At 72.8% G+C, this 55,427-nt stretch carries 54 protein-coding genes and 1 pseudogene (2 of these 55 only partly in view); 25 read left to right on the top strand and 30 right to left on the bottom strand.

Annotated features, from left to right (window positions below):
- The 3 genes in view from WA640_RS23100 to WA640_RS23090 are tightly spaced (at most 23 nt apart) and all read left to right on the top strand, a layout consistent with a single transcriptional unit that may run on beyond the window.
- Positions 1 to 712: the 3' end of a glycoside hydrolase family 3 protein gene (locus tag WA640_RS23100; protein ID WP_335990885.1), read on the top strand. 1,064 nt of this gene lie to the left of the window's left edge; the window shows 712 of its 1,776 coding nt (coding positions 1,065-1,776); its start codon lies beyond the left edge, outside the window; it ends in the stop codon at positions 710 to 712.
- Between the two features lie 9 nt (positions 713 to 721).
- Positions 722 to 1,987, top strand: coding sequence for an exo-beta-N-acetylmuramidase NamZ family protein (locus tag WA640_RS23095; protein WP_335990884.1), 1,266 nt, complete (start codon positions 722 to 724; stop codon positions 1,985 to 1,987).
- A 23-nt stretch (positions 1,988 to 2,010) separates the two neighbouring features.
- Positions 2,011 to 3,759 (top strand): serine hydrolase, encoded by a 1,749-nt coding sequence (locus WA640_RS23090; RefSeq protein ID WP_335990883.1) that lies wholly within the window; start codon positions 2,011 to 2,013, stop codon positions 3,757 to 3,759.
- Between the two features lie 30 nt (positions 3,760 to 3,789).
- Here WA640_RS23090 and WA640_RS23085 read toward each other — a convergent pair whose 3' ends face one another.
- Positions 3,790 to 4,794, bottom strand: a complete 1,005-nt coding sequence (locus WA640_RS23085; RefSeq protein WP_335990880.1) for an SDR family oxidoreductase — start codon at positions 4,792 to 4,794, stop codon at positions 3,790 to 3,792.
- A 76-nt stretch (positions 4,795 to 4,870) separates the two neighbouring features.
- Here WA640_RS23085 and WA640_RS23080 point away from each other — a divergent pair, with 76 nt between their 5' ends.
- The 3 genes from WA640_RS23080 (at position 4,871) to WA640_RS23070 (ending at position 6,900) form a co-directional block, all read left to right on the top strand.
- A complete protein-coding gene (locus WA640_RS23080; RefSeq protein ID WP_181245964.1) occupies positions 4,871 to 5,524 on the top strand; it encodes a VOC family protein in 654 nt (217 codons plus the stop codon).
- 40 nt (positions 5,525 to 5,564) lie between these two features.
- Positions 5,565 to 6,221: a hypothetical protein gene (locus WA640_RS23075; protein ID WP_335990878.1), complete on the top strand. Its 657-nt coding sequence runs from the start codon at positions 5,565 to 5,567 to the stop codon at positions 6,219 to 6,221.
- A gap of 67 nt (positions 6,222 to 6,288) precedes the next feature.
- Positions 6,289 to 6,900, top strand: a complete 612-nt coding sequence (locus WA640_RS23070; RefSeq protein WP_335990877.1) for an NAD(P)H oxidoreductase — start codon at positions 6,289 to 6,291, stop codon at positions 6,898 to 6,900.
- An 18-nt stretch (positions 6,901 to 6,918) separates the two neighbouring features.
- On the opposite strand, the gene WA640_RS23065 is transcribed toward WA640_RS23070, so the two are convergent.
- The 6 genes from WA640_RS23065 to WA640_RS23040 are packed head-to-tail and all read right to left on the bottom strand — an operon-like array spanning position 6,919 to position 9,273.
- Entirely contained in the window at positions 6,919 to 7,482 is a 564-nt protein-coding gene (locus WA640_RS23065) for a hypothetical protein (protein WP_335990876.1), read from the bottom strand.
- A complete protein-coding gene (locus WA640_RS23060; protein WP_335990875.1) occupies positions 7,479 to 8,000 on the bottom strand; it encodes a DUF6286 domain-containing protein in 522 nt (173 codons plus the stop codon). The genes WA640_RS23065 and WA640_RS23060 overlap by 4 nt, the downstream gene beginning before the upstream one ends.
- Positions 7,997 to 8,359 carry a hypothetical protein gene (locus WA640_RS23055; RefSeq protein WP_106366652.1) on the bottom strand — a complete coding sequence of 121 codons (363 nt, stop codon included), beginning with the start codon at positions 8,357 to 8,359 and terminating at the stop codon, positions 7,997 to 7,999. Before WA640_RS23055 ends, WA640_RS23060 begins: the two co-directional genes overlap by 4 nt.
- Positions 8,352 to 8,528, bottom strand: coding sequence for a hypothetical protein (locus WA640_RS23050; protein WP_335990874.1), 177 nt, complete (start codon positions 8,526 to 8,528; stop codon positions 8,352 to 8,354). Before WA640_RS23050 ends, WA640_RS23055 begins: the two co-directional genes overlap by 8 nt.
- A gap of 2 nt (positions 8,529 to 8,530) precedes the next feature.
- Positions 8,531 to 8,839 (bottom strand): hypothetical protein, encoded by a 309-nt coding sequence (locus WA640_RS23045; RefSeq protein ID WP_106366709.1) that lies wholly within the window; start codon positions 8,837 to 8,839, stop codon positions 8,531 to 8,533.
- Positions 8,840 to 8,844: 5 nt separating this feature from the next.
- Entirely contained in the window at positions 8,845 to 9,273 is a 429-nt protein-coding gene (locus WA640_RS23040) for an Asp23/Gls24 family envelope stress response protein (RefSeq protein WP_335990873.1), read from the bottom strand.
- Positions 9,274 to 9,444: 171 nt separating this feature from the next.
- Between WA640_RS23040 and WA640_RS23035 the strand changes: the two genes are divergently transcribed.
- A complete protein-coding gene (locus WA640_RS23035; RefSeq protein ID WP_335990872.1) occupies positions 9,445 to 10,902 on the top strand; it encodes a glycoside hydrolase in 1,458 nt (485 codons plus the stop codon).
- Between the two features lie 68 nt (positions 10,903 to 10,970).
- On the top strand, positions 10,971 to 11,420 hold the full coding sequence (locus WA640_RS23030; protein ID WP_106366649.1) for a DUF1269 domain-containing protein: 450 nt from the start codon (positions 10,971 to 10,973) through the stop codon (positions 11,418 to 11,420).
- A gap of 69 nt (positions 11,421 to 11,489) precedes the next feature.
- Here the strand turns inward: WA640_RS23030 and WA640_RS23025 are convergent, their stop codons facing one another.
- The 6 genes from WA640_RS23025 to WA640_RS23000 all read right to left on the bottom strand — a co-directional run bounded on the left by WA640_RS23025 (position 11,490) and on the right by WA640_RS23000 (position 17,077).
- Entirely contained in the window at positions 11,490 to 12,563 is a 1,074-nt protein-coding gene (locus WA640_RS23025; RefSeq protein ID WP_335990871.1) for a cellulose binding domain-containing protein, read from the bottom strand.
- Positions 12,564 to 12,707: 144 nt separating this feature from the next.
- Positions 12,708 to 13,280: a GNAT family N-acetyltransferase gene (locus WA640_RS23020; protein WP_146148239.1), complete on the bottom strand. Its 573-nt coding sequence runs from the start codon at positions 13,278 to 13,280 to the stop codon at positions 12,708 to 12,710.
- Entirely contained in the window at positions 13,270 to 14,766 is a 1,497-nt protein-coding gene (locus tag WA640_RS23015; RefSeq protein ID WP_335990869.1) for an APC family permease, read from the bottom strand. Before WA640_RS23015 ends, WA640_RS23020 begins: the two co-directional genes overlap by 11 nt.
- Positions 14,767 to 14,801: 35 nt before the next feature.
- Positions 14,802 to 15,473 (bottom strand): GPP34 family phosphoprotein, encoded by a 672-nt coding sequence (locus WA640_RS23010; RefSeq protein ID WP_181245962.1) that lies wholly within the window; start codon positions 15,471 to 15,473, stop codon positions 14,802 to 14,804.
- A gap of 288 nt (positions 15,474 to 15,761) precedes the next feature.
- Complete coding sequence (locus WA640_RS23005; RefSeq protein WP_335990866.1) at positions 15,762 to 16,118, bottom strand: hypothetical protein; 357 nt, start codon at positions 16,116 to 16,118, stop codon at positions 15,762 to 15,764.
- A gap of 125 nt (positions 16,119 to 16,243) precedes the next feature.
- A complete protein-coding gene (locus tag WA640_RS23000) occupies positions 16,244 to 17,077 on the bottom strand; it encodes a helix-turn-helix transcriptional regulator (protein ID WP_335990865.1) in 834 nt (277 codons plus the stop codon).
- A 100-nt stretch (positions 17,078 to 17,177) separates the two neighbouring features.
- On the opposite strand from WA640_RS23000, the gene WA640_RS22995 reads away from it, so the two are divergent.
- The gene (locus WA640_RS22995; RefSeq protein ID WP_335990863.1) at positions 17,178 to 17,942 is read left to right on the top strand and encodes an SDR family oxidoreductase; all 765 of its coding nucleotides are present in this window, start codon (positions 17,178 to 17,180) and stop codon (positions 17,940 to 17,942) included.
- Between the two features lie 43 nt (positions 17,943 to 17,985).
- Here the strand turns inward: WA640_RS22995 and WA640_RS22990 are convergent, their stop codons facing one another.
- The 7 genes from WA640_RS22990 to WA640_RS22960 all read right to left on the bottom strand — a co-directional run bounded on the left by WA640_RS22990 (position 17,986) and on the right by WA640_RS22960 (position 27,970).
- Complete coding sequence (locus WA640_RS22990) at positions 17,986 to 21,294, bottom strand: DUF4132 domain-containing protein (RefSeq protein WP_335990862.1); 3,309 nt, start codon at positions 21,292 to 21,294, stop codon at positions 17,986 to 17,988.
- Positions 21,295 to 21,356: 62 nt separating this feature from the next.
- Positions 21,357 to 22,793, bottom strand: a complete 1,437-nt coding sequence (locus tag WA640_RS22985; RefSeq protein ID WP_335990861.1) for an ABC transporter ATP-binding protein — start codon at positions 22,791 to 22,793, stop codon at positions 21,357 to 21,359.
- Entirely contained in the window at positions 22,790 to 23,689 is a 900-nt protein-coding gene (locus tag WA640_RS22980; RefSeq protein WP_335990860.1) for an ABC transporter permease, read from the bottom strand. The genes WA640_RS22985 and WA640_RS22980 overlap by 4 nt, the downstream gene beginning before the upstream one ends.
- Positions 23,686 to 24,627 (bottom strand): ABC transporter permease, encoded by a 942-nt coding sequence (locus WA640_RS22975; RefSeq protein WP_335990859.1) that lies wholly within the window; start codon positions 24,625 to 24,627, stop codon positions 23,686 to 23,688. Before WA640_RS22975 ends, WA640_RS22980 begins: the two co-directional genes overlap by 4 nt.
- On the bottom strand, positions 24,627 to 26,168 hold the full coding sequence (locus WA640_RS22970; RefSeq protein WP_335990857.1) for an ABC transporter substrate-binding protein: 1,542 nt from the start codon (positions 26,166 to 26,168) through the stop codon (positions 24,627 to 24,629). Before WA640_RS22970 ends, WA640_RS22975 begins: the two co-directional genes overlap by 1 nt.
- 36 nt (positions 26,169 to 26,204) lie before the next feature.
- Positions 26,205 to 27,407, bottom strand: coding sequence for an MFS transporter (locus WA640_RS22965; protein ID WP_335990856.1), 1,203 nt, complete (start codon positions 27,405 to 27,407; stop codon positions 26,205 to 26,207).
- Positions 27,408 to 27,604: 197 nt separating this feature from the next.
- Positions 27,605 to 27,970, bottom strand: coding sequence for a VOC family protein (locus tag WA640_RS22960; RefSeq protein WP_335990854.1), 366 nt, complete (start codon positions 27,968 to 27,970; stop codon positions 27,605 to 27,607).
- Between the two features lie 81 nt (positions 27,971 to 28,051).
- Between WA640_RS22960 and WA640_RS22955 the strand changes: the two genes are divergently transcribed.
- The 5 genes from WA640_RS22955 to WA640_RS22935 all read left to right on the top strand — a co-directional run bounded on the left by WA640_RS22955 (position 28,052) and on the right by WA640_RS22935 (position 33,953).
- The gene (locus WA640_RS22955; protein WP_335990851.1) at positions 28,052 to 28,990 is read left to right on the top strand and encodes a helix-turn-helix transcriptional regulator; all 939 of its coding nucleotides are present in this window, start codon (positions 28,052 to 28,054) and stop codon (positions 28,988 to 28,990) included.
- 170 nt (positions 28,991 to 29,160) lie between these two features.
- Complete coding sequence (locus WA640_RS22950) at positions 29,161 to 29,907, top strand: SAM-dependent methyltransferase (RefSeq protein ID WP_335990849.1); 747 nt, start codon at positions 29,161 to 29,163, stop codon at positions 29,905 to 29,907.
- 172 nt (positions 29,908 to 30,079) lie between these two features.
- Positions 30,080 to 31,993: a serine hydrolase domain-containing protein gene (locus WA640_RS22945; RefSeq protein WP_335990846.1), complete on the top strand. Its 1,914-nt coding sequence runs from the start codon at positions 30,080 to 30,082 to the stop codon at positions 31,991 to 31,993.
- An 11-nt stretch (positions 31,994 to 32,004) separates the two neighbouring features.
- Positions 32,005 to 33,297, top strand: coding sequence for a sensor histidine kinase (locus WA640_RS22940; RefSeq protein WP_335990844.1), 1,293 nt, complete (start codon positions 32,005 to 32,007; stop codon positions 33,295 to 33,297).
- Positions 33,297 to 33,953, top strand: a complete 657-nt coding sequence (locus WA640_RS22935) for a response regulator transcription factor (RefSeq protein ID WP_335990843.1) — start codon at positions 33,297 to 33,299, stop codon at positions 33,951 to 33,953. Before WA640_RS22940 ends, WA640_RS22935 begins: the two co-directional genes overlap by 1 nt.
- Here WA640_RS22935 and WA640_RS22930 read toward each other — a convergent pair.
- The 8 genes from WA640_RS22930 to WA640_RS22895 form a co-directional block, all read right to left on the bottom strand.
- Positions 33,923 to 35,011: an N-acetylglucosamine kinase gene (locus WA640_RS22930; protein WP_335990842.1), complete on the bottom strand. Its 1,089-nt coding sequence runs from the start codon at positions 35,009 to 35,011 to the stop codon at positions 33,923 to 33,925. The two genes, WA640_RS22935 and WA640_RS22930, sit on opposite strands and share 31 nt — an antisense overlap.
- Positions 35,012 to 35,015: 4 nt before the next feature.
- Positions 35,016 to 36,206, bottom strand: a complete 1,191-nt coding sequence (locus WA640_RS22925; RefSeq protein WP_335990841.1) for a family 16 glycosylhydrolase — start codon at positions 36,204 to 36,206, stop codon at positions 35,016 to 35,018.
- A gap of 51 nt (positions 36,207 to 36,257) precedes the next feature.
- Positions 36,258 to 37,085 (bottom strand): carbohydrate ABC transporter permease, encoded by an 828-nt coding sequence (locus WA640_RS22920; protein ID WP_335990839.1) that lies wholly within the window; start codon positions 37,083 to 37,085, stop codon positions 36,258 to 36,260.
- Entirely contained in the window at positions 37,082 to 37,990 is a 909-nt protein-coding gene (locus tag WA640_RS22915) for a carbohydrate ABC transporter permease (RefSeq protein ID WP_335990838.1), read from the bottom strand. The genes WA640_RS22920 and WA640_RS22915 overlap by 4 nt, the downstream gene beginning before the upstream one ends.
- Before the next feature lie 12 nt (positions 37,991 to 38,002).
- Complete coding sequence (gene ngcE / locus WA640_RS22910) at positions 38,003 to 39,355, bottom strand: N-acetylglucosamine/diacetylchitobiose ABC transporter substrate-binding protein (protein WP_335990837.1); 1,353 nt, start codon at positions 39,353 to 39,355, stop codon at positions 38,003 to 38,005.
- 101 nt (positions 39,356 to 39,456) lie between these two features.
- A complete protein-coding gene (locus tag WA640_RS22905) occupies positions 39,457 to 40,230 on the bottom strand; it encodes an SIS domain-containing protein (RefSeq protein WP_335990835.1) in 774 nt (257 codons plus the stop codon).
- The gene (locus WA640_RS22900) at positions 40,227 to 41,147 is read right to left on the bottom strand and encodes a MurR/RpiR family transcriptional regulator (RefSeq protein ID WP_335990834.1); all 921 of its coding nucleotides are present in this window, start codon (positions 41,145 to 41,147) and stop codon (positions 40,227 to 40,229) included. Before WA640_RS22900 ends, WA640_RS22905 begins: the two co-directional genes overlap by 4 nt.
- A 142-nt stretch (positions 41,148 to 41,289) precedes the next feature.
- Positions 41,290 to 41,619, bottom strand: coding sequence for a hypothetical protein (locus WA640_RS22895; protein ID WP_106366625.1), 330 nt, complete (start codon positions 41,617 to 41,619; stop codon positions 41,290 to 41,292).
- A gap of 213 nt (positions 41,620 to 41,832) precedes the next feature.
- On the opposite strand from WA640_RS22895, the gene WA640_RS22890 reads away from it, so the two are divergent.
- Together WA640_RS22890 and WA640_RS22885 are read left to right on the top strand one after the other, a co-directional pair.
- Positions 41,833 to 42,789 carry an NAD(P)-dependent alcohol dehydrogenase gene (locus tag WA640_RS22890; RefSeq protein ID WP_335990832.1) on the top strand — a complete coding sequence of 319 codons (957 nt, stop codon included), beginning with the start codon at positions 41,833 to 41,835 and terminating at the stop codon, positions 42,787 to 42,789.
- Positions 42,790 to 42,887: 98 nt separating this feature from the next.
- Positions 42,888 to 43,760: a diacylglycerol/lipid kinase family protein gene (locus WA640_RS22885; protein ID WP_442904804.1), complete on the top strand. Its 873-nt coding sequence runs from the start codon at positions 42,888 to 42,890 to the stop codon at positions 43,758 to 43,760.
- On the opposite strand, the gene WA640_RS22880 is transcribed toward WA640_RS22885, so the two are convergent.
- On the bottom strand, positions 43,757 to 44,773 hold the full coding sequence (locus WA640_RS22880) for a LacI family DNA-binding transcriptional regulator (protein ID WP_181245961.1): 1,017 nt from the start codon (positions 44,771 to 44,773) through the stop codon (positions 43,757 to 43,759). The genes WA640_RS22885 and WA640_RS22880 overlap by 4 nt on opposite strands.
- A 303-nt stretch (positions 44,774 to 45,076) precedes the next feature.
- Here WA640_RS22880 and WA640_RS22875 point away from each other — a divergent pair, with 303 nt between their 5' ends.
- The 6 genes and pseudogenes from WA640_RS22875 to WA640_RS22855 all read left to right on the top strand — a co-directional run bounded on the left by WA640_RS22875 (position 45,077) and on the right by WA640_RS22855 (position 51,266).
- Positions 45,077 to 46,072 carry a LacI family DNA-binding transcriptional regulator gene (locus tag WA640_RS22875; protein WP_335990828.1) on the top strand — a complete coding sequence of 332 codons (996 nt, stop codon included), beginning with the start codon at positions 45,077 to 45,079 and terminating at the stop codon, positions 46,070 to 46,072.
- A gap of 175 nt (positions 46,073 to 46,247) precedes the next feature.
- Entirely contained in the window at positions 46,248 to 47,339 is a 1,092-nt protein-coding gene (locus WA640_RS22870) for a PfkB family carbohydrate kinase (protein WP_335990827.1), read from the top strand.
- Positions 47,336 to 47,773: an RpiB/LacA/LacB family sugar-phosphate isomerase gene (locus WA640_RS22865; RefSeq protein WP_335990826.1), complete on the top strand. Its 438-nt coding sequence runs from the start codon at positions 47,336 to 47,338 to the stop codon at positions 47,771 to 47,773. The genes WA640_RS22870 and WA640_RS22865 overlap by 4 nt, the downstream gene beginning before the upstream one ends.
- Positions 47,774 to 47,820: 47 nt before the next feature.
- Positions 47,821 to 49,077: pseudogene (locus WA640_RS28920) on the top strand (MFS transporter); the annotation flags it as partial.
- Positions 49,078 to 49,245: 168 nt separating this feature from the next.
- The gene (locus tag WA640_RS28915; protein WP_442904803.1) at positions 49,246 to 50,052 is read left to right on the top strand and encodes a SigB/SigF/SigG family RNA polymerase sigma factor; all 807 of its coding nucleotides are present in this window, start codon (positions 49,246 to 49,248) and stop codon (positions 50,050 to 50,052) included.
- 98 nt (positions 50,053 to 50,150) lie between these two features.
- Positions 50,151 to 51,266: a hypothetical protein gene (locus tag WA640_RS22855; RefSeq protein WP_335990824.1), complete on the top strand. Its 1,116-nt coding sequence runs from the start codon at positions 50,151 to 50,153 to the stop codon at positions 51,264 to 51,266.
- Between the two features lie 45 nt (positions 51,267 to 51,311).
- Here the strand turns inward: WA640_RS22855 and WA640_RS22850 are convergent, their stop codons facing one another.
- Positions 51,312 to 52,109 (bottom strand): TetR/AcrR family transcriptional regulator, encoded by a 798-nt coding sequence (locus WA640_RS22850; protein ID WP_442904802.1) that lies wholly within the window; start codon positions 52,107 to 52,109, stop codon positions 51,312 to 51,314.
- A gap of 76 nt (positions 52,110 to 52,185) precedes the next feature.
- Between WA640_RS22850 and WA640_RS22845 the strand changes: the two genes are divergently transcribed.
- The 3 genes from WA640_RS22845 to WA640_RS22835 all read left to right on the top strand — a co-directional run.
- Positions 52,186 to 53,415, top strand: coding sequence for a DUF418 domain-containing protein (locus WA640_RS22845; protein ID WP_335990822.1), 1,230 nt, complete (start codon positions 52,186 to 52,188; stop codon positions 53,413 to 53,415).
- 146 nt (positions 53,416 to 53,561) lie between these two features.
- On the top strand, positions 53,562 to 54,737 hold the full coding sequence (locus WA640_RS22840) for an erythromycin esterase family protein (RefSeq protein WP_335990820.1): 1,176 nt from the start codon (positions 53,562 to 53,564) through the stop codon (positions 54,735 to 54,737).
- 193 nt (positions 54,738 to 54,930) lie between these two features.
- Positions 54,931 to 55,427, top strand: the 5' portion of a protein-coding gene (locus WA640_RS22835) for a CPBP family intramembrane glutamic endopeptidase (RefSeq protein WP_335990818.1). The gene runs 340 nt beyond the window's last position; 497 of the gene's 837 nt are visible here — the first part of the coding sequence; its start codon is at positions 54,931 to 54,933; the stop codon falls past the right edge of the window.

The following is a 55,427-nucleotide window of genomic DNA, read 5'->3' as shown; positions in this document are numbered from 1 at the left end:
CGACATCGCGTACAACGCCGTACTCGCCGCCGTCGACGGCGGCGAACTCACCGAGAAGCGCATCGACGAGTCGGTGACCCGCATCCTCGGCCTGAAGTACCGCCTCGGGCTCTTCGGCGACCCCTACGCCGACCCCGAGCGCGTGGACGACGTGGTGGGCATTCCCGCGAGCCTCGAAGCGGCGCAGGCGCTCTCGGACCGGACCACGACCCTCGTCACGAACGACGGGACCTTGCCGGTGCCGACCGACGGCGGCTCGGTGCTCGTCACCGGGTGGGGCGTCACCACCGTGGCGCGGCTCGCGACCGAGTTCGGCAACCGCGGGTGGAGCCAGACGAGCCTCGTCACGGGCGCCGCGCCCACGCAGGCGCAGATCGACGCGGCCGTCGCCGCCGCCGCGGGCAAGGGCCTCATCGTCGTGTCCACCAACAACACCAAGCTCAACCCGAGCCAAGTCGCGCTGGTCGAGGCGCTCGCGGGCACCGGCGTCCCCGTCGTCGCCCTCGCCGTCCAGAACCCCTACGACATCGCCTGGCTCGGCGACCACCCGAACGCCTACCTCGCCACCTACTCGTACTCGCTCGACGGCCTCGAATCGGCCGTCCACGCGATCCTCGGCTCGGTGAACCCCGCCGGGCGGCTCCCCGTCGACATCCCCACCGCCGACGGCGCCGGCGTCCTGTTCCCCTTCGGCCACGGCCTGAGCTACTAGGAGCACCGCATGAAACGCAGGACAGTCATCGGCGGCGCGGTTGTGAGCGGCGCAGCGGCCGGGGTCGCCGCGGCCCTCGCGACCGCCGCCCCCGCCGCCGCCCGCGGCGGACGCGCCGTCCGGACCGGCGTCGAAGTCCTGGCCCGCAGCGACTTCCGCGAGCTCGCGGGCCAGCGCGTCGGCGTCATCTCGAACCCCACCGGGGTCCTCCCGGATCTGAGCCACGAAGTGGACCTCATGCACGGGAGCGGGAAGGTCGACATCGCGGCGGTCTTCGGGCCCGAGCACGGCTTCCGCGGCGTCTCGCAGGCCGGGGAGGGCGAGGACTTCTTCCTCGACGCGAAGACCGGGCTGCCGGTGTACAACGCGTACAACGACATGGACCGGATGGCGGAGGTGTTCGCCGAGACCGGGATCGAGACGGTGGTCTTCGACATCCAGGACGTGGGGGCGCGGTTCTACACGTACATCTGGACCATGTACCTCGCGATGGAGGCCGCGGGGCAGCTGGGCCTGCGGTTCGTGGTCCTCGACCGGCCGAACCCGGGGTCGGCGCTGGCCGCGAGCGGGCCGGTGCTCCACCCCGAGCACGCGACGTTCGTGGGGCTCAAGCCGATCGCGCAGCGGCACGGGATGACCGTGGGCGAGCTGGCGCGGCTGTTCAACGGCGAGTTCCTCGGCGGCGCGGTCGACCTGACCGTGGTGAAGATGGAGCGGTGGCGCCGGGGCATGTACTTCGAGGAGACGGGGCTGCCGTGGGTGCCGCCGTCGCCGAACATGCCGACGGTGGCGACGGCGGTGGCGTACCCGGGGACGTGCCTGTTCGAGGCGACGGCGCTGTCGGAGGGGCGGGGCACGACGAAGCCGTTCGAGTTCCTCGGGGCGCCGGAGATCGACCACGAGTGGTCGGAGGCGCTGGAGGGGCTGCCGGGCGCTCGTTTCCGCGAAGCGTATTTCACCCCTACTTTCTCGAAATGGTCGGGAAAGGTCTGCGGAGGCGTGGAGCTGCAAGTCACCCGAAGGGATGAATTCGATCCGATCAGGACGGCGCTGGCGATGATCATCGCGCAGCGGCGGGTCTTCCCGCAGTACGGCTGGCGGTCACAGGACGTGACGTCGTTCTGGCTGGACAAGCTCACCGGGAACCAGGCGGTGCGACTCGCGGTGGAGGCCGGGGCGGACGTCGACGAGGTCACGGCGCTGTGGGCCGATGAATTGGATGCGTTTTCCGAGCAAAGAGAGTCGTACTTGCTCTATCGCAGCACCGCTCAGTGATGGCACGATAACCAGGAGACACGATGCAGCGTCGAACCATGCTCGGGGGCGCGGCGGGGGCGCTGTGGTCGGCGTTCGCGCTCGGCTCCCGCGCCAACGCCGAGGAGCGCCCCTCCATGCCCGATCCGACCGGCCCGCCGAGCGCTGGGCCGTACGATGTGACCTTCCCCGAACATCCGCTGGAACTGCGGTACGGGCCTTGTTCCGAAGCGCGGTTGACCGCCGCGCACGTCGACCTCATCACCCCGCAACTGAAGTCCTATATGGAGGATTCTGCCCCCTCGTTCCCCGGGTTCACGGTCCTCGCCGCGCGCCGCGGCGTGGTCGTCCTGCACGAGGCCGGGGGCCACCGGCTCCGCTACTCCGGGTGGGACGAGGAGACCGAGACCGCGATCGAGCTGCCGGAGGCCGAGCGGCTCCCGGCCGAGACGGGCACGGTCTACGACCTGGCCTCGATCTCGAAGCTGTTCACCGCCACCGTCACCGGCCGCCTCATCGACGACCACGTGGTGGACCTGAAGCTGCCGGTCGTCGACTACCTCCCCGAGTTCGACTCGGCCGACCCCGCGAAGTCCCCCATCACGCTGGAGATGCTGCTGTCGCACACCTCCGGGATGATCTCCTTCATCAACCTGTACGACAAGCCCGACGACGCCGCGCGCATGGCCGCGATCTACGCGCAGCCGCTGCGCCGCGCCCCCGGGTCGGGCTACGAGTACTCAGACCTCAACCTCATCGTCCTGGGCAAGGTCCTGGAGCGGGCCACGGGCCAGGGCCTCGCCGAGCTGGTCGCCGAGTTCGTGTGCGAGCCCTTGGGGCTCAAGGACACCGGGTACAACCCGGCGGACCGGATGCGCACGGCCGCGACGGAGTACCAGCCGTGGACGGGGCGCGGCACCGTCCACGGTGAGGTCCACGACGAGAACGCGTGGGCCTTCGGCGGCGTCGCCGGGCACGCGGGCGTGTTCGCCACCGCGTGGGACCTGGCGGTGTTCGGGCAGATGATCCTCAACGGCGGCCGCTACGGCGACGCCGAGATCCTCTCCGAGTCCACCGCGCGCATGGTCTTCACCGACATGAACGCCGGGATGGGCGAGGCCGCGGCGCGCGGGCTCGGCTGGCAGCTCGGCCAGCGCTGGTACATGGACGCGATGAGCTCGCCGATCACGGTGGGGCACACGGGGTACACGGGCACGTCGATCGTGCTCGACCCGCTCGCGGGCACGCTGCTGGTGCTCATGACGAACCGGGTCCACCCGACGCGCAGCCGCGGCACGGCCAGCGCCTACCGGCGGGCGGCCTCGCGGCCGCTGGGCCGGGCGGTGCCGGTGCGGCCCGCGCGGGGGCGCGACGCGTGGTACGCGGGCCAGGCCGACGCGACGACGGCGACGCTCACGGCGGTGCTGCCGCGGCCGAGCGACCGCGCAACCGCGCGGTTCTCGCTCTGGTACGACACGGAGGCGACGGATCTGGCGGTCCTGGAGGCGAGCCCGGACGGGTCGGCGTGGACGCCGGTGCCGCTGGAGCTGCGGACCGAGGACCACTGCTGGCGGACCGAGGGCGCGTTCTCGGGCTACTCGGGGCGCCAGTGGATCAGCGCTACGGCGGTCGTCCCGGACGGCACGGCCCGGTTGCGCTGGCGGTACACGTCCGACCCGGTGTACCAGGGCCGGGGCGTGTACGTCGACGGGGTCGAGGTGCGCGAGGGCCGCGCCGTCCTGTGGGAGGGCGACGGCTTCGAGGCGGTCGGCTGGACCAGGTCGCGGGACTGAGCGGGGGGCGCGGGAGTCCCCGCGTACCCCCTACGGCATGGGGTGGGGCGCGTAGCGGTCGGCGAGCCAGTCCATGACCTTGTCGCGCTCCGCGTCGACCACCTGCTGCTCGGGGTGGGCGTCGTACCAGGCGACCACCTCGCGCGCGCCGAGCTTGTAGGGCGTGGTGCGCTGCCCGAACGCGGGGACGAGGCGCTTGACCTTGGTGTTGTCGAAGACCATCGAGTGGGCCTTGTCGCCGAGGAGGCCGGGGCCCCAGCCGGGGTCGGCGGCGGCGATCGCGTCTGAAGGGACGTGGACGAGGTCCGGCTCGTCCACTCCGGCCGCGGCGGCGACGTGCTGGAAGATCTGGTTCCAGGTGGGGGCCTCGTCGCCGGTGATGTGGAAGGCCTCGCCGATCGCGGCGTCGAGGCCGAGGAGCCCGGTGAAGCCGACGGCGAAGTCGCGGGCGTGCGTGATGGTCCACAGGGACGTGCCGTCGCCGTGGACGATGACGGGCTTCCCGGCGCGCATGCGCTCGACGACGGTCCAGCCGCCGTCGAAGGGCAGCAGCGTCTCGTCGTAGGTGTGGGAGGGCCGGATGATCGTGGCGGGGAAGCCCTCTTCGCGGTAGGCGGCGGTGAGGATCTCCTCGCAGGCGATCTTGTCGCGCGAGTACTGCCAGAACGGGTTGCGCAGCGGCGTGGACTCGGTGACCGGCAGATGCGAGGGCGGGGTCTGGTAGGCGCTCGCCGAGGAGATGAACAGGTACTGGCCCGTGCGGCCCGCGAACAGCTCGATGTCGCGGCGCACTTGCTCGGGCGTGAACACGACCCAGTTGACGACCGCGTCGAAGGTCCGGTCGCCGAGGACGGCCTTCACGGCGGCGGGGTCGCCCGCGTCGGCGGTGAGGACCTCGGTCCCGTCGGGGACGGCGCGCTCGCTGGTGCGGCCGCGGTTGAGGACGGTGACGTCGAGCCCCTGGGCGACGGCCTCGCGCACGCAGGAGGTGGAGATCCGGCCGGTCCCGCCGATGAACAGCACGCTGACGCTCACGTGAAACCCCTTTCTGTATACGACGCTCCCACCCTACTCGGGCGCGCGTGTCGGACCCGCGGGTTACGGTGGCCCGATGGACGGGATGTTGAGCCCGAAGGGCTTCCAGGAGGCCGACGCGAGCGGCCGCTGGCGGGTCGTCGGGGACGGCGCGTGCGCGTTCTTCAGGACCGGGTCGATGCGGGAGGCCGCCGAGTTCGCGGCGGCCGTCGCGGACCTGCCGGGCGTCGGACCGCACCGGCCGGACCTCGACCTGCGGTCGGAGGGGGTGACGGTCCGGCTCGTCGCGGTGGAGCCGGACTTCTGGGGCCTCACGGCCCGGGAGGTCGCACTCGCCCAGGACATCTCGGCCGTGGCCGACGGGCTGGGACTGGAGTCGGACCCCTCACGGCTCCAGTCGGTCCAGGTCTCGATCGACGCGATGTCGCACCCGGAGGTGATCCGGTTCTGGAAGGCCGTCCTCGGCTACGAGGAGCGCGGCGACGAGGACCTGGTGGACCCGATGGGGCGCAACGCGTCGTTCTGGTTCCAGGAGATGGACGCGCCGCGCCCGCAGCGCAACCGGATCCACGTCGACGTGTTCGTGCCCGACGAGAAGGTGGAGGCGCGGCTCGCGGCGGCGCTGGCCGCCGGGGGCGTGCTGGTGCGCGACCGGTCGCCGCACTGGTGGGTCGTGGCCGACCCGGAGGGCAACGAGGCGTGCGTGTCGACGCTCGGCACCCGCGACTGACTGACGCGGGTTGTCGCAGGGGCCTGGCACCATCGGAGCGGTGAGCAACACTGACGCCTCCGTCCCCTGGGGCCGCCCCGCGGTCGACTCGATCCCGCTGCCGCCCTTCGGCACCGCCGAGGAGCGCACCCGCTTCACGCGGGCGCTCCAACTGCACGTCGCCCTCGTCGACGACGGCGCGCCGTCGCTCGCCGCGAAGGTCCTCGCCGAGGCCCTCGGGAGCGGGCGGCGCGGGTCCGGCGGAGGCGGGCCGGACCTGACGCCGCTGGAGCTGACGGTCGCGCTCGCCACGTACTTCCCCGCGCCCTGGACGCCCGCGGCGCTCGCGGCGGTCCTCGCGGACCGCCACGGCGCGCCCCGGGACCTCGGCGACGGCTCCTGGAACTGGGGGTACGACCCCGATTTCACGGCCGTGCCGCGCGAGGGCGGCGGCTGGGAGGTCGAGCGGCACGAGCGCGGTTCGCGCCGGCCGTTCGCGACCCTGGAGCGCGACGGGGACCTGGTCCTCATGTGGATGGAGCACGTCAGGACCTCCTTCGCCTACCCGTACGGGTGGCGCGCCGAGGCGGCCGTCGCGGAGGCGCTCGCCGAGCCCGCGCGGGCCGTCAGGCGGGCGCACGCGGCCGACGCCGCGAGGCCGTACCTGGTGAACTGGCGGGCCGAGCGCGAGCGGTTCCTGGACGAGGGCCGGGCGTAGACGCTCGCACATGCATCGGTCGGTTTCGGCCATGGTCCGTCTGCATTCGGGCGGGTGTACTTGGCGCATGAGCGAAACCGAACCCACCGCACTCGTCGTCGTCGGCCACCACCGGGCCGGCTCCCTCACCGCCGCCGTCGCCGAGCGGGCCGCGAAGCGGCTCGCCGACCGCGGCTACCGCGTCGACCTCCTCGACCTGGAGCGCGAGGGCTTCGACCCGCGCAACAGCGTCGCGGACGAGCCGGACTACAGCGACCGCGACAAGCGCTACAGCGACGAGGTCCACGCCCACATCGCCCGCGTCCACGCCGCCGACGTCATCGTGCCGGTGTTCCCCGTGTGGTGGTTCGGCCTGCCCGCGATCCTCAAGGGCTGGTTCGACCGGGTGTGGAACTACGGGCTGACGTACGGGCGCAGCAAGTCCCCCATGGCGGGCAAGCGGATGCTGTGGATCGCGCTCGCGGGCCTGCCGGAGGACGACCCGCAGTCGGAGCTGACGCGGGGCCTCCTCGACGGGCAGCTCAAGGTCGGGATCTCGGCGTACTGCGGCATCCCGGACGCGCAGTGGACCGCGCTGTACCACAGCGAGGGCCAGGGCCTTGAGGACGAGGCGCGGGACCGGCACTACGAGGCGCTGTTCGCGAAGGCCGAGGCGGCCGTGGACGCGCTGCTCGACTGAACCCAGTGGACGCGTGGGTCAGTGGACGCGGGGCGTGCGGCGGCGGCCGGGGCGCTTCGGGCCGTCGACGAGGATGCGCACCGCGATCTCGCCGTCGGGGAACGCGGTGCGCACCGATTCGGCGATGCCCGCGGCGGCGTTGACGAGGGATTCGCCGTCGGCGCGCGGGTCGACGTGCGTGCGCAGTTCGATGAGCTGGCCGCCGCGGACCGCGGTGCGGCGGCTGGCGGTCCGGTCGACGGGCGCGGCCCGGTCGAGGTCGGCGCGCAGCCGCGGCGCCACTGAGCGCACGTCGAGGTCGATCCGGTCGGAGCCGGTGGAGGACAGGGCGAGGCGGCCTTCGGCGGGGCGCGGGAGCCGCGCGAGAAGCCACCACAGGGCGAGGACCGCGAGGACGACGGCCGCGCCGAGGGCGGCCCACGCGAACCAGTCCGCGTCGACCACGTCGCGGACCTGCTCGGTGTCGAGGCGGGTCCAGATCCCGGCGAGGTCGAAGCGCCAGTCGAGGACCGCGGCGGCCGCGGCCAGGAGCAGCAGGCCGAGGACGGCGGCCGCGGGGCGGTCGATCGCAGGTCGCCTCATCGCGCGCCCTCCTTGGCCTGCACGGACACTTCGAGCTCGCCGAGGCCGCCGAGCCGCGCGCCGACCGATTCGAGGATGTCGGCGACGGCCGCTTCGTGGCCGGGGGCGAGGAGGGCCTTGACGCGCAGGCGGCGGCGCCGCATCTCGCCGGCGGCGTGGAGGACCCCGGGGGCGCGCTCGGCCGCGTCGGCGGCGACCGCCTCGATCGCGGCGGGCGCGATCCACAGGTCGCCGGGGCCGTCGGCGTGCAGGTGCGAGCGGCGGGCCGGGAGGAACGCGGCGACGAGGAACCACAGGCCGAGGAGCGCGGCGGCGGCGCCTCCGGCGAGGACCCACGCGGACGGCCGCCGGTCGTCCAGGGCCGCGAGGGCCTCGCCGAGCCAGGAGGCGTTCGCGGTCCAGCCGCGCGCGGCGGCGGCGTGCTGCGCGAGGAGCGCGGCGAACGCCAGGAGCAGGAGCGCGCCGAGAACGGCGGGCCAGGCGGCGGCCGGGCCGCGGCGCGGGTCGCGGAGCTTCATCGGACCCTCCGCGTCTGCTCGGGGGTGTCGACGACGTGGACGCCCACGTCGACCGCGACCACGTCGTACCCGGTGATCCGGGCGGTCTCGGCGCGGACGCGGGCCGCGAGGTCCTTGGCCGTGGCGGCGACGGGGCCGGGCCAGGCCACGCCGACGTCGAGGCGGGCCCAGATCCGGCCGTGCTTGACGGTGGCCTTCGCTTTGGGGCGCTTGGATTTGGCGGTGCCGTCGCAGGCGAGCGCGGCGCCTTCGATGATGCGGGCCACCGCGGCGTCGGCGAGGCGCAGGCTGCCGCGCTCCCCCGGCGGCCGGTCGGCGCCGGAGCCGGGGAGGTCGGCGAGCGCGAAGTCCTCAGTCACGGCGGCCTCGGAAGCGCTCGAACAGGTCGATCTCGCCGCTGGCCTTGCCCGCGACGGCGAAGCCGAGCGCGCCGAGGACCACGGCGAGGAGGAACCCGGTGAAGCCGCCGTCGATGACGGCCAGCGCCAGCAGAAGCCCGGCGACGAGGCCGGCGAAGGAAGCCTTCATGGTCAGTCCCCTTTGTTCGCAGCGGGATCGGCATCGTCCGCTGCGGCGATGTCCTCGATGACGACCGAGACGGCCCGGTCCTCGGCGAGCGGTGCGACGGCGGCGCGGATCGCGTCCGCCGCGGCCGGAATGTCGGTGCCCCAGGCTACGGTCACGTGGACTTCGCAGTCGGTGTCGCCGAGCCGCAGGCCCGGGACGCGGCGGCCGGGAAGGAGGACGGCAACCGAACCGTGGAGTCCGGTCACGCCGGGCACGGCGAGGACGGCGTCGGCGATGGCGTCGACGCCCGCGGCGAAGTCCTCGGCGGCCACGGTCCTCACTCGACCCTCGGCTCGCCTTCGGGCTCGGCGTCGGGGTCGTCGAGGTGCACGTCGTGGACGGTGATGTTGACTTCGGTGACTTCGAGGCCGGTCATGCGCTCGACGGCGTCGACGATGTTGCGGCGCACGCCCGCGGCGAGGTCGGCGATGGCGATGCCGTACTCGGCGACGACGTCGAGGTCGACGGCGGCCTGGCGTTCGCCCACTTCGACCGAGACGCCCTGGCCGTAGTTGGTGCGCGAGCCGGGGATGCGCTCGCGCAGCGCCCCGACGGCGCGGCCGGTGGCGCCGCCGAGCTGGTGGATGCCGTCGACTTCGCGCGCGGCGATCCCGGCGATCTTGGCGACCACCTGGTCGGCGATCACGGTCCTGCCCTGGTCGCTCGCGAGCGGCCCGGCGTCTTCGGCTTTGGTGTTCTCCGGCATCGCTGACCTCCCGTTTCGCAGTCGTCCCCCACCGTCGCACAGAACGCAAGCGGTTGTCGCGAAAAGCGGCGAACCGGGCCGCGGCCGCTTTTTCTCATGCTTTATCGAAGGAATTGACTTTCGTGGGCAGCGCTGCGATCATCGAAGAATCTCGATGTATTGGAGGGCGTCATGCGCCGTCGCACACTCTTCACCGCCGCCAGCGCGGGGGCACTTGCCGCGGGCGCGGTCCCCTCGGTCGCGCGGGCGGACTACACGACCGCGGTCAATCCGGGCACGTCGTGGGGCGTCTGGGAGGGCTGGGGCACTTCGCTGTGCTGGTGGGGCCGGGCCTTCGGGAACCGGAACGACCTCGCCGACCTCATGTTCACCCGCAACAACGTGACGTACAACGGGGCCTCGCTGCCGGGACTGGGCCTGAACATCGTTCGCTACAACGCGGGCGCCTGCTCGTGGAACTCGATCAACGGCGAGTCGATGATCGTCTCGCCGAACATGATGCGCTCGCGGCAGATGGACGGGTACTGGCTCGACTGGAACTCCAGCGACCCGGCCTCGGCGAGCTGGGACTGGTACGTCGACAGCGCGCAGCGCAACCTCATGTGGAAGGCCCGCGACCGGGGCGCGAACCTGTTCGAGCTGTTCTCGAACTCGCCGATGTGGTGGATGTGCGTCAACCACAACCCCTCGGGCGGCGCGGACGGCAACGCGGACAACCTCCAGTCGTGGAACCGACAGCAGCACGCGGTGTACATGGCGACGGTCGCGAAGTACGCGCACGACCACTGGGGCGTCGACTTCGACTACGTGGACCCGTTCAACGAGCCGATCGCGAACTGGTGGACGGCGACCGGGACCCAGGAGGGCTGCCACTTCAGCGTCGCCACGCAGTCGATCGTGATCGACCACCTGCGCAGCGAGCTGGACGCGCGCGGCCTGTCGTGGATGCCGATCACCGCCTCGGACGAGTCGCTGTACGACCAGGCCGTGAGCACCTGGAACGGGCTCACCAGCTCGGCGAAGGGGAAGGTCGCGAAGGTCAACGTCCACGGCTACCAGTACGAGGGCGGGCGCCGCGACTCGGTGTACAGCGCCGTCCACGGGGCCGGGAAGCGGCTGTGGAACTCCGAGTACGGGGAGAACGACGGCACGGGCCTTCGCTTGGCGCGCAACATCAACCTGGACTTCCGGTGGCTCCACCCGACCGGCTGGTGCTACTGGCAGGTCCTCGACGGCGGCGGCTGGGGCCTGGTCCAGGCCGACAACGAAACCGGGACGCTCGGCGCGGTCAACACCAAGTACTTCGTGTACGCCCAGTACGCGCGGCACATCCGCCCCGGCATGACGATCATCGACGGCGGCGAGGCCAATACCGTTGCGGCGCACGACGCCGCGTCGGGGAAGCTCGTCATCGTCACCACGAACTACGGGACGGCGCAGACCGTCACCTACGACCTGTCGGCGTTCGGCACGGTTCCCAACGGCACGGCCGTGCGCTGGTCGACGCAGACGAACGGGTCCGAGCGGTACGCGCGGTACAGCGACACGACCGTGTCCTCGAAGCGGTTCTCGCGGGCGTTCCCCGCGAACACGGTGATGACCTTCGAGATCGAGGGCGTGCGCCGCTGATTCGGGCGTTCGGGGGCGGGTGCGCGGCTCCGCGTCCTACGTTGGAGTGGACCGGAAGGAGCGGAGCCGTGGACTACCCCGAACGACTCTTCGTCCTCGCCTACCCCGACGCCCGGACCGCCGAGGCGGCCCGCGACCGGGTCCTGGAACTCCAGCGGCCCGAGCACATCACGATCAGGGACATGGCCGTCGCCGAGAACCGCGACGGGAAGATCCGGCTGCGCCAGTACCGCAGCAACACCGCCATCGGCTTCGCCGTCGGCGGCATGTGGGGCGGCCTCATCGGGCTGCTCGTGTTCGCGCCGTTCGTGGGCCTGGCGCTGGGCGCTGCGGCGGGCGCGATCGGCGGCGCCCAGACCGACACCGGGATCAACGACGAGTCGATGAAGGCGCTCGCCCGCCACCTCACCCCCGGAGCGGCGGCGCTGTTCGTCCTCGAAGAGGGCGCCTCGCGCGACCGCATCGTGGAGGCGCTGGCGGAGTTCGGCGGCGTCCTCATCGAGGATCCTCTCGAATAGCAGCCCGCTCAAGTGAGACGCCAGCGGCGCCGGGCCCGGTGGGGCTCGGCGCCGCTGCCGTTGGGGTGCTTACGAGAGGATCGGGTCGAGGGCCTCGAACCAGTTGGCGGCGAGCTTGACGTAGCCGTCCTCGTCGGGGTGGACGCCGTCGTAGGTGTCGACCGAGGGGACCCAGCCGGTGTGCTGGTCGACCACGACGATCGGCGACTCGGGCGTCGACAGGCCCGCGGCCCAGCCCGGGATCTGGGCGTTGAAGTCGATCGTCCGCTGCGGGCAGTCGGCGCAGTTGCTCGGCGCGAGCGGGATGAGCTGCGCCGCGAGGATCACCGCGTCCGGGTTGAGCTCGCGCAGGTCCTCCACAATGGTCGTATAAGCGGCGAGGATGGTCGCGGGCGGGATCGAGGACCAGACGTCGTTGGTGGCGAAGTGCAGCAGGAGCACGTCGGGCGTGTTCTGCTCCAGCCAGCCGCGCACGCTGCCGTTGTTCACCGACTGGGTGACGAGGAAGCCGCCGTGGCCCTCGTGGTCGGGGTCGGAGCCGGCCGGGTTGCAGGCCTGGGAGAGCGAGCCGACGAAGTCGACGTCGTACCCGGCCTGGTCGAGCAGCTGCCACAGGTTGCCGCGCCAGCAGCCGGGGCTGCCGGTGATGGAGTCGCCGAGGGGCATGATGCGCACGGCCTCGCCGGGCGGGTCGGTCGGGTCGTCGGTGGTGGGCGGGTCGGTCGGGTCCACCTGGCCGTCGCAGAGGTCGCCGTTGATGGAGACCCCGGTGGGGGCGGCGGTGCTGCCGGAGCCGATGAAGCCGAAGACCTCGCGGGTCTGGCCGGAGGCGACCGCGCCGTTCCAGCCGACGTCGGAGCCGGAGAACGCGCGGCCGCTCTGGGTCCACGAGACGTTCCAGGCGCTGGAGACGGCGGTCCCGGACGGGAAGGTCCATTCGAGGTCCCAGCCGTTGATCGCCTCTCCGGCGGTGATCGCGACGTTGGCCTGGAAGCCCGAGCCCCAGCTGCTCACGATCGTGTAGTCCACTTCGCAGCCGTCCTCGGCGAGTGCCAGGTCCGCCGGGCCGAGCGTCAGCGCCACGGCGCCGAGGGCCGTAGCGGCGGCTGCCGCGAGGGCGGTGATCTTGCGTCTGAAGCGCATCCGTTGCTCCTTCACCGGACTCCGGGAACTGAGGGAGCGCTCCCAGAGCGAATGGGAAGATCATACCGAACCAGGCTTTGTATAGTCAAGTGTGTCAATATTTGCAAGTAGGAGCGGCGGCGGGCCCGGAGGCCCGCCGCCGTCTCACGCGGCCTGCGGCTCGCGCCACATCGGATAGAGGAACGGCCCGCCGTCCTCCAGCCCGTACCGCTCCCCCATCGGTTCGTACCCGAGCGTCCCGTACAGGCGCGCGGTCTCCGGGGAGACCGCCTCCAGGTACGCGGGGATGCCGTCCCGGTCGAGCACGCGGTGGTGGCGGCGCAACATCGCCGAGGCGATCCCGTTGCCGCGCTTGGCCTCCCGCACGCCCACCAGCGCCACGTAGTGGTGCGGCACGTCGGGGTGGTGGTCCTCCATCACCCGGTCGAGGTGCCGGAACCGGTCGACGACCGGCCCGCACGCGGCGGCCAGGCGCTCGTCGTAGTCGGGGATCTGCGGCGCCCCGGACGTGTGGTCGAACCACACGACCGCGCCGTCGAGGTCGCCGGAGGTGACGACCCCGCCGTGCCCGAGGGCGTGCTCCACGAGCAGCTCGAACTGGCCCCGGACCGCCTTGCGGCGCTGCTCCGGGTCGTCCGAGAGCCACCGGGCCGTCGGCAGCTCGTTGAACTCGTCGGCGAGCATCGCCGCCACGGCCCCGTACGCGCTAACGCTCACCGGCGGCCCCCACCGGCACCGCGGCCCGCTCGGCCGCCTGGACCAGCGGCGCCTTCGCGCCGTGGCCGATCCCCGCGTACACCTCGGGCCGGGCGCGCTTGAGGAACAGGCCCCAGCCCGCGCCCAAGAGCGCCAGCACCGCGAACACGATCGGCACGAGCTTCGGCAGCAGCGAGCCCTTCTCGACGCCCAGGAGCGTGTGGAAGTGGACGACCGACAGGTACATGACCCCGGCCATCGCCAGGACCGCCAGCACCGGCGCGATCCTCGCGGCCCACACGGACTCCTCGCGCCGATCCCGCGCGAAGTAGGCCAGGACCGCGATGCCGCACGTCAGGATCAGCGCGATGAGGCCGATCCCCGAAGCGGTGCCGAGGTAGTAGAACAGGTGCACCAGCGGGTCGAGGCCGAGCGCGGCCCACAGGACGATGACGAGGCCGCCGACGACGGTCTGCGTCGCGGAGGCGGCCACGGGCGCGCACGTGCGCACCGAGGTGCGGCCGAGCCACGAGAAGACGACCTGCTCGCGGCCGAGCGCGAACAGGTACCGCGCGGTCGTGTTGTGGAAGCTCAGGGAAGCTGCAGTGACCGAGGTGAGCAGCAGGACCTGGCCGATGGTCACCCACGCGGAACCGAGCTGGTCCCCGGCGAGGGTGAACATGAGGTCGGGGTCGGCGCTGGCGGCGACCACGTTGTCGTCGCCGACGGCGGTGATGATCGACCACGACGAGGCGATGTAGATGAACGCGAGGATGCCGATCGTCGCGAGCGTCGCGCGGGCGACGGTCCGCTTGCGGTCGCGGGCCTCCTCGCCGTAGACGGTGGGCGACTCGAATCCGATGAAGCCGATGACCGCGAGCGCGAGCACGGCCCCGGCGGCCTCGCCGCCGAGCGCGGACGGCGAGAGCGCGGCGAACGACAGGCCGTCCGCGGGGTGCGCGAAGTTCGAGGCGCTGAACATGAGGATGACGGCGACCTCGACGGTGAGGAGCACCGCGAGGACCTTCGCGTTGATGTCGACCGCGCGGGTCCCCAAGAGGCCCACCAGGAGCCACGCGACGAGCGCCCACACCCACCACGGCAGTTCCAGGCCGGCGCGGGTGAGCAGGCCCTCCGCGGTGATGCCGAGGAGGCCGTACAGGCTGGCCTGGAGGGCGCAGTAGGAGGTGGCGGCGACCCAGGCGGCGGCGACGCCCGGGACGCGGCCGAGGCCGCGGGCGACGAACGCGTACATGGCGCCCGCGTTGGCGATGTGGCGGGCCATCGCGGTGTAGCCGATGCTGAACAGCCACAGGGAGACGGCGATGATGACGTAGCCGAGCGGGATGCCGATCTGGCCGGCCACGGCGAACATGACGACGACGCCGCCGGCGATCACGGTCAGCGGCGTCGCGGCGGTGAGCGAGAAGTGGAGGAGGCTGAGCGTTCCGAGCTTGTCGCGGGCCAGAGCGGACTGGACCGCGCTCGCAGGTGAGGGAGCGGACATGGGGTGGTGACTCTCCTTATCGTTCGGGCACGTGATCAGTGGTTGCCGGTGATGGCGGTGTCCGCCACGGCGGCGGTGAGGTGCCCGCGGATCGCCTGGAGCGGCGCGGGCAGCACCCGCAGATGGCCTTCGGCGTATTCGCGCGCGCCGGAGGGCATCTGGGAGTACAGGGACTTCGACAGGCCGACGGACTCGGTGAGCGCCAGCAGGAACGCGTCGAGCAGGGGCATGCGCCGGTCCATCGAGGACAGGTAGCGGCGCAGCCGGGCGAGCGGCGCCTGGGCGATGAGGGCGTCGGCCGCGTCATAGGTGACCTGGACCTTGCCGAGCCAGCGGCTGCGCTGCTCCCCGCGGACCATCAGCCCGGCCACGACCATGTGCTCGGCGGTCTTGGTCTGGGTGTCGGCGATGGCGAGGTACTCCAGCCAGTCGGGCACGGCGAGGTTCACGGGCTCGGCCTCCACGAGTTCGCTCAGCCACAGCCCCAAGGAGTCCCGCGGCGGGCCGCCGCGCTTCTCCGCCAGGACGAAGTCCTTGCCGTCGTGGGCGCGGACCGCCAGGTGGCCCGAGAACACCAGCTCCGCCAGCAGCGCCGCGCCGAGCGCCAGGCCGATGACGCGCGGGGCGACCGCGGGCTTGTAGAAGTCGTGGTAGGCGGTGATGAGAAACGCGTCGTACACGAGGCGGGGGGTGGGCGCGTCGGGCACCGGGAGTGATCCTTCCAGTACAGGAGCATTCGATCGGATTATGATACGGTCACGCATTTTCGCGGTTCATATCGGTATTCCGACTATTTCGCCGCAGCTAGAACCCCTCTCGGCCTTTTGCGCGCTCCAGCCCGCAGGCAGCCTGAACGCACCGAAGCTCCGCACGATTTGGACAGTGCGGAGCTTCTGGTGATTCGGGATGGGATCGACCGGTTCGGTATTCCCAACCGATCTGTCACAGCGACGCGGCGGCGGCGCGGGCGCGAAGCCGAACGCGGGCGGCGCGGGCTACCCGATGACGTCGCAGTAGGGCCGAACCGTCTCGACGACCGTCGGGCCCTCCGCCTCCTCGACGCCGAACAGCGACGCGGCGTCGCGCGCGAGCTGCTCCTCGTCGGCGCCCTCTGCCGCCGACTGGCACAGGTCCCTTGCACCGTCGACGATCTCGGTGGCGGTGACGTCGGGGGCGATCTCCTGGAGGTCTCCGGCGAGCTCGGTCGGGAAGTCCCCCGAGAGGCTCTCAAGCGAGTCCTCAAGGTTCGGTACCGAGGGCGTCTCGACGGGCAGTTCCCCTTCGCCGCAGGCGGAGAGCGCCAGTGCGGATCCGAAGGCGAGTGCGAGCGCGGCGATGGTCCGTCGTGCCATGTGAACTGCTCCCTTTGCGTGGTTTTGCGGCCACGGTACCAACGGATCGGGCGCACTTCGAGCCGTGCCGGGATGCGTTCGGTCACAGGGACGCCGCGGGTCGCGCACGACGCGGGCGGCCTCGGTCAGGCGGCGGCCGGGCCGAGGACCGCGAGGAGCTTCAGCTGCTCCTCCGCCTCGGTCCGGGGCGCGGCGGTGAGCACCAGGAGCGCCTGCGACTCGTCCTCGGTGAACAGCACCTGGCAGTCGAGCTCGATCGGGCCGACCTCGGGGTGGACGAGCGTCTTGTGGTCGGCGAAGCGCTTGGCGACCTGGTGCTCGTCCCAGACCGCGGAGAACTCAGGAGACCGCTGCTGGAGGGCGCGCACGAGCTCCCCGGCGCGCGACTTGGACCCCATGGCGCCGTAGGCGACCCGCAGGGCCGAGACGAGGGCGCGGCCCTGGCGGTCGCGGTCGTCGGCGGGGTACTTGTCGCGCGCGCCGGGGCGCGTGAACCAGCGGTACACGTCGTAGCGGTCGAGCCCGGTGTAGGAGGTGCGGTCGCCGAACAGGGCCTTCGCGAGGTCGTTCTGGACGAGCGCCTCGCCGAGGTTGGTGAGGATCAGCGCGGGCGTGTCGTCGAGGCGGTCGAGGACGCGCAGCAGCGCGGGGGCGACGTGCGCGGCGTCCGAGAGGCGCGCGGGCGCGTTGTGGCCGGCCATCCGGAACAGGTAGTCGCGCTCCTGGTCGGTCAGGCGCAGGGCGCGGGCGAGCGAGGCGAGCATCTGGACGCTCGGCTGCGGACCGCGGCGCTGTTCGAGCCGCGTGTAGTAGTCGGTGGACATGGCCGCGAGCGAGGCGACCTCCTCGCGGCGCAGGCCGGGCGCGCGGCGGCGGGCGCCGGGCGGGAGCCCCACGTCCTCGGGCCGCAGGTGCTCGCGGCGGGCGCGCAGGAACTCGGCGAGTGCGGTGCGGTCCATGCGTCCAGTATCGGCCCGGCGGCGCGCCCGAACCAGGGACCGGCGATCCCCTGATGAACGATCTCTGCACACCGGGCCCGCAATCGCCCAGACTCGGGGCATGGACATTTCAGGGAACACGATCTTCATCCCCGGATCGACCTCCGGGATCGGCCTCGCGCTGGCGCTGGCGCTCCAGGCGGAGGGGAACACCGTCGTCGTCGGCGGGCGCCGCACGGAGGTGCTGGAGCGCCTCGCGGCCGAGCACCCGGGCCTCGGCACGGTCCGCATCGACACCGCCGACCCGGCGAGCATCGCGACCGCCGCGAAGGAGGTGCTGGAGCGGTACCCGGACCTGAACGTGCTCGTGACGATGGCCGGGATCATGCGCGCCGAGGACTGGCGCCGGCCCGAGGGGTTCCTCGCGACGGCCGAGGCGACCGTGGAGACGAACGTGCTCGGGCCGATCCGGCTCATCGGCGCGTTCGTGGAGCACCTCCGGTCGCGGCCCGACGCGACGATCATGACCGTCACGTCGGGCCTGGCGTTCACGCCGCTGCGCGCGACGCCGACGTACAACGCGTCGAAGGCCGCGATCCACATGCTCAGCGAGTCGCTGCGGCTCCAGCTCGCGGGCACGTCGGTGAAGGTGGTGGAGCTGGTGCCGCCCGCGGTGCAGACCGACCTCATGCCGGGGCACGCCGAGAACCCGAACGCGCTGCCGCTCGACGACTACATCGCGGAGGTCATGGGGCTCATCGCATCCCAGCCCGACGCGAAGGAGATCCAGGTCGAGCGCGTGAAGTTCCTGCGCTACGGCGAGGCCCGCGGGGACTACGACCAGGTCGTGGCCGCGCTGAACGCGAACGAGCCCGCGAACCGGTGACGCGGCGAAGGGCCGGGCCGCTCAGGCCCGGCCCTTCGGCGTGTCAGGCGGCCAGTTCGACCGCGCGGGCGAGGTCGGCGAGCGCTTCGGAGGCGGCCACGGGGTCGACGCCGCGCACGCCGGTCGCGGCGACCGGTCGGCGCCAGCCGTCGAGGTCGTGCGCGGAGAGGACGACCTCGCGGAGGATCTGGCGGTCGTGGACGTTGACGCTCCCGGCGTAGATGCCCGGGTCGAGCGCGATCACGAGGTAGCCGGTGCCGGGGATTTCGCGCCAGATGCCGTGCTCGACGCCCGCGTCGAGCGGCGCGGAGCGGACCCAGCCCTTCTTGGTGAGGCCGAGGATCGCACCGACGGAGGCTGCGGCGCCTTCGAAGCGGGTGAAGCGGCCGCTCGCCAGCTCCTCGTCGGTGAACGCGGCCACCGGGCGGGCGAGCTGCTCGAAGGGCTGCACGATCTCGTAGTCGGCGAAGATCTCGGCCCAGGCGGCGACGTCGCCGCCGAGGTGCACGGGGTGCGCGAGGCGGATCACCGCGGTGTCGGCGAGGTCGAGTGCGTCCTCGTCGACGTCGGTGCGGCTGCGGTCCTCCGCGAGGCGGAACGCGACCGGCCCGGACCCGTCGTCGGCGGTCCACACCAGACGCCGCGTGAGGTGCCAGGTGAGCGGGTGCTGCACGAAGTGGGCGTCGAACTCGGCGGGCGTCCAGGTGCGGCCGGTGATCATGGCGCGTTCGAGGCGCTTCACCTGGTCGGCGGCGACGGTGCGGAGCTCCTTGCGCAGGTTCGCGAACCGCTTGTAGGCGGCGTCGGCGAGCACCGCGTCGTCTTTGGCTCCCAGTTTCGGAAGGGACTTGCGGGGCTTGCCGTCCTCGTCGGTGACGAAGGGCTTGAGCTGCTCGTCGAAGCCGACCTTGAAGCGGCGCGGCCCGTAGTCGAGGACGAGCGCGTCGGCGTCGCGGAGCCCGTAGTCGGGCACGAGCCGGTCGGCGAGCTGCTCGGGCGAGAGGTCGAGCGCGGCCGCGATCGCCTTGATCTGCGCGCGGGCCTCCTCCTTGATCGCCGCGAACTTCGCCTTCTCGCCGATGGACTGGATGGCGCGAAGGGCCGTCTCGGTGCCGAGCGCGCCGAGGACCTGGAGGCCCTTGACGGCGCGGTGGTGCTGGTTCTCCCCCGGCCAGCGCCCGATGAGCGGCGCGAGCAGGTGGACGGTGTCGTCGTCGCCGAAATGGGCGAGCTGGGTGAGGGCCCAGGAGTCCTCCCAGGGGGCGCCCGCGGTGAGCCACTGCTCGAACAGGGCGGTGGAGAAGCGGGTGAGGGACGCGCGGTCGCAGGTCTCGGCGAGGACGGCGACGCCAGGGTAGTCGTATTCGGGTGAGCCGAGGCCGAGCACGATGGCGGCGGTGCGGACCGCCGAGTCAGGGAGGGCGCGTTGGCGTCCGGTGAGCAGGAGCTGCGGGAGCGCGGGCGGGGAGACCCACGGGCCGGGGTCGGGGACGGGGACGCCGGCGGGCATGAGCGGGTCGGCGTCGGCGATAGGCGCGATTGCGGCGGCGGCTTCGGGGCCGTAGTGGGCGGCGGCGTCGCGGACGGCCTCGGCCCGGCCGGACGCGGCGAGGTAGCGGAGCGCGGCCTCGGCGGCGGCGCGGGGTTTCTTGGGTTTGGCGAGGGCGTCGGGGACGAGGAGCAGTGCGGCGTCGGGGCCGTGCCGGTCGAGCCAGGCGAATGCGAAGGGCCGCATGGTCTTCAGGCGCAGGAGCGCGTCAGCGGCGAGACGGGCGGCGGCGAGGTTGACGACGGGCAGGAGGACGCCGCGCAGGGACGCGTCCGAACCGGCGACGCGGGCGACCTGGGCGGCGACGGCTTCGCCGTGGTTGGCGAGGATGCGGCGCAGGAGGCGATCGTCGACGTAGCCGGGAGCGGGGTCCCAAGCGGCGGCGTCGGGGACGAGGTCGGCGGGGGCCAGCGCGAGGATGCGCTGCTGGTGGAAGGCGCCGGCCTCGGTGAACCGGGCGGCTTCTTCGGCCCAGTCGCGGTCGTCGGTGCGCATGCCATAGGCGGTGTCGGCGTACTGTTCGCGTTCGCCCGGGGCCCAGTCGACCCGGTTGACCGGAGGAGGAGTGAGTCCCTTGAGGACCACGGGTGGGGCGGTGCCGGCCTCCTTGTCCCAGGGCGGGGAGGCGAGCAGGGCCGGGAGCTCGTCGGCGGGTGCGGCCGGAAGGCGGGCCGTGTCGGCGGTGACGGTGTCGATCGCGGTGCGCACAGCGTCGTCCTGGACGGCGAGGGCCGGGCCCAGGATCACGGGGTCGCTGTAGAGGAGGGCGGTGAGGCGTTTGCGGATCTCGGGTTCGGCGCCGGGGAGGCGGGCGGCGGCGGCCCGAAGGGCGCGCTGCGGGAAGCGGGCGGCGGCCTCCATGGCGTACCCCATCGCGGTGGGGTCCTCGATGCGGTCGAGGAGGAGGTCGAGCGCGGCGTCGGCGGGGATCGCGGCGAGGGCGCGGAAGAGCGCCTTGCGCTCGTTGGCGTCGAGGTACCCGGTGAGCTGGAGTTCGAGGACCGGGAGGGCGGCGGCGCCGAGGCGGCCGATGAGGTCCGCGACCTCTGCGGTGTCGACCCAGCGGGGGTAGACGAGCGACGGGTCGAGGTCGTCGAGCTGCGCCGGGGTGGTGATGATCTGGACGAGGAAGTGGGTGGCGTACTGGCTCGGCTTCTGGGCGCGGTGCTCGGCGCAGACCTCGTCGAGCCAGGCTGGCTCATCGGGGGCGACGAGGCTGACGGCGAAGCGGCGCAAGGGATCGGTGCGCAGCGGCGCGAGCGCGGCGATCACGGCCGCGTACTCGGCGTCGGGGAGCGCGGCGATGTGGGAGCGGACCGCGGCGAACTCCTTGGTGCTGGCGAGGTCGCCGAGCCGGTGGTCCTGGAAGGTCTGCGGGAGGAGGGCGACGTATTCGCCGAGGCTGTCGGTGACGACGCCGAGTGTGAGGAACTCGGCGAGCGCGGCGGCCGCGAACGGCAGGCCGTGGTCGGCGGCGGTCCCGTCGAAGCGGTGCAGGTCGAGCATGGGGATGGAGTGCGCCGAGCGGCGGGTGAAGCCGAAGACCGCTGCCGCGCCGGAGAGGTCGGGTTTCCCGGCGAGGAAGGCGAGGGCGGCGTCCCGGTGGTCGGCGTTGTCCTTGCGGTCGAGGAATCCGCGGACGACGGTGTCGAGGCCCGCGAGGTGCGCCCGGCTCGCGTCGAGGTCGGGCTTGCGCAGCTTGGGCTTGCCGTTGCCGCGGCGGGGCTTGACGAAGCGGTTCCAGGAGGCGGGGAAGTCGAAGCGGTCCTCGTCGGGGAGCGCGGGGTTCTCGGAGTCGGTCACGGGCGCCAGTGTAGGAACCGGGTACGACATCGTTCCCGCTGGTACGCAGCGTGATCGGGCGGTCAGTCGAGGGTGGCGACGCGACCCGCCTTCACATGGAGGACGCGGTCGGCGAGGCGGTCGGCCGCGGCCTGCTCGTGGGTGATGAGCAGGATCGTCATGCCGCCCTTGCCTTTCAGGGCGGCGAGGAGGTCGAGGACGCCGCGGCGGGTGAGGGCGTCGAGCCCGGAGGTGATCTCGTCGCAGACGAGGACCTCGGGCCGGGCGGCGAGCGCGCGGGCGAGGGCGGCCCGTTGAAGTTGTCCGCCGGAGAGGCGGCCCGGGCGGCGCGCGGCGGTCTCGGGCGGGAGGCCGACTTCGGCGAGGAGCCTTCCGGCTTCGGCGCGGGCGGCGTGGTCGCCCATGCCACGCAGGCGGACCGCGGTGCGGGCGACCTGGTCGAGGATGCTCGCGTGCTGGGCGAAGGAGGCGCGGGCGTCCTGGAAGACGTACTGGACGCGGGCGCGCTGGGCGCGGGTGCGGCGGCCGGCTCGCAGAGGCAGGGGGTCGCCGTCGAGGCGCAGGTCCCCTGCGGCGGTGCGGAGCCCGGCGACGGCGCGGCCGAGGGTGGTCTTGCCGGAGCCGGAGGGGCCGAGGACGGCGAGGCATTCGCCTTGCCTCGCAGTGAAGGACGCGTCGTCGAGGAGGAGGTTCCCGCCTGCGGTGACGGTGAGTCCGGTCGCTTCGAGGCGGACGGGCGCGGCGGGGTCCGTGGGGGCGGCGGGCGCGGCGGTGCGGGCGGCGAGGAGGCGTCGCGTGTAGGCGTGCCGGGGGTCGGTGAAGACCGCGGTGCCGTGCTCGACGACGGTGCCGTGGTCGAGCACGGCGGTGGTGTCGGCGACGGACTCGACGAGGTCGAGGTCGTGGCTGAGGAGGACCACGGCCATGCCGTTCGCGGCGGCGAGGCGCAGTTCGGCGGCGACCCGGTCGCGGTGCTCGGGGTCCTGGCCGGTGGTGGGCTCGTCGGCGACGAGGAGCCTCGCGCCGCTGAGGAACGCGTGGGCGAGGACGAGGCGCTGCTGCTGGCCGCCGGAGAGCTGGTGGGGGAAGCGGCGCAGGAGCGCGGGATCGTCGAGGCCGGTGCGGCGCATCGCGTCGGCGATGCGCTCGCGGGCGCCGTCCCGGCCGTGGACGGCGGCGAGGTCGGCGAGGACGCCGCCGATGCGGCGCACCGGGTTGAGGACCGCAGCCGGGTGCTGCGGCAGGTGCGCGGCGGGCAGGCGGCCGGTCGGCGAGGCGAGCATGTCGGTGCCTGCGACTTCGACGGTTCCTGTTGCGGCCGTACCGGTCCGGAAGACGCCGAGGAGGGCCGAGCCGATGGTGGTCTTGCCGGAGCCGGAGGCGCCGACGATCGCGAGGACCTCGCCGGGGTCGACGGTGAACGAGGCGCCGTCGACGAGGGTCGCGGCTCCGGCCGTGATGCGCAGGTCGGCGACGCGGACCAGTGGTGCGGCGCTCATGCGGGCTCCCTTCGGGACAGCAGCCGGTCGAACAGGAGGTTGAGGCCGACGGACAGCGCGACCAGCAGCGCCGCCGGGAGCACGACGGCCCACGGGGACAGGAAGATCCCGCCGCGGTTGACGTCGACCATGACGGCCCAGTCGCTTGATTCGGGGCCCGCGCCGACGCCGAGGAAGCTCGCGGCGGCCACGAGGTAGAAGGCGCCGACGAGGCGCACGCCCGCGTCGGCGGCGACCGTGGGCAGGATCGAGCGCGCGGTGTGGGTGAGGGCGATGCGCCAGGGGCCCTCGCCTTGCAGCCACATCGCGTCGACCACGGGGTGGTGGGCGGCTTCGAGGGCGGCGGCGCGCACGATGCGGGCGATGTCGGGGAGGTTCACGAACGCGACGATGAGCACGAGCATCCAGGCGGTGGGCGGCGCGATCGAGGCGAGCAGGAGCATCAGGAGCAGGGAGGGCAGCGCCAGCAGGAGGTCGAAAGGGCGCATGAGGATCTCGTCGAGCCAGCGGCGGCGGGTGGAGGCGGCGGCGAGCCCGATGGGGAACCCGGCGAGGAACGCGAGCGCGGTGGCCGCGGCGGCGGTCGCGACGATCCCCCAGCCGCCGTCCAGGAGCCGGTCGAGCACGCTCGCCCCGAGGTGGTCGGTCCCGGGCCAGGGCGCGGCCGGGTCGAACGGCTGCGTGCGTTCCGCGCCGGTGGAGGGCAGGAGCGGCCCGACGAGCGCGATGCCGAGTGGGACGGCGAGAAGCGCGACGATGGCGGCGAATTCGAGGCGTTTGCGGCGATCCCGGGGTCGGGTGTGTCGCGATTCGGCCGCCCCCGGCTTCAAGGGTGCCTCGGGGGTGCGACGGTCGGTTGCGGGCGGCTGTTCGGCAGCCGGTTTCTCGGTGGTCATCGGGCGAGCTCCAGGCGCGGGGCGAGGCGGAAGGCGACCAGGTCGGCGAGGAGGTTCACGAGGACCGTGGTGATGCCGAAGACCACGGCGATCCCTTGCACGACAGGGAGGTCGCGGGCGTTGACGGCGTCCACGAGGGCCGTACCGAGGCCGGGAATGACGAAGACGCTCTCGACGACGATGACGCCGCCGAGGAGCCAGTCGGCGGTCCGGGCGATCTGGGCGGTCGCGGGCGAGAGCGCGTTCGGGAGGGCGTGGGCGAGGAGCACGCGCCGCTCGGGGACCCCGGCGCGGCGGGCGTGGGCCACGTACTCGGAGTCGAGGGCCTCGATCATCCCGGCGCGCACCAGGCGGGCGATCGAGCAGATCGGGCGGGCCAGGAGCACCAGGAGCGGCAGCACCAGGACCGCGGGTTCGGCCAGGAGCGACGGGACGCCGACCGCGGTCGGCGGGAGCCAGTGGAGGCCGATCGCGAAGGCGCTCACCAGGAGCACCGCGAGCGCGAACTCGGGCACCGAGTAGAGGCCGACAGTGGCGGTGGTGATGAGGCGGTCGGGCCAGCGGCCCCGGTTGCGGGCCGCGGCGACGCCGAGGCCCACCGACAGTGGCAGCAGCAGCGCCAGCGTGAGCCCGGCGAGGATCAGCGTCGGTTCCAGTGCGCCCGCGAGGATGTCGGCGACGGACCGGCCGGTGGTGAGGGACGCGCCGAAGTCGCCGGTGAGCAGCCCGCCGAGCCAGTCGCCGAGCCGCTGGAGCGCGGGCTCGTCGAGGTGCATCCGCTCGCGGATGCGCGCGATGGCCTCGGGGTCGGGCTGGTCCCCGGCGAGGGCGACGGCCGCGTCGCCGGGGAGCAGTTCGACCAGCGCGAACGCGAGGACGGCGACGGCCAGCACCTGGAGGGCGCCGAGCCCGGCGCGCCGGGCCGCGTACGCGAGCACTAGGCGATCCAGACCTTGTCGAAGCGGGCCCAGTCGAGCGTGTTGGCGGGGGCCTGCTCGACGCCGCGCACGTTCCTGGCGGTGCCGACGATCCAGTCGGCGAAGCCCCACACGAGGTAGCCGCCCTCGTCGTGGAGGCGCTGCTGGAGCTCGTCGTAGAGTCCCTGCCGCTCGGTCTCGTCCGCAGTGGACTGGAGCTGGAGGTAGAGGTCGTCGAAGGCGGCGTCGTGCCACTGGGTGACGTTGGTGGGCGAGTCGGTGAGGAGGCGCTGGGAGATGTGGGAGGCGATGGGCATGGCGCCGGAGCGGTAGGAGGCGATCTGGCCTTCGGTGAGGACCTCGGACCAGTAGGTGTCGGCGTTGCGCTCGCTGATCTCGACGCCGAGGCCGCCTTCGCGGAGCTGCTCGGCGAAGATCTGCGCGGCCTCGGTGAAGCCGGAGCCGACGTCGGCGGTGTCGAGGACGATGCCCAGGTCGGCGGCGCCGGCTTCGGCGAGGAGGGCCTTGGCGGCCTCGACGTCGCGTTCGCGCTGGGCGATGCCGTCGGCGTAGTGCTCGAAGCCGAGACCGAAGAGGTCGTTGCCGACGAGGCCGCGGCCGGAGAGGACGGACTCCACGAGCTGCTCGCGGTCGCACAGCAGGAACATCGCCTGGCGGACCCGGGGGTCGTCGAAGGGGGCGCGGTCGGTCTTCATGGCGAACCCGAGCATGTTGGAGCCGGGCGAGGCGACGAGCGCGATCGCGTCGTTGCCCTCGTTGGCGCGGGCGGTGGTGGCCGAGAGGTCGTGGGCGTACTCGACCTGGCCGCCGAGGAGGGCGTTGATGCGGGCGGACTCCTCATCGGCGACGACGATCTCGACGCGGTCGAGGAGGGCCGGGCCGTCCCAGTAGTCGTCGAAGCGGTCGGCGGCGAAGCTGCGGCCGGGTTCGAAGGCCGCGAACGTGAAGGGGCCGGAGCCGACCGGGGCGGTGAAGTCGGCGGCGCCTTCGGGGACGATGTAGGCGCCGAAGGCGGCGAGGACGCTCGGGAACTCGGCGAGCGGGTGGCGGAGCACGAACTCGACGGTGCGGTCGTCGACGGCGGTGCTCGCGTCGAGGTCGATGGGCGCGAGGTCCTGCCGGGCGCGGAAGGTGTCCTCGGGGTCGGCGATGCGCCGGTAGGAGTAGAGGACGTCGGCGGCGCGCACGGGGCCGCCGTCGTGGAAGACGGCCTCGCGGAGCTTCACGGTCCACACGGTGAGCGCGGCGTCGGCGGTCCAGGACTCGGCGAGGCGCGGCACGGCGGCCATGTCGGCGCCGAGGTCGGCGAGCTTGTCGAACACGGCCTTGGCGCGGGCGGCGTCGGCGAAGAGGTTGACGCGGTGCGGGTCGAGGACTTCGTCCGCGCCGCCTCCGGCGAACGCGGCGCGGAGGGTCCCGCCGGACTGCGGCTCGTCGGCGGCGTCGGTGCCGCTGCCGCCGCAGGCGGCGAGGAGGGCGGGGGCGGCGGTGAGCCCGGCGGCGCCGAGGACGGTGCGGCGGCTGAGGTGAGGGCGGTGCATGACGGGTTCCTTATCTTCGGGACGGCAAGGGGGCGTTCAGGAGGCCGCGGCGAGGGCGGGCGTGCGGGGCGTGCGGGCGGCGAACGCGGCCGAGGCGAGGCCGAGGACGGCGCACGCGAGCCAGGAGGCCCAGGGCGCGGCGAGGTCGGCGACGAGGCCGACGGCGGCGGTGCCGACGGCCGCGACGACGCCGGAGAGCAGGTAGTAGACGCCGTAGTAGGTGCCGGTGAGGCCGTGCGGGGCCCGGTCGGCGACGAGTTCGAGGACGAACGGCTGCGCGGTCATGACGCCGATCGACAGCAGCAGGGCCGACACGAGCACGGCCGCGAAGTGCAGGCCCGGCGTCTCGGCGGGGAGCAGGATCGGCGGGACGAACGCGGCGCCGAGGAGCGCCAGGCCGAGGCCGATCGCGGCGGGGCGGGTGAGGCGCTCGCGGCACCAGTCGGTGGCGCGCACCTGGAGGCCGAGCGTGGCGACGGTGGACGCGCCGAAGACCGCGGCGGTGGCCCACGAGGTCCCGGTCGCGTCCACGGCGGCCGTCGGGAGCAGTAGGTACAGCTGGTTCTGCAGGGCGAACAGCGCGGCCGTGGCGAGCGTGAACGCCAGGAACCCCTTGTCCGCGAAGGCGGTCCGCCAGCCACCGAGGACCGTGGTCGCGGCGGGGGCCGCGGCGCGGGCGGGGAGGACGAGGGCCTGGGCCAGCGCGAGGCCCGCGAAGACGGCGGCGGCGACGGCCGCGCCGACCCGGAAGTCGATGAGGACGAGCGCGGAGCCGACGAGCGGGCCGAGGCACATGCCGGTGTTCGCGAACAGGTTGAACAGGGCGAACGCCTCGGCTTTGCGGTCGCCGGAGGCGTCAGCGATGTAGGCGCGCACGGCGGGGTTGAACAGGGCCCCGGCGACGCCGCTGATGATCGACGCGGCGAGGAGCACCGGCAGGGTGGGCGTGAGGGCGAACATGCCGAACCCGGCGGCGCGCAGGAGGCATCCGGCGATGATGACGCCGCGGGGGCCGAGCCGGTCGGAGGCGGTGCCGCCGATGAGGAACAGGCCCTGCTGGCTGAGGTTGCGCACGCCGAGGACGACGCCGACGGCGGCGAGGGACAGGCCCGCGCTGGTCTCCAGGTGGACCGCGAGGTACGGGATCACCATGTAGAAGCCGAGGTTGACGCCGAGCTGGTTGACGAGCAGCAGGCGCACCGCGAGCGGCTGGGCCGCAAAGGATCGGAGGGTGCGCACGGGACCTCGCAGGAGTCGGGGCGCGCGGGGCGGCGCGTCCGGGGCGGATGACTCCGACAAAGATAACGGTACCCGTTTTCAATTACGATGGCTGGGGCGCGGTTGTGACCCACGGCCGTTGATGGCCGTATCGCCATGCGCGCATGGAAAGCGGGCGGCGGCCCTCGCCGCCGCCCGCAGAGTCGCCGCGACGGGCGCTAGTCGACGGGCGCGACCCGGATGAGGTTGCCGTCGGGGTCGGCGGCCACGAAGGTGCGGCCGAAGACCTCGTCGCGCGGCGGGTCGACGATGACGACGCCCTTGGCCTTCCACGCGTCGTGGAGCGCGTCGATCGCACCGGCGCCGCCGGGCTCGGCGACGCAGAGCTCGCTGGTGCGCACCGGGTTCGACGCTAGGTCGACGCCGGAGCGGCTCCACAGCGAGAGGCTAATGCCGCCTCCGAGGTCGAAGGCGATGTAGGCCGGGGTCTCGAAGACCGGCTTCATGTCGAACAGGTCGCCGTAGAACTCGGCGGCCGCCGGGGCGTCGGCGACGTAGGTGATGAAGATGTTCGGCTTGGGCATGATGCCCTCCTTTCCGTCGGTGACCCCACCGTAGGCACGGAACCTGACGGGATCTGTCAGGTTTTCTGGGAAACTGGAACTATGACTCCCGACAGGTTCTTCTCCCTGCTCCTGGCCCTGCGGTCGCGGCCGGAGACCACGGTCGCGGCGCTCGCGGCCGAGACCGGCGTGTCGGACCGCACGGTGATGCGGGACCTGCGCTGGCTCCAGGACGCCGGGTTCCCGGTCCTCATGCGCCGCGGCCGGTACGGCGGCGTCTCGATGCTCCCCGGCGGCGGACTCGACTCCGGGCGTCTGACGCCGGGCGAGCGTGAGCACCTGGCGCTCACGGGACTCGACGTGGACCAGCGCGAGCGCCTCGGCGTCGCGCAGGTGAGCGGCCGGGCCCTGCGGAAGGTGACCGGGGCGCGCCCGCCGGACGACCTGATCGCGGTCGGCGACCTCGTCGTCAGCGACAACCGGCCGTGGTTCGGCCCCGAGCCCGCGGGCACCTCCCCCGGCGCGCTCATCGGCGACCTGCGCCGCGGGATGCGGCTGCGGGTGCGGTACGAGCGGGAGGGAGAGGAGGCCCGGTGGCGCACGGTGGACCCATACGGGCTCTTGGCGAAAGGCGGCCGCTGGTACCTCGTCGCCGACGAGGAGGGGCGGCCGCGGCTGCTCAACCTCCAGCGGATCGCGCGGTGGGAGCCGCTGCGCACCGCCAGGCGGCTGCGCGAGGGCGCGGCGCTCGCGGCGGTCGCCGCCGAGCTGACGTCGGGATGGGAGTCCGCCGGGGACCTCGAAGTGCGCCTTCGGATCCAGGAGTACCAGGTGGGGCGGGCGCGGCGCATCCTCGGCTCGCGCCTGTCGATGGGCGGGCCCGAAGCGGACGGGTGGCGGTCGGCGGTGCTGCGGTGCCGGGTCCTGGAGGACGTGCGGCAGCTCCTCGCGTTCGGGAACACCGCGACGGTGCTCGGCCCGCCGGAGGCGGTGGCGCGGGTGCAGGAGCTGGCGCGGGAGATCCTCGATCACTACAGGTGAAAAACCGTTGGACGCATGCGGTATAGGGACGGTAGCGTCGCGGGGTTCCGCACGTCCCCCACTACCGAAGCAGGTGCATTTGATGGTCGTCCAGGTTCCCGCGGCCGGTCTCGTCCGGCCGCGATCCTCAGCAGTTCACACCGCTTCCAGCAGAAGGACGACCGACCACAGTGGATCTCCCACGTAGCTTCACCATCCGCGAGAGCAGCCACCGGCTGATCAACCCGTTCACGCCGGAGAAACTGGCGACCCTCGGCCGGGCCGTGCGGCCCGCGCCCGGCACGACGATGCTCGACCTCGCCTGCGGCAAGGGCGAGATGCTGTCCACCTGGGCGCGCGACCACGGCACGACCGGCACCGGCGTCGACATCAGCACCGCCTTCATCGCCGCCGCCCGCGAGCGCGCCGCCGACCTCGGCGTCGCCGACCGGGTGTCGTTCGTGCACGGCGACGCCGCCGGGCACGTCGCCGACGAGCCGGTCGGCATCGCGTCGTGCATCGGCGCGACCTGGATCGGCGATGGTCCGGCCGGGACCGTCGAGCTGCTGCGCCGCAGCCTCGCCCCCGGCGGGATGATGCTCATCGGCGAGCCGTACTGGCGGCTCGACCCGCCCGACCAGGCCGCGGTCGAAGGCTGCTACATGTCGAGCAAGGAGGAGCTGTTCGCGCTCCCCGAGCTGCTGGAGCACTTCAACGGCCTCGGCTGCGACGTCGTCGAGATGGTCCTGGCCGACCAGGACAGCTGGGACCGCTACTCCGCGGCCCAGTGGCTCAACGTCCGCCAGTGGCTCGACGCCAACCCCGATGACGAGCTGTACGCGCAGATGCGCGCCGAGCTCGACACGGCGCCCGTCAGGCACGCCCGCTACCAGCGCGAATACCTCGGCTGGGGCGTGTTCGCCCTGATGGACCGCTAGCAGGGCCGCAAGAGGAAGGGGCACCGCCGATCCGGCGGTGCCCCTTCGTGTCCGGGCCGTCCTCCCCCAAAAGTCGCAAGCCGAATTCCGACTCGCGCCAGAAGTCGCGAACACCCCTTTCCGGACAGGATTGCGTGGTCCGAACAAGACCACCCACCTTGATGGAGACGACATGACCGCCCGACACCTCGCCGCCGCCGCGGCCCTGGCCGCGGTCGCGGTCCTCGCGACCGCCTGCGGGAGCGCCGCTCCCGCGGCGCCCGAACCGCACACGCCCGACGCCGCCGAGGACTTCACCACCGCGAACGTCGACGCCTGGCTCGACGAGACCCTGCCCGAGATGCTTGAGGCCGAAGGGATCGCAGGGGCCAGCGTCGCCGTCGTCGGCGACGGAGAGGTCTTCACCACCCGCGGGTTCGGCGAGGCCGCACCCGGCACGCCGGTCGACCCCGCCGACACGCTGTTCCGGCCCGGCTCGATCTCGAAGGTGTTCACCGCGACCGCCGTCATGCAGCTCGTCGAGGACGGCGAACTCGACCTCGACACCGACGTGGCCGCGTACCTCGACTTCGACATAGCACGCGACTACGACGAGGACCTGACGCTGCGGCACCTGCTCAGCCACACCGCCGGGTTCGAGGAGCGCGTCTCCGGGCTCATCGGCCTCGAAGGCGAGGACGTCGACCTGCGCGCGGCGCTCGCGACCGACCCGCCCGAGCAGGTGTACCGGCCCGGCACGACCCCCGCGTACTCCAACTACGGGAACGCCCTCGCCGGGTACATCGTGGAGCGCGTGAGCGGGATGCCGTTCGAGGACTACATCGACGCGAACATTCTCGAACCGCTCGGCATGGACTCCTCCTCGTTCCGCCAGCCGCTCCCCGCGGGCCTCGCTGACCGCGTTTCGGAGGGCTACAACGACTCCAGCGGACCGGCCCAGCCGTTCGAGTACGTCGGCACCCCGCCAGCCGGGGCGCTCTCGGCGACCGCCGACGACATGGCGACGTTCATGCTCTCCCAACTCGGCGTCGGCACGCAGCTGCTCGACGCGGAGACGCGGGAGCAGATGTTCTCCCCCGCGCTCGACGCCGACAGCCTCGGGGCCTTCGCCGACGCGCCCCGCATGACCCTCGGCTGGTTCCAGGAGGACCAGAACGGCCACCGCGTCGTGGGCCACGGCGGCGACACCAACTTCTTCCACTCGCACCTGAACCTGTACCCCGAGGACGGCGCCGGGATCTACGTGTCCTTCAACAGCACCGGCACCGACGAGGCTGCCACGCTCGGGCTCCGCAGCGACCTGATGCGCGACTTCGCCGACCGGTACTTCCCGGGCGAGACCAACACGGCTCCGATCGAGAATTCGGATGCCGAACTCGTGGCGGGCACCTACCACGCGTCGCGCGGCTTCCACAGCACGTTCCTGAGCGCGCTCGAATTGTTCAGCACCACGAAGATCACCGCGCTCGACGACGGCCGCATCGCGTTCGACGCCGACCCGGGCACGCTCAAGCCCGCCGTCTACGAGCAGGTGGGCGACACCCTGTGGCGCGAGGTCGGCGGCGAACGCGTCCTCGCCGTGAACATCGAGGACGGGGAGGTCACCGGCATCGTCCACGACGCCGCGTTCACCCTGCTGCCCATGGACGTCGAACGACAGCTCGGACTCCCGTTCACGATCGCGGCCCTGGCGGTGCTCCTCATCGGCCTCCTCGCCTGGCCCGCCGCGGCCCTGTACCGGAAGCTGCGGCGCCGTCCCGGCCCCGGCCCGGAGGGGCGGCGCTGGCGGGTGCTCGTGCGGATCGCCGCCGCGTGCTCGCTGCTCGCCGTCGCCGGGTGGGTCGTGATCTTCATGCTCGCCATGGGTCTCCAGGACCCCGGCGCCGCGCTCATCCGCACCGTCCAGGTCCTCCAGCTCGCCGGGGCGCTCGGCCTGATCCCCGCGGCGGTGCGGCTCGTCGGCGAGATCCGGCGCAAGGCCGGGTGGCGGGCGGTGACCGGTACGGTGGTCACGCTGCTGGCCCTCAGCGCGGTCGCCGACTTCGCGATCGAGTTCCAGCTCCTGTCGCCGAACATCTCCTACTGACCGGAGGAAGCATGTCAGCGCCCGCTCCGGCGGCCGCTCTGTCACCGGGAGAGCGCCTCGACAAGGCGCTCTCCCGGATCGGGGCCGCCCGGCCGTTCACCAGGGACGCCGTGCTCGCCGTGCTGGTCGCGGCGGTCACGCTGGGGTTGTACGCGGTCCTGGCGCGCCTCGCCCCGTCCGAGGCGTCGCTCCAGGTCAGCGCCGCCGAGGTGTGGGCCATGGGCGCGCTCGCGGCGGGGCAGGGGCTGCTGCTGTGCCTGCGGCGGGTGCGGCCCGGCCTGTGCCTCGCGCTCGTCGTGGCCCTGCAGATCGGGATCATCGCGGTGGCGCCGCAGATCATGGCCCAGGGCTTCGGACCGGCCATCGCCGCGTACACGGTGGGGACGCTCGCGTCGGCGCGGTTCGCGTTCACGGCCGCGGCCGTCGCCGTGGTCCTGGAGACCGGCGCGTCGGTGGCGGCGACCTGGGGAGACGCGGGCGCGGCGGTCATCGTCGTGAACCAGCTCGGATCGAGCGCGCTCCTGTACGCGGCGGCGGCCTTCGTCGGCGCCTACGTGGCGGCCCGCCGCCGCAACCGGGCGCTCGCGAGGGAGCGCGCCGAGCAGATGCTCAGGGCCGCAAGGGAGCGGGCCGAATCGTCGGTGCGGGCCGAGCGGACCCGCATCGCCCGGGAGCTCCACGACGTGGCCGCGCACCACCTCTCGGGCATGGTCGTCCAGGCCGCCGCGATCGAGCGGCTCATCGACCGCGACCCGGCCGCCGCGAAGGCCGGGGCCTCGTGGATCCGCTCGCAGGGCAAGGAGACCCTGGCGAACCTGCGGCAGGTCGTGGGCCTTCTGCGCGAACGCGGCGACGCCGACGGCGACGCGCCGGTGCCGGGCCTGTCCGCGCTCGACGCGCTGGTCGAGGAGTCGCGGCGCCTCGGCGACGACATCGCGTTCGCGCGGGAGGGCGAGCCGCTGGTGCTGCCGCCGATCGCGGACATCTCGCTGTACCGGATCGCGCAGCAGGCGCTGACGAACGCCCGCCAGCACGCGCCGGGCGCGCGAGTGCGGCTGCGCCTCGCGTACCGCGACGACGCGGTGGAGCTGCTGGCCGCCAACGGGAAGGCGCAGCGCCCGGTCGCGGACGTCGAGCACGGCGGGAGCGGCCTGGTGGGGATGCGAGAACGCGCCGACCTGGTCGGCGCGGAGTTCGAGGCGGGGCCGGACGCGGACGGCGGCTGGAGCGTGCGGCTGCGGCTGCCGGTCCGCGAGGCCGACCGGGAGCGGACCGGCGACGTGTTCACGGCAAGGGAGGCATGATGATCCGGGTGCTGCTGGTCGACGACCAGGCGGTGGTGCGCGCGGGGTACCGCGTGATCCTGGAGGACGCCGGGGACATCGAGGTGGTCGGCGAGGCGTCGAACGGGCCGTCGGCGGTGGTCGCCGCGGCGCAGTTCGCGCCCGACGTCGTCTGCATGGACGTGCGCATGCCCGGCGGCGACGGGATCACCGCGACGCGCGACATCGTCGCGGCGCGCGAGGGCGACCGCCCGGCGGTCCTGGTGGTGACCACGTTCAACCCGGACGAGTACGTGTTCGGCGCGCTCGAAGCTGGCGCGAGCGGCTTCATCCTGAAGGACTGCGAGCCCGAGGACCTCATCGACGCGGTCCGCAAGCTCGCCGACGGCAAGGGCCTCGTGGACCACGCGGTGACGCACCGGGTCATCACCGAGTTCGCGCAGCGGCGGCGGCGCACCGGGGCGTCGGATGCGGCTGCGGTGCTCACTGCCCGGGAGCTGGAGATCGTGCTGCTGCTGGCCCGCGGGATGTCGAACGCGGAGATCGCGCAGGAGCTGTTCGTGGAGACCAGCACGGTCAAGTCGCACCTGGGCCGCGCGATGACGAAGATCGGCGCGCGGGACCGGGTGCAGACCGTGGTGTGGGCCTACGAGAACGGCATCGTCGAGGACCGCTGAATCCGTTGGGCCGCGAGCTTCGCGGCCCCGAGCTCGGCCGGGCCCGCCTCGGTCACGGCGGCATCGGGCCAGGCGGCGGCGAGCCGGGTTCTGACGCCGTCGCGGACCGGGGCGCTGCCGCGGAGCACGCTGCCGGACAGCACGATCGGCGTCGCCTCGCCCGGGTCGCGCACATTGGCGACGGCGGAGGCGAGGTGCGCGGCGGCCTCGTCGAGGATCGCCGCCGCGTGCTCGTCCCCCGCCAGCGCGGCCTCGGTGACGAGCGGTGCCAACCGGTCGAGGCTGCGGGGCGGTCGCTGGTGGACGGCGATGACGAACGCGTCGGAGGCGGTCGCGCGGTCGTTGCCGTTGGACCGCGGCCCGTCGGCCGCGGAAGCGTGCCGGGCCGCTGCGGCGCCGGCCCCGGCCGGCGAGACATCGCAACCGCCCGCGGCCCCTGCACCTCCGTGGCCGCGGTCGGGACTCGTTCCGGCCGTAGCGGTTCCGTCGGCGCAGAGGACGGCGCGGACGACCAGCTCCGTCAGCAGCGTCTGCGGCGATCCGGCCTGGAGCCGCGCCGCCGTGTCTGCGGCGGCCCTGCGGCCGATCCAGAAGCCGGAGCCCTTGTCGCCGAGGAGCCAGCCGAGGCCGTCGCCGACTCGCGTGATGCGGTCGCCCTCGATTCGCGCTGCCGCCGCACCTGTCCCAGCGATGAGGACTGTGCCGAGCGGTTCGTCTGTGCCTGAAGCGAAGGCGACCTGCGCATCGCCGACCGTGTGGACCGGGCACTGGAGTCCGGCGGCGTCCCAGACGCGCTGGAACGCCGCCGACACTTCGGGCCGGTCGAAGCCGCTGACCCCGGCGAGGCCGAGGACGGCGGCCGCGATGCGGCCGGGGTCGGTACCGGCCAGGGCGGCGGCGAGGGCGCGGGCGACCTCCGCGGCGGCGCGGTCGGGCGGGACGGCCAGCGGATTGCCCGCTCCTGCATCGCCCCGGCCGACGACCGCGCCGTCGAGGGTGGTCGTGACCGCGCGGGAGGAGGTCCCGCCGACGTCGAGGCCGAGTACCAGTTGGCTCATGGGATCAGCATGGCCCCAGGTCGGTCCATTGCGGCGTCCAGCCCGGCTCGGAGCCCTGGGTCCACCAGTTGGCGCGCCACAGGTGCTCCCCGTCGCCGGACTTCGGGCCGCTCGGGTCGCCGTTGGCGCTGCGCTCGTGGACCACGGTGTTCCCTGCGGTGTAGACGGATCCGAAGGACCAGTCGGGCGCGGTGCCGCAGTCGGCGCCGGTCGGCGGGTCGGTGGGCTCGTCGGTGGTGGGCGGGTCGGTGGGGCATTCGCCGCCGCCGGTCCCCACGGTGTCGGTGTGGTCGACGCCGTCGGCGCGGTACCCGGCGACGCGGGTGTTCACCTCGGCGGGGCTGAGGACCTCGCCCGCGGTGTGCATGACGTAGTCGACCTGCTGGTTGTAGACGCTGGTGCCGCCCGCGTGGGCGGCGGTGTCGATGAACCAGAGGTTGAAGTTGATCGACATGGGGGTCTCCGGGTAGTACTTCCCGGAGTGGTCGGCGACGAGCGCGCCGTCCACGTAGTACTTGACGTGGCCGCCGGAGACGGTGAAGACGAGGTCGTGCCAGCCGTTGTAGCTCTGGCGCTGGTTGTTGTTGACGTTGTCGGCGACCCAGGGCTCGGCCTGGTAGGTCTCCCAGGTGGTCTCGTAGAGGATGTTGGAGGTCTCGCCCCAGCCGCCGTTGGGGAGGTACTCGAAGTCGATCTCGCCGTAGTCGGGGTCCATGGGCGCGTCGAGCGGGGTGATGGTGAAGAACGTCTCGACGAGGTGGTCGCCGTCGGTGCCGCTCACGGGGGCGTCGGCGAACTTGACGCGGGCGGCGTAGGTGCCCTCGAAGAACTTCTGCTGGTGGAAGAGTTCGGCGTGGCTGGTGCCGCCGCCGGTGCCGTCGGTGGCGGCGCGCAGTTGCAGCGACTTCGCGCCGTCCACGGTGGGGAACGAGACGTTGCTCGCGGGCCAGGCCGCGCCGGGGACGCCGGGGCCTCCGGCGTTGGTGCGGACGGTCCAGCCGCGGGCGGCGATGTCGGGGTCGGCGGAGGAGTCGTAGGCGAAGTCGTCGAAGAGGACGCCGTCGCAGGCGGCGGGCTCGGCGGCGTCGGCGGTGCGGTCCGCGTAGGTCGCGGTGGCCGTTCCCGCCGCCGCGAGGGCGAGGGCCGCCGCGGCGACGCCGATGAGGCGCCTGCGCGGGGTGCGGATGGTGGTCATGGAGAGCTCCCTTTCTGGTCGAACTCGTGTCGCACGGATCGGAGGGACGGGTCAGCGGACCGCCCCGGCGGTGAGGCCGGCGCGGATCTGCCGTTGGAACAGGACGTAGGCCGCCAGGACGGGGAGGATCGCGATGACGAGTCCGGCGAAGAGGCCGGAGAAGTCGCTGCGGTAGCCCTGGCTGACGGCGAGGGCGGCGAGGCCCTGGGCGAGGACGTAGCGGTCGGGGTCGGGGTTGAGGACGAGGGGCAGCAGGTACTGGTTCCACAGGCCGAGGAAGTTGAAGATGCCGACCGAGACCATGCCGGGGCGGGCCATGGGGAGCATGACGCGGAAGAACACCCCGGCGTGGGAGCAGCCGTCGATGAACGCGGCTTCGGCTGTGGCCGTGGGGAGGCCGCGGAAGAAGGCGTGGAGGAGGAACACGGTGAAGGGCAGGGCGTAGGCGGCGTACACGAGGATGAGCCCGTGGTAGGTGCCGAGGAGGCCGAGCTGGTCGACGACGAAGAACAGGGGGACGAGGGCGAGGAACACGGGGAAGAGCATCCCGGCGACGAGTCCGAAGTAGATGACGCGGTTGCCGGGGAAGTCGTAGCGGGCGAGGCAGTATGCGGTCAGGGCGCCCAGGAGCATGACGAGGACGAGGGCGCCGCCGACGACGATGAGGGTGTTGAGCAGGTAGCGGCCGATGTGGGCCTCCTGCCAGGCGCGGACCCAGTTGCCCCACTGCGGGGACGCGGGAAGGGACCAGGGGCTGGCGAAGATCTCGGCGTCGGTCTTGAGGGAGGAGAGCACGGCCCACGCGAGCGGGAGGGTCACGAGGAGGGCCCAGACGGCGAGGACGACATGGAGCAGCGAGTCCGAAAGGCGGGTCTTCATGCGAGTTCCACCCGCTCTCTTCTGGTGGCGCGCAGGGCGAGCGCGGTGAGCGTCAGGGTGATGAAGAAGAGGGTGACGCCCATGGCGGAGGCGTATCCGAACTCGCCGTAGGTGAACGCGGCGCGGTAGAGGGTGAGGCCGACGACCTCGGTGGCGTTGTCGGGGCCGCCGGGGCCCACGGTCATGATCTGGACCAGCGCGAACCCGTCGAGGGCGAGGATGCCGAGGTAGACGAAGGCGGTCTGGACGCTGTCGCCGACGAGCGGGAGGGTGATGCGGCGGAACACGGTGAACCGTCCGGCGCCGTCGAGGACGGCGGCTTCGACGACATCGGTGGGGACGGATTCCATTGCGGCGGTGAAGAGGACGACGTAGAAGCCGACGGCGGACCAGATCATGACGGCGGTGACGGCGGCCAGGGCGGTGGCGGGGTCGGCGAGCCAGGCGCGTTCGAGCGAGTCGAGGCCGACGGCGCCGAGGAGGCCGTTGAGGAGCCCGTCCCCGGGCGTGTAGACGAACTGGAAGAGGACGCCGAGGATCGCCACGGACAGGAGCTGCGGGAAGAAGTAGACGATGCGGTAGAGCCCGGAGCCTCGCACGCCGCGGCGCTTCGTGCCGCCGCCGAGCGTGAGGCAGGCGGCGAAGAACAGGGCGAGGGCGATCACGGCGGTCGGGACGATGAGGAGCATGATCCCGTTGTTGCGAAGGGCCGCAAGGAACAGCGGGTCGGACCAGAGGTCGGCGAAGTTCGCGAGGCCCACGATCCGGGCTTCGGCCGACAGGCCGTCCCAGTCGGTGAGGGCCAGGTAGAACGCCTGGGCGTAGGGCGAGACGACGAAGACGCCGTAGAGCAGGAGGGGCGGCGCGAGCGCCCCGATCAGGAACCGGTACCTGCCGTGTCGCATGGCCGCCCCCGCTCAGCGCTCGTACTTGACGACGGAGTCGTCGGCGGCGACGGCGTCAGCGGCGGCCTGGATGCGGTCGGCCCAGGTCTCGGGGTCGGCGCGCCCGGCGAGGAGTTCGCCGGTGGCGGTGTCCACTTCGACCGCGAGCTCGGGGTACCAGGTGCGGTACCTGTAGCCGAAGACGTGCTCTCCGGCGGTGTCGAGCGCGGCGGCGACGGAGGCGAGGCCCGGCGAGAGGTCGAGGCCGTCGGTGGCGCCCTTGACGACCGGCATGGCCTTCGCGGACTCGGCGAAGCCGCGGGCGACCTCGGTCGAGAAGAGGCAGCGGAGGTATTCGAGGCCGCCGCGGGGGTTGAGGGCCTGGGCGGGGACGAGGAACGACTCGCTGCTGGAGCCCTGGACGGCGCCGTACGGGAGGGTGTCGGCGGCGGTGAGGGCGGGGACGGGGGCCATCGCCATGTCGAAGCCCTCGGGGGTGACGTCCTGCTGCTCGCCCTCGATCCAGGACCCGCACGGGATGAACGCGGCCTGCCCGGTGCACCAGGCGTTCTGGGCTTCGGTGTGGGAGAGCCCCTCGGAGCCTTCGAGGATGTGGCCGCCGGTGACGAGGGCGTGGATCGCCTCGGCGGCGGCGAGGACGCCGTCCTGGCGCCACGCGTCCGGTTCGAGGTTGTCGATGGCGTAGACGAGGTCGAGGCCGCCCGCTTTGGCGGCGAGGGACTGGAGCGGGTCCATCATGTACTCGGGGTATTTGCCCTGCCAGGTCCACGGCGCGATCCCGGCGCCCTTGATCTCGCCGCAGAGGGCGAGCATGTCGTCCCAGGTGGCCGGGGCGGTCCAGCCGTGCTGCTCGAAGAGGCTGCGGGAGTACCAGATCCCCCAGACCACATAGGAGTAGTTGAGGAAGCCCGCGGTGCCGTCGAGGGTGCCGTCCTCGACGACGCCGGGCAGCAGCAGGTCGCGGACCGCGACGGCCGGATCGTCGAGGCTGGGGGCGTCGAGCAGGTCGGCGAGGTCGGTGAGCTGGCCCGCGGCGGCGAGCGCGGCGATGTCGAGGCGCCCGGCGCCGGTGTTGTCGACGACGTCCGGCGGCTCGCCGGACACGAAGCGGGGCTGGAGGACCTCGCCGACCTTCTGGAGCCCTTCGTGGGTGACGGCGGCACCGGGGTGGCGCTCCTCGTAGAGGGTGACGGCGTGCTGGGTGTACTCGGAGCCGAAGCCGCCGTCGAAGACGACCACTTCGAGGTCGGCGCCGTCGGGGACGCCGAGCGGGTTGTCGTCGGTGACGGCGCCGGTGGCCTGCTCGGCCGGGCCGTCGCCGCCCGCGGTGACGCAGCCGGAGAGCACGGCCGATGCACCAGCCATTGTGGAGAGTTGCAGGAGGGCGCGACGGGAGGAGCGGACGTCCATGAGGGGCCTTTCGCGAGGTCGGAGGGGTTGGGGCAGAACGGCTAAGGCATGTCGGGTCAGGCGGTGCGGCGGATGCGCCCGGCGTAGCGGGCTTCGAGCGAGAGGTTGTGGTCGTCGCCGCCGGGGATGTTGGCGGACAGGTAGACCGGGGGCGTGTGCCCGGCGTCGATGAGGCGCTGCACGGCCTCGCCGACGACCATCTGGGCGAGCACGGCCGAGGTCACGGAGGAGACCGCGCCGACCGCGCCGCCGCCGGGCAGCGGCATCGCGGCGTCGCCGTAGGGCGCGCCGTTGTCGAGCACGACATCGGCGATCTCGCTGAGGCGCTTGCCGGACGGGTGCCGCGAGGGGGTCTTGGTGCTGTGCTCGGCGGAGGTGAAGGCGATCAGGGGGTGGCCCTTGTCCTTCACGAGGAGCGCGAGTTCGACGACCACGCCGTTGATGCCGGAGTTCGAGGCGACGGCGAAGACGTCGGCGGGTTCGGTCGGCACGGTTTCGAGGAGGCGGCGGGCCACGTCGGGGTCGCGCTCCAGGAACGGGTCCGCGAGCACCTCCAGCGGCTCGCCGCCCGCGAGGACCAGGTCCCGCAGCGCGATCTTGTTGGAGGGCACCAGGCCTCCGGCGCGCCCGGCCAGCTCCATCGCGAGGGCCTCGGAGTGCCCGGACCCGAACGCCTGGAGCACGCCGCCCGCACTGATCGAGTCGGCGATGAGCCGCGCGGCCTCGGCGACGGCGTCGGCCTGCCGCTCCCCCACGCGGCGGATCGTCTCGGTCGCGAGGTCGAGGTAGGCCGCGCCGGTGATGCGCGCGGGGGCGGGTTCGATGGTCACTGGTCCTCCTGGGATCGGTTGCGCCGATTGCGGTTCGGCTCGTCGGCGAAGCGGTGGGCCTGCACGGCCCTGGCGGTCACTTCGAACGCCTCGGTGGTGCGCTCGTAGGTGCGCTGCGCGACGGCCACGTAGATGAGGTCGAGGACCAGGAGCTGCGAGTGCAGCGCCGAGAGCGCGGCGAGGCGGAACGTCGTCTCGCGCACGGCGGTCGTGAGCACCACGTCGGCGGCTTGCGCCATCGGCGAGCGGTCGAACGAGGTCACCGCGACAGTGAGGGCGCCCTGCTCGCGGGCCTCGGCGAGGACCTCGACGACCTCGCGGGTGCGGCCCGAGTGCGACAGGCCGATCGCCACGTCCCCGGGGCGCAGGAGCGCCGCGTTGGTGAGCGCGGTGTGCGTGTCGGGCCGGAACCAGCAGGGGATGCGGATGCGCTCCAGGCGGAACGCCAGTTCCCTTGCGGCCGTGCCGCTGCTGCCCAGGCCCACGAGCTCGACGCGGCCCGCCTCGGCGACGGCCCCGGCGACCCGGTCGATCCGGTCGAGGTCGAGGCGCGAGGCGGTCTCCTGGATCGCGCGGGAGTCGGCGCTGGCGACGACCCCCAGGACCCGGTCGAGCGGGTCGCCCGGCTCGATCTCGCGGTCGATGTCGGTCTCCCAGCGGGCCTGCTCGGCGCGGCCCCCTTCGGCGGCGAGGGCCACGCGCAGTTCGGCGTACCCGGAGAAGCCGAGGACGCGGCAGAAGCGGGTGACCGTGGCCGTGGAGGTCCCGGCGCGGTCGGCGAGGTCCGCGATGGACGCCCGTGCCGCGCCGTCCGGGTCCTCCAGGATCCGCGTCGCGACCCGTTGCAGCGCATCGGGAAGCGTCGCGAGCTCCGTCCGGAGGCGCCCGACCACGCTCTGGTTCCGCACCGTCGTCACTGGAGAATTCCTTTCATTGAAGTTTCCTTATGAAGAAAATTACGATGAACACGCCGCCAAGTCAACGCTTCAGAAGAATAAATTTCACCACGGCGCACGGAAAGGGCGCCCGGGCCGGGGTCCGGGCGCCCGCGGAAGGTGGTCAGGAGGCGGGGAACGCGACGTCGAAGGACACCAGGAAGACCGCGACGGCGGCGGCGTAGCAGGCGACGAGGAGCGCGATCCCCGTGACGAGCCTGGTGCGGGTGCGGGCGAAGCGCCATCGCTGCCAGACGACGGTGAGCCCGAAGCAGGCCGCGACCGCTACGGCGACCGCCCGCGCCGGCGGCGTGCCGACCGAGCCGAAGGCGGCGGCGCAGAGGACGGCGACGACGAGTCCGGCGGCGAGCGCCAGCACCAGGCGGATCGGGCCGCGCAGGGACTGGGGGCGCGCCGCGGCGGCACCGCGCACCGGCTGCGAGAGAGTGGACATGCGCTGACTCCTTCTTCAATTAGCGGGGCTCCGCGAGGTGGGCGCGGGCCTGTCGAGCACATCGAGGCAACTCGATGTGCTGGTGATCACACTGCCTCGGTGCGAGGGTGATTGTCAAGGCCCCCAGGGGGTGCGAAGTGACCGGGTTCGCGGAATCAGGGCAGTGGCGAGTCCGTCTATGCTGGACGTTCCGGCGCGAGACAGGAGTCCGCCATGCGAGCCGTCGTCCAGCATCGATACGGGAGCCCCGACCAGATCGGACTGGGCGAGCTCCCCCGCCCCGAGCCCGCGGAGGGCGAGGTGCTCGTCAAGGTCAGGGCCGCGTCGCTCAACGGCTCGGACCGCGAGAACCTCGCCGGGAGCCCGTTCTACGCCAGGCTCGGCGGGCTGCGCGCTCCGCGGAGACCCGTGCCGGGGTCCGATGTGGCGGGTGTGGTCGAAGCGGTCGGGAGCGCCGTCACCGAGTACGCGCCCGGCGACGAGGTCTTCGGGGAGCTGCTGGGGTACCGAGGCGGTCTTGCCGAGTACGTGGCGACGCCGCCGGCGCTCCTCGCCCGCAAGCCCGCCCGGTTGTCCTTCGTGGATGCGGCGGCGATTCCGCAGGCGGGCTGCATCGCGCTCAAGGCGACCGCGGGAATCAAGGGCGGCGAGAATGTGCTCGTCAACGGCGCGGGCGGAGCCGGGGGCGCGATGGTCATCGGTCTCGCCAAGCACTTCGGCGCCGAGGTGGCCGCGGTGGACCGGGCCGACAAGGCGGACTACCTGCGGCGCGTCGGGGCCGATGACACCATCGCGTTCGAGGACGAGGACTGGGCCGACCGGCACGGGGCCTATGACCGGGTCGTGGACCTGGTGGGGCACCGCTCGCCGTTCCGCGTGCAGCGGGCGCTGCGCCCCGGCGGCCGGTACCTCATGGTCGGCGGGCACGCGCGGATCCTCCTCGCGGTACTCCTCGCCGGACCCGCCGCGGGGATCGGGTCCCGGAAGCGGGTCCGGGTGCTCGCGGTGCCGCAGTCGCGGGCCGAGCTCGAAGCGGTGACGGCCTTCGTGCTCGACGGCGCGGTCGCGCCCGTCATCGACAGGGTGTACCCGCTCGCGGAGGCGCCCGCGGCGTTCCGGCGGCTCGCCGCCGGGGACAATCAGGGGAAGGTCGTCGTGGAGGTCGCGTGAGGTCGCTAGTCTGAGCACCCGTGCGCGACAAGGAGACGACGATGGCAGGCGACCGGATCGCGATCGTGTGGAACCCGTCGAAGACCGCACGCGAGGACCTGCGCAAGGCCCTTCCCGCGACCGACGCGGCGCTCACGTGGCACGAGACGAGCCCCGACGACCCGGGCCGCGGCGCCACCGACGAGGCGCTCCGGACCGGGGCCGACGTGGTCGTGGCCGCGGGCGGCGACGGGACCGTGCGGGCCGTCGCCGAGCGGCTCGCCGCGACCGGCGCGCGGGCCGAGCTCGGGATCGTCCCGATGGGGACCGGGAACCTCCTCGCGCGGAACCTCGGCGTGCCGCTCAACAACCTCGCGAAGGCCATGGAGCGCGCGTTCGACGGCCGGGCCGCGGCGATCGACCTCGGCTGGGTCGAGGCCGACGTGGACGGCGAGGCCGTGCGCAGTGCGTTCGCCGTGCTGCTGGGCTTCGGGATCGACGCGCACATGATCGCCGAGACCGACGACGACCTCAAGAGCCGCGTCGGCTGGCTGGCCTATGTGGAGTCGCTGGGGCGGGCGGTGAACGCGACCGAGGTCGTGGACATCGACCTCGCGGTGGACGGCGGCGCCCCCGAGCGCACTTCCGGGCACACGCTGCTCGTCGGCAACTGCGGGACCCTCCAGGGCGGCATCCGGCTGCTCCCCGACGCCGACCCCACGGACGGCGAGCTGGACCTGCTGCTGCTCAGCGCCGAAGGCGTGGGGCAGTGGATCGACACGCTCCGGTCCTTCGTGTGGGACAACGGGGTCCGACGCCTCATCACCGGACAGGACCGGGCCGCCAGCGCCGACACGGCGGAGCACGGGCGGGCGCGGACCCTGTCGGTGGAGCTGTCGCGGCCGCTCATGCTGGAGGTCGACGGCGACGACCTCGGCGAGACCGCGTCGTTCGCGGTCTCGGTGCAGGAGCGGGCGGTCCGGGTGCGCTAGCGGCCGGGGGCGGCGACTGAGGCGCGGGAGACGAACTCGGTGGGGAGGTTGAGCTCGGCGCCGCTGGCGTCGCCTTCGATGGCACCCAAGAGCTTCGAGACGGCGCGGGAGCCCATGTCGCCCCAGGAGCAGCGGACGGTGGAGAGCGCGGGCGCGGACAGGTCGGCGCCGAAGATGTCGTCGAAGCCGATGAGGCTCAGGTCGCGGGGGACGGCGACGCCGTGCTGCTGGCAGGCGCCGATGAGGCCGAGGGCGATGAGGTCGTTGTAGGCGAGGACGGCGGTGACGTCGGCGGCCATGACGTCGGCGAACGCCTCGGTGCCGCCTTCGCGGGTCGGCGCGGAGGACTGGATCTCCACGATGGACATGCCGCGGTCGACGGCGAGGTCGTGGGCGGTCACCCACTTCATGCCGTTCATCCAGGAGGCCTCGGGCCCGGCGAGGTAGGCGATGCGGCGGTGGCCGAGGCCGTGGAGGAGGTCGAGGGACTCGACCATGCCGGGCTGCACGTCGGGGGCGACGGAGGGCACGCCGGGGACGGGGCGGTTGACGGCCACGATCGGCTTGGCGGCGGCCAGTTCCTGGATCTGGGCGTCTTCGAGGCGGGAGGCGACGAGGAGGAGGCCGTCGACGGCGATCTGGAGGCGCTCGGCGGTGGAGCGTTCGAGTTCGGGCGACTCCTGGGAGTCGGCGAAGATGAGCATCGTGTCGTGCTCGCGGGCGATCCGCTCGGCGCCGCGTACCAGGTCGAAGTAGACGGGGTTGGTGAGGTCGGAGACGAGGAGGCCGAGGGTGCCGGTCTTGCCGGTGGGGAGGGCGCGGGCCATCGGGTTGGTGCGGTAGCCGAGGTCGGCGGCGGCCTCGCGGATGCGCTGCTCGGTGCTGGCGCTGACGCGGCCGGGCTGGTTGAGGGCCCGGGAGACGGTCGAGGGGTTGACGCCGGTGATGCGCGCGATGTCGTAGATGGTCGCGGGGGTCTTGCCCTTCGCCGCCGGACGGCGCTTGTCGCCCACGGCTCCCCCTTCGGATCGTCGATCGCCGCACGTGGGTGCGAGCACCGGCTGGACTGACTGAATCATAGGAGTCTATTTCAAGTTCCGTTGACCGGGGAGGCGCGGGAGCCGCGGGAGCGCTGGTGGGGACGGACGCGGCCGGTCCGGTGGCCGGTGTTTCGGGCCCTGCTCTGCGGGCGATCCGGCGTGACGGGGTTGCGTTCCCGTCCGGGCCGGTGTTACGGTGGAAACGTTTCCGTCATGGAAACGATTCCATGAGAATGGAATCCATGACCGCAGAGGAACCACAGAGAGGTGGCACCGTTGGCCACGATCAAGGACGTCGCGGCGCGGGCCGGGGTGGCCGTCGGCACCGCCTCCCGGGTGCTCAGCGGCAGCCCGCAGACCTCCCCCGACTCGCGCAGCCGCGTGCTCGCCGCCGCCGCCGAACTCGGCTACATCGCCAACGGCCCGGCCCGCTCCCTGCGCCGCGCCCGCACCGACGTCCTCGGGCTCCTCGTCTCCGACATCCGCAACCCGTTCTTCTCGGAGCTCGCCCACGCGGCCGAGCAGGAGGCGCGCGCCCACGGCTACACGGTGATCCTCGCGAACGCCAACGAGGACGCGGCGCAGGCGGACGCCGTGCTCGACGTCTTCGCCTCGCAGCGCATCGACGGGCTCCTGCTGTCGCCGCAGGGCCCCAAGACGCCGCGCCTGGAGGCGCTGCTCGCCTCGGACCTGCCGATCGTGCTGCTCAACCGGTCGATCGAGGGCGTTGACGCGCCGCTGTACGGCACCGACAACGCGGGCGGCGTGGCCCAGGCGCTCAAGTGGCTCCAGCGCCGCGGGCACCGCGACGTCGCCTTCATCGGCGGCCCGGAGACGTTCTCGACGGGCGCGGAGCGCCACGACGCCTACCTGGCCGGGCGCGAAGCGCACGGGATCTGCACCGACGACGCCCTGGTCGACGCGGGCGACTTCCTCGCCGACGGCGCCGCCGAGGCGATGCTCCGCATCCTCGACCGCGGGGCGCTCCCGACGGCGGTCTTCGGCGCCAACGGCCAGACCACGCTCGGCGCCATGCGCGCCGTCCACGAACGGCTCGGCGCCGAAGCGGCCTCGCTCATCGAGTTCGTGTCCTTCGACGACGTCGAATGGTTCGCCTTCATGTCCCCGCCCGTGAGCGCGGTGAAGAACGACGCCCCCGAGATCGGCCGCGCCGGAGTCCGCGGCCTCCTCGCCCTCATCAACGGCGGCACCGCAACTCCGCAGCGCATCGCCACCACCTTCATCGACCGCTCCGCGGGAAGTGCCGCATGACCGACCGCAGCCCGAATCCCGACACCGCGGACCGCCGCCGCGCGGTGCGCACCCCTGCGGCCGCTTCGTCGCACGACCTCCTCGCATCACGACCGCGCGGTCTCGCAGACCGCGGCCGCGCAGCGTCGACTCGCGCCGTCGCACTGCTCGCCACCGGCCCGGCCGGAGGTGCCGCATGAGCGCCCCGATCGCGCCCTCGTCGTCCGCTACCGCGGACGGTCGCCGGCGCACCCGTGTGCTCGTGGTCGGCAGCGTCAACATCGACGATGCCGTTCGCGTGCAGCGGTTCCCCGGGCCCGGGGAGACCGTGGGCGCGCGGTCGGCGGACACCGCGCTCGGCGGGAAGGGCGCCAACCAGGCCGTCGCCGCGGCCCGGGCCGGGGCCGAGGTGCGGATGGTCGGGGCCGTCGGCGCGGGCGACGGCGGTCCGCTGCTCGCGGCGCTCGATGCCGACGGGGTCGGCACTGTGGGCGTCGCGCGCCTGGACGGCGTCCCGTCGGGCCGCGCGTTCGTGTTCATAGACGATGCGGCCGAGAACTCGATCGTCGTCGTCGCGGGGGCGAACCGCGCGATTCCGGATGCGGCCGTTCAGGAGGCGTGCCGGACGCTCGGCCCCGGCGACGTGGTGCTGCTCCAGAACGAGGTCCCGGCGGCGACCTCCCGACTCGCCGCGGGACTGGCCCGCGAGGCGGGCGCGGCGGTCGTCTGGAATGCGGCTCCGGCACCGGAGTCCTCAGAGGAACTGGTCGATGGGCATGACCTCCTGCTGGTGAACGAGCACGAACTCGGACGACTCGCAACGCTACTCGGCGCGACCGACATCCCCCCGGCCCTGAATTCGAACAGCGGCACCCGACCGGCCGCGGTCCCGCGGACCGGTTCCGAAGGGACCGCGCCGATCCGGCCGACCGGAATCGAAACGCCGGTGGACCGGCTGGTCGCCGCGGTCGCCGCGGCGACCGGGGCCGACGTCATCTGCACGCTCGGCGCCGAAGGCGCGGTGTACCGCGTCGGCGGCGCCACAGGACGCGCCGAGGCCCGCCGGGTCGAGGCCGTCGACACCACCGCAGCGGGCGACACGTTCGCCGGCTACTTCGCGGCGCTCGCCGAGCTGCCGCTGCGCGAACGGCTCCGGCGCGCCCTCGACGCCGCGTCGCTCGCGGTCACCCGACCAGGGGCCTCCGCCTCGATCCCGCACCGGGACGAGGTCCGGCGACTCGCCGCCGAGAGGCTTACCGCCGCAACAGAAAGGAACACCACTCGATGAGGATCGCGCTCGGAGCCGACCACGCCGGCTTCCCCATGAAGGACACCGTCCGCCAGGTGATCGAGGGCCTGGGGCACGAGGTCCTCGACTGCGGCACCGGCAGCACCGAGCCCGTCGACTTCCCGGACATCACGCAGGACACCTGCCGTCCGGTCCAGGACGGGCGCGCCGACCGCGCGATCCTCGTGTGCGGCACCGGCCAGGGCGCGGTCATGGCCGCGAACAAGCTCAGCGGCATCCGCTGCGGGCTCGCCCACGAGCCGTACTCCGCGCACCAGGCCGTCGAGCACGACGACGCGAACGCGATCGCCATGGGCGCCTGGCTCGTCCCCCACGCGCTGATCCCCGACATCGTGCGCGAGTTCCTCGGCGCCGTCTTCGACGACGACGAGGACACGCGCCGCCGCGTCGCCAAACTCAACGCCCTCGACTGACCTGCCCGCCCATCCGCTCCCGGCACCGATCAAAGGAGATCCCCCGCATGACCCAGACAGCGACCGCCCCCATACGCAGCCCGCTCGGCTCGAAGGACCGCGTCAAGACCGCCATCGCGGCGGCCGCGGGCACCAGCGTCGAGAACTACGACTTCATCGCCTACGGCACGGCCGCCGCGCTGTACTTCGGCCCGGTGTTCTTCCCGTCCGAGGACCCCTTGACGAGCACGCTCCTCGCGTTCGCGACCCTCGCGGTCGGCTTCGTCATGCGCCCCCTCGGCGGCGCCGTCGGCGGGTACCTCGGCGACCGCTACGGCCGCAAGCCCGTCCTCGTCGGCGCCATGATCGTCATGGGCGCCGCGACCTTCGCGATCGGCCTCATGCCGACGTACGCGCAGATCGGCGTCGCCGCCCCGATCATCCTCACCGCCGTCCGCATGGTCCAGGGCCTCGCGTTCGGCGCCGAATGGGGCGGCGCGATCACCATGGCGTACGAGCACGCGCCGTGGCACCGCCGCGGCATGTTCGCCGCGATCCCCCAGTCGGGCAACCCGCTCGGCATCGCCCTCGCGAGCGGCATGTTCGCGTGGAGCGCGACCCTGGAAGGCGACTGGCAGTGGCGCACGCCGTTCCTGTTCAGCGCCGTCCTCGTCATCGTCGCGCTCATCGTGCGCTCCCGCCTCTCGGAGTCCCCCGAGTTCCAGGAGGCGCAGGCCGCCGGGAAGACCGAGAAGAACCCGTTCATCGCGACGTGGCGCGACGACTGGCGCGGCATCCTCCGCGTCATCGCCCTGCGCGTCGTCGAGTCGTTCGCGTACTACTCGACCGCCACGTACCTGCTGAACTACATCTCCGAGCGCGAACCGGACCTGCGGCCCGTCGCGCTCGGCGCGATCACCGCCGCGAGCATCACCGCCATCGCCGTGACGTTCCTGGCCGGCACGCTCACCGACCGGATCGGCAGGCGCCCCGTCTACATCGCCGGGTGCATCGCGGCCGCGGTCTTCGCGTTCCCCATGTACCTCTTGACGAACGACGGCGAGCCGGCGCTCGTGGTCGCGGTGTTCGTCATCGGCATCGGCCTCATCCACGCGTCCCTCACCGGCACGCAGGGCTCGCTGCTGACCGAGCAGTTCCGCACGGCCACAAGGACCTCCGGCGCCTCGCTCGGGTACCAGATCGCCGCCGCGCTCGGCGGGTTCGCGCCGCTCCTCGCGGCCGCGCTCGTCGGGGAGTTCGGCTGGCCCGGCGCGTCGATGCTGTACCTGTTCGCCGCGCTCGTCGGCCTGGTCGGCATCCTGCTGACGAAGGAGACGTGGGGCCGCGAGGAGCGCGCCCGCGTGAACGAACTCGTCGCCAAGGCCCGCAGAGGATTAGAAACGGGCTCCGGAGGGCATCCCTGCCCTTCGGAGCACCGATGTGCATCGACGGACGACAAGCGCCCCGGCCGATCAGCATGCGGGAGGACGACGATGATCGAAGTACAGCAGGCACAGCGACAGAAGCAGAGCGGATCCGGCGAGTACGCCCACCTGGAGCCGCTGTTCGCCGAACTGGCGGGACTCGACCAGGACGACCCGCGGTGGTCGGAGGTCAGGGACCGGCTCGTGACCGGATACCTGCCATTGGCGGAGCACATCGCGAGGCGCTTCTCCGGCAAGGGGATCGCCAAGGACGACCTGATCCAGGTCGCGTCGGTGGGCCTCATCCACGCCGTGGACCGCTTCGACCCCGGCAAGGGCTCCGACTTCCTCTCGTTCGCCGTCCCCACGGTCATGGGCGAGGTCCGCCGCCACTTCCGCGACACCACCTGGCCCATGCGCGTCCCCCGCCGCCTCCAGGAACTGCGCCTCAGCATCAACCGCGCCTCCCCGGAACTCTCGCAGCGCCTCGGCCGCCCGCCGACGGAGGCCGAGCTCGCCGCGCACCTCGGCATCACCGAGAAGGAGGTCCTCGAAGGACTCGAAGCGCGCCAGGCGTACCGGCCGGTCTCGCTCGACGAGTCCCCGTTCGAGGACGACGGCCGGCTCCCGCTGGCCGAGACCCTGGGCGACGAGGACGCCGCACTCGCGCTCATCGAAGAGCACGAGTCGCTGGCGCCGCTCATCCAGGAGCTTCCCGAGCGCGAGCGCAAGATCCTGGCGCTGCGCTACTTCGGCGACATGACGCAGACGCAGATCGCCCAGGAGGTCGGCATCTCGCAGATGCACGTCTCCCGGCTGCTGAGCCGCACCCTCGGCGGGCTCAGGGAGGAATTCGCCGAGTCCATGGAGGCCTGACGGGAACAGGGACCGCCGACCGCATCGCGACGCTTGCCCCGGAGTGTCCGAAGCCATAGCATGAGGTCGGCGATATCCCTTCTGCCGTAAGGAGATCCATGACCCTCCACAGAGTAATCGGAGCGAGGCGACGGGGCCGGTTCGCGATGCTCGGCCTGGCCGCGGCGAGCCTCCTGGCGGTCGCCGCGGTCACCGTCCCCGCCCATGCCGAGAACGCGGACGCCGCGTTCCAGGTCGGCGTCACCCACGAGCGCCTCAGCGCCGACTGGTGGGGCGAGGAGCAGGCCGTGGAGGACGCGCGGGAGATCCTGAGCGGCGTCGGCCCCCTGCAGAACCAGCACCTCATGGGCTTCGGCGCCGAGAACCCCTGGCCCGACCCGGATTCGAGCGCCCGCGAGTGGGGCAGCCTCGACGAGCGCATGGACCTCATCGAATCGACCGAGGGCGTCCCGGTCATGACCCTCTGCTGCGCGCCCGGCTGGATGACCCCCTCCGGCGAGGACTGGCCCGAGCACTACGAGGCGCCGCAGCCGGAGTTCTACGACGAGTACGCGCAACTGTCGGCCGAGGCCGCCGCGAAGTACCCGCAGGTGAAGTACTTCCAGGTGTGGAACGAGTTCAAGGGCTTCTGGAACGACGACCTCAACCGGTGGGACTACGAGGGCTACACCGAGCTGTACAACCTGGTGTACGCCGCCGTCAAGGAGGTGCGGCCCGACGCCCTGATCGGCGGGCCGTACGTGTCGCTCAACAGCTTCCAGGACTGCACCCACGACTGCTCGGACCTCCAGGGCGCCTGGGGCACCGCCGACCAGCGCGACCTCGATGCGATGGAGTACTGGCTCGCGAACGCCGACGGCGCCGAGTTCTTCACCGTCGACGCGTGGTCGTCCACGAACGACGGCCACCACCCGGGGACGGCGGGCACGTACGAGAAGTTCCGCGACGTCACCGAGTGGATCACCGCGCGCACCGACCTGCCGGTGTGGTGGTCGGAGTTCTACGCGCCCGCGTCGGCCGCCGACGAGTCGAGCTCGGTGGCGCTCATGCGCGCCGCGATCGAGGGCATGCGCGACGGCGGCGCTTCGGTGGCGTTGCTGTGGAGTCCCGAGTGCCAGTCGGAGCTGCCGTGCCTGTGGACGCCCACGAGCGAGGAGGGCGGCGGGCAGCCGACAGAGTACGTGCCGCTCATCCAGGAGTTCTCAGCCCGCTAATCGAACACGGACCGGCCCCGCGCTGCACGGCGCGGGGCCGTTTCCTTACGGCGCTTCGGCAGCCGCTACCGCGACGGCCACGCCGTCGAGGAGCAGATCGAGGCCGAACGCGAAGTCCTGCTCGCCGGTGTCCTCCCCCGTGTCCTCCAGGAGCCCGCCGCTGAAGAGCGCGGCGGCGTCGGGGAAGCGCTCGGGGTCGACCAGGCGGGCCATCGCGCGCCCGTACTCGCGCTCGGCGGCGGCCTGGTCCATGCCCGTGCCCTCGCGTCCGCGCGCGAGGGACTGGGCGAGCTGCGCGGCGCTGAGGACGTAGCCGCTGACGATCATGATCGCGCCGACTTTCGCGCCCCAGTCGAGGCGGGTCGGGCGCATCGTGCGGAGCCCGGCGTCGAACCAGTCGATCCCGTTGGGGCCGTTCGGCGGTCCCGAGGGCTGGACCTCCGTGAGCCAGGGATGGGCGTCGAGGACGGCCAGCTGCTCGACCGCCCACAGCCGCAACCGCTCGCGCCACGGCCCGGTGCCCGCGAGGGACGCGGGGACGGGGCCCTGGGCGGCGTCGCGCATGAGGTCGAGGAGCTCGTCCTTGGAGCCGACGTGGCGGTAGAGCGACATCTTGGTCACGTCGAGGGCCTCGGCAACGCGCGGGAGCGTCACGGCCGCAATGCCTTCGCGGTCGGCCAGGGCCACTGCGGCGTCGACGACCGTGCCGACGTCGAGCCGGGCCGGGCGGCCCCGCTTCGCATCGGGTGTGATGCGCCACAGCCGCGCCAGCTCCTGCGGCACGCGCTCCTGGTCCATGGCCTGGCCGACCTCCATTCTGCTCGCGGGGACGCGGGGGGCCATCATCGCACACCCCATTAGTGTCCCTCGTATAGTATCCTTCAGACACTAACTCGATCCACCGAACGAAGGAATCGACATGACCACCCCGACCGCCACCGCCCCGCCCCGGCCCGGCACCGCCCGCGGCCCCGTCCGCCAGGGCGAGCGGGCCCTCGCGCCCGACCTCGCCCGCGGCGCCATGCTCCTGCTCATCGCCCTCGCCAACAGCGCCGGGTACTTCCTCGCCAGCGCCCCCGGCGTCGAGCTGCACCCGCAGGGCTTCGAGCGCGTCTACAACCTCCTCATGGTCGAGCTCGTGCACGCCCGCGCGTTCCCGCTGTTCGCCCTCCTCTTCGGCTACGGCCTGGTGCAGCTCTCGCGCCGCCAGGAGCAGTCCGGGGCCTCGCCGCGGCAGGTGCGGAACGTGCTGCTGCGCCGCGGCGCGGCGCTGTTCCTCTTCGGCGCCGTGCACGGCGTGCTGCTCTACTCCGGGGACTTCCTCGGCGCGTACGGCCTCATCTGCATCCTCTTCACGCTCCTGCTGCTCCAGCGCTCGGAGCGCGTGCACCGCTTCGCGCCCTGGTACCTCGCGGTCGGCGGCGCGTACACGCTCGTCCTGGCGGCGCTGGCCGTCGCCGGCCTGGCGGGCGGCGGCAGCGGCGCGGCGATCCCGGTGTCCCCGTTCCCGTCCGCGACGGCGGCCACGTACCTCTCCTCGCTCGCCGAGCGGGCGGCCGAGTGGCCGGTGCACACGCTGACGGTGCTGCCGATGATCCTCATGGTGTGGGTGGGCGCGTGGGCCGCGCGGCACCGCATCCTCGAAGCGCCGCAGGAGCACCTGGCGCTGCTGCGCACCGTCGCGGTCGGCGGCCTCGCGGTGGCGCTGGCGGGCGGCCTGCCGATGGCGCTGCTGACGGCGGGCGCGATCGACATGGACGAGGCGACGGCCGGGTCTGCGAAGATGCTGTACGAGACGACCGGCTTCTTCGGCGGCCTCGGGTACGCAGCGATTTTCGGGCTCATCGCGTACGCGCTGCGCCGCAAGGAGAAGCAGGGGGTCATCGTCACGGCGGTGTCGTCGCTCGGGCAGCGGTCGCTGACGGGGTACCTGTTCCAGTCGGTGGCGTGGGTGGCGCTGGCGGCGCCGTTCGGGCTGGCGCTCGCGGAGCGCTCCGGGAGCCCGCTGCTGGTGTCGGGGCTGTGCGCGGTCCTGGTGTGGGCGTTGACGGTGGTCGCGGCCGACGTGATGCGGCGCGCGCGGTACCGGGGCCCGGCGGAGATGCTGCTGCGGCGCATGGTCTACGCCCGCAAGGCGGGCGAGCGCTGATCGCCCGCCCCTGACGAAGGTCGGGGCCTGCCGGTCGGCGGGCCCCGACCTTCGTCAGGGGCGGCTTCGGTCGTTCGACAGATGCGGGGCCAGTCGCGCCCTCCGTAGCCTCGACCGCGGAGACACCACACGCATCGGAGGCGACCATGAACACCACGGAATGGATCCGCGGCCACGCCGGGCCCCTCGGGGACCCGGGGCCGATCGTCGCGGCGGCGAAGGCGGCCTCGGTGGTCGGCATCGGCGAGAACACCCGCGAGGCGGCCGAGATCGACCGGTACCGGGTCGGCATTATTAAGGCGCTGGTCGAGGAGGCGGGGTACCGGATCATCGTGATCCCCGACAGCGCGAACGTCGCCGAGCGGATGGACGCGTACGTGCTCGGGCGGCGCTCGGACCTGGACGAGGTGGTGCGGTCGGGCTGGCTGCCGAACCGCACCGAGTCGACGGCGGAACTGCTGTCGTGGGTGCGGGCGTTCAACGAGCGCCGGGACGTGTCGCCGGTGCGGTTCGCGGGCAACGGTCCCGCGCAGGCCGAGCCCGAGGACTACGACCGGGTGGTCGCGGCGGTCGACGCCGGGACGGCGGCGGTGCTGCGGGAGCGGTACGAGGTCATCAGGACCGCGCACGACTTCAACGAGCACCTCCAGATCCACCAGGGGGTGCATCCGGGCCGCCCTTTCGCGGAGCTCGCGGGCGAGGCGCTGGAGCTGGTGCGGGCGGCGGCGCCCGGGCAGGGCACCGTAGACCTGGCCGAGCGGATCGTCTCGTTCCATGCGAACTCGGTGGCGGCGAAGCACGACTTCGCGGCGACGTCGAGGGGCATCGCCGAGCGGATCGCGAACGTGCACGAGGAGTCCGGGCAGAAGGTCGTCTACTTCGACGGCTTCGCACTGACCGGGGTGGTGCCCGATGCGGAGGTCGCGCTGAAGGCGGGCACCCGGTTCGCGACGGCCGGGAGCCTGCTGCGGGAGCGGTTCGGCGACGGGTACGTGTCGGTCCTGCTGGCGTTCGGGCACGGGGTGATCCGCGGCGGCATGCGCATCCCCGAACCGCGAGAGGGCCTGGTGGAGCGGGCGCTGTTCGACAGCGGCGTCGACGGGGCGCTGCTGCCGCTGCGGGAGGACGGCTGGCCGGGCGGCCCGGTGCGGCTGCGGATCATCGCGGGGGTCTACGACCCGGCCGCCGACGGCGATCACTCGATGGAGATCCCGGACCTGGCCGGGGCGGTGGACTATCTGGGGTTCGTCCGGACGATCACGCAGACGCGGCCGCTGCCGGGCGTGGTGGACGGCGTGACCGCCGGGGAAGGGAGGTCGTGACCACTGGGAATGGATTGTCGGATCGGGGAGACCGGAAGGGAAGGAGAGGGTTCGGCCCCGGGATGACAGGGGTCTTGTCCCCCGTGCGAGCTACGCGGAATTGTCAACTTCGCGGGGATTCGGGCGGGCGTGCCGGTCCGTAGCGTTCAGGGCAGCCGCGGCGCCCCCGCTGCGGATCTGCGAAGGAGTGCTCATGAGACTGGTATGGCAGCTCTTGGCGGTCGCGCTGATCGCCTTCCTCGGCGGTCAGGGCCTGAACGCCACCGACGGGAGTCCGTGGCTGCAACTGGCGATCGGCCTGGCGACCGCGGTGGTCGCGGTGGTCGTGTACCGGTGGGTGGTCGCGAAGACCGAGCGGCGCACGGTCGTCGAACTCGGGCGGCCGCGCGCGGTCGGCGGGACGGCGCTGGGGACGCTGCTGGGCGTGGCGATGTTCGGGTTCGTCATCGCGAACATCGCGTTCCTCGGGCACTACACGGTGGACGGCCTCGGATCGCCGGAGGGCGCGATCGGACTGGTCGGGTTCATGGCCGCGGCGGCCGTCACTGAGGAGCTGCTGTACCGCGGGGTGCTGCTGCGGATCGTCGAGGGCTGGTTCGGGACGTGGATCGCGCTCGGCTCCACGAGCGTCCTGTTCGGCCTGTCGCACCTGCTCAACCCGAACGCGACCCTGTGGGGCGCCATCGCGAT

The organism is Glycomyces sp. MUSA5-2 (assembly GCF_037034145.1).
Classification (GTDB): Bacteria; Actinomycetota; Actinomycetes; order Mycobacteriales; family Micromonosporaceae; genus Glycomyces; species Glycomyces artemisiae.
This window is presented reverse-complemented; position numbering and strand designations above follow the sequence as displayed.

What these genes read in the sequence shown, in the direction of transcription:
- WA640_RS22865 (WP_335990826.1), top strand. Translation starts at nt 47,336, where the DNA reads ATGAGGATCGCGCTCGGAGCCGACCACGCCGGCTTCCCCATGAAGGAC.
- WA640_RS22960 (WP_335990854.1), bottom strand. Translation starts at nt 27,970, where the DNA reads ATGCCCAAGCCGAACATCTTCATCACCTACGTCGCCGACGCCCCGGCG.
- WA640_RS22915 (WP_335990838.1), bottom strand. Translation starts at nt 37,990, where the DNA reads ATGCGACACGGCAGGTACCGGTTCCTGATCGGGGCGCTCGCGCCGCCC.
- WA640_RS22855 (WP_335990824.1), top strand. Translation starts at nt 50,151, where the DNA reads ATGACCCTCCACAGAGTAATCGGAGCGAGGCGACGGGGCCGGTTCGCG.
- WA640_RS28915 (WP_442904803.1), top strand. Translation starts at nt 49,246, where the DNA reads ATGATCGAAGTACAGCAGGCACAGCGACAGAAGCAGAGCGGATCCGGC.
- WA640_RS23035 (WP_335990872.1), top strand. Translation starts at nt 9,445, where the DNA reads ATGCGCCGTCGCACACTCTTCACCGCCGCCAGCGCGGGGGCACTTGCC.
- WA640_RS23050 (WP_335990874.1), bottom strand. Translation starts at nt 8,528, where the DNA reads ATGAAGGCTTCCTTCGCCGGCCTCGTCGCCGGGCTTCTGCTGGCGCTG.
- WA640_RS22895 (WP_106366625.1), bottom strand. Translation starts at nt 41,619, where the DNA reads ATGTCCACTCTCTCGCAGCCGGTGCGCGGTGCCGCCGCGGCGCGCCCC.
- WA640_RS22890 (WP_335990832.1), top strand. Translation starts at nt 41,833, where the DNA reads ATGCGAGCCGTCGTCCAGCATCGATACGGGAGCCCCGACCAGATCGGA.
- WA640_RS22980 (WP_335990860.1), bottom strand. Translation starts at nt 23,689, where the DNA reads ATGACCACCGAGAAACCGGCTGCCGAACAGCCGCCCGCAACCGACCGT.
- ngcE (WP_335990837.1), bottom strand. Translation starts at nt 39,355, where the DNA reads ATGGCTGGTGCATCGGCCGTGCTCTCCGGCTGCGTCACCGCGGGCGGC.
- WA640_RS23025 (WP_335990871.1), bottom strand. Translation starts at nt 12,563, where the DNA reads ATGCGCTTCAGACGCAAGATCACCGCCCTCGCGGCAGCCGCCGCTACG.
- WA640_RS22870 (WP_335990827.1), top strand. Translation starts at nt 46,248, where the DNA reads ATGAGCGCCCCGATCGCGCCCTCGTCGTCCGCTACCGCGGACGGTCGC.
- WA640_RS23015 (WP_335990869.1), bottom strand. Translation starts at nt 14,766, where the DNA reads ATGTCCGCTCCCTCACCTGCGAGCGCGGTCCAGTCCGCTCTGGCCCGC.
- WA640_RS22920 (WP_335990839.1), bottom strand. Translation starts at nt 37,085, where the DNA reads ATGAAGACCCGCCTTTCGGACTCGCTGCTCCATGTCGTCCTCGCCGTC.
- WA640_RS23090 (WP_335990883.1), top strand. Translation starts at nt 2,011, where the DNA reads ATGCAGCGTCGAACCATGCTCGGGGGCGCGGCGGGGGCGCTGTGGTCG.
- WA640_RS22930 (WP_335990842.1), bottom strand. Translation starts at nt 35,011, where the DNA reads ATGAGCCAACTGGTACTCGGCCTCGACGTCGGCGGGACCTCCTCCCGC.
- WA640_RS23005 (WP_335990866.1), bottom strand. Translation starts at nt 16,118, where the DNA reads ATGGCACGACGGACCATCGCCGCGCTCGCACTCGCCTTCGGATCCGCA.
- WA640_RS23040 (WP_335990873.1), bottom strand. Translation starts at nt 9,273, where the DNA reads ATGCCGGAGAACACCAAAGCCGAAGACGCCGGGCCGCTCGCGAGCGAC.
- WA640_RS23060 (WP_335990875.1), bottom strand. Translation starts at nt 8,000, where the DNA reads ATGAAGCTCCGCGACCCGCGCCGCGGCCCGGCCGCCGCCTGGCCCGCC.
- WA640_RS23080 (WP_181245964.1), top strand. Translation starts at nt 4,871, where the DNA reads ATGGACGGGATGTTGAGCCCGAAGGGCTTCCAGGAGGCCGACGCGAGC.
- WA640_RS23000 (WP_335990865.1), bottom strand. Translation starts at nt 17,077, where the DNA reads ATGGACCGCACCGCACTCGCCGAGTTCCTGCGCGCCCGCCGCGAGCAC.
- WA640_RS22935 (WP_335990843.1), top strand. Translation starts at nt 33,297, where the DNA reads ATGATCCGGGTGCTGCTGGTCGACGACCAGGCGGTGGTGCGCGCGGGG.
- WA640_RS22840 (WP_335990820.1), top strand. Translation starts at nt 53,562, where the DNA reads ATGAACACCACGGAATGGATCCGCGGCCACGCCGGGCCCCTCGGGGAC.
- WA640_RS22970 (WP_335990857.1), bottom strand. Translation starts at nt 26,168, where the DNA reads ATGCACCGCCCTCACCTCAGCCGCCGCACCGTCCTCGGCGCCGCCGGG.
- WA640_RS22850 (WP_442904802.1), bottom strand. Translation starts at nt 52,109, where the DNA reads ATGGCCCCCCGCGTCCCCGCGAGCAGAATGGAGGTCGGCCAGGCCATG.
- WA640_RS22925 (WP_335990841.1), bottom strand. Translation starts at nt 36,206, where the DNA reads ATGACCACCATCCGCACCCCGCGCAGGCGCCTCATCGGCGTCGCCGCG.
- WA640_RS22845 (WP_335990822.1), top strand. Translation starts at nt 52,186, where the DNA reads ATGACCACCCCGACCGCCACCGCCCCGCCCCGGCCCGGCACCGCCCGC.
- WA640_RS22985 (WP_335990861.1), bottom strand. Translation starts at nt 22,793, where the DNA reads ATGAGCGCCGCACCACTGGTCCGCGTCGCCGACCTGCGCATCACGGCC.
- WA640_RS23095 (WP_335990884.1), top strand. Translation starts at nt 722, where the DNA reads ATGAAACGCAGGACAGTCATCGGCGGCGCGGTTGTGAGCGGCGCAGCG.
- WA640_RS22955 (WP_335990851.1), top strand. Translation starts at nt 28,052, where the DNA reads ATGACTCCCGACAGGTTCTTCTCCCTGCTCCTGGCCCTGCGGTCGCGG.
- WA640_RS22940 (WP_335990844.1), top strand. Translation starts at nt 32,005, where the DNA reads ATGTCAGCGCCCGCTCCGGCGGCCGCTCTGTCACCGGGAGAGCGCCTC.
- WA640_RS22945 (WP_335990846.1), top strand. Translation starts at nt 30,080, where the DNA reads ATGACCGCCCGACACCTCGCCGCCGCCGCGGCCCTGGCCGCGGTCGCG.
- WA640_RS22995 (WP_335990863.1), top strand. Translation starts at nt 17,178, where the DNA reads ATGGACATTTCAGGGAACACGATCTTCATCCCCGGATCGACCTCCGGG.
- WA640_RS23065 (WP_335990876.1), bottom strand. Translation starts at nt 7,482, where the DNA reads ATGAGGCGACCTGCGATCGACCGCCCCGCGGCCGCCGTCCTCGGCCTG.
- WA640_RS23070 (WP_335990877.1), top strand. Translation starts at nt 6,289, where the DNA reads ATGAGCGAAACCGAACCCACCGCACTCGTCGTCGTCGGCCACCACCGG.